46 protein-coding genes and 2 pseudogenes (1 of these 48 running past the window's edge) are annotated in these 57,671 nt (G+C 64.6%); 40 read left to right on the top strand and 8 right to left on the bottom strand.

All coding sequences use genetic code 11. The features are described 5' to 3' along the window. Both GV368_RS08070 and GV368_RS08075 read left to right on the top strand, forming a co-directional pair. A partial coding sequence (locus GV368_RS08070; protein WP_206673355.1) for a hypothetical protein occupies positions 1–210 on the top strand: 210 nt, incomplete at its 5' end. Positions 211–230: 20 nt separating this feature from the next. After that, on the top strand, positions 231–464 hold the full coding sequence (locus GV368_RS08075; protein ID WP_028875151.1) for a DUF2783 domain-containing protein: 234 nt from the start codon (positions 231–233) through the stop codon (positions 462–464). A 13-nt stretch (positions 465–477) separates the two neighbouring features. On the opposite strand, the gene GV368_RS08080 is transcribed toward GV368_RS08075, so the two are convergent. Then, positions 478–1,386, bottom strand: coding sequence for a LysR family transcriptional regulator (locus GV368_RS08080; RefSeq protein WP_169116194.1), 909 nt, complete (start codon positions 1,384–1,386; stop codon positions 478–480). Between the two features lie 118 nt (positions 1,387–1,504). Here GV368_RS08080 and GV368_RS08085 point away from each other — a divergent pair, with 118 nt between their 5' ends. The 6 genes from GV368_RS08085 to GV368_RS08110 all read left to right on the top strand — a co-directional run bounded on the left by GV368_RS08085 (position 1,505) and on the right by GV368_RS08110 (position 5,734). Beyond that, a complete protein-coding gene (locus GV368_RS08085; RefSeq protein WP_169116158.1) occupies positions 1,505–2,059 on the top strand; it encodes a VOC family protein in 555 nt (184 codons plus the stop codon). Positions 2,060–2,081: 22 nt separating this feature from the next. Continuing rightward, the gene (locus tag GV368_RS08090) at positions 2,082–3,095 is read left to right on the top strand and encodes a fumarylacetoacetate hydrolase family protein (RefSeq protein ID WP_169116159.1); all 1,014 of its coding nucleotides are present in this window, start codon (positions 2,082–2,084) and stop codon (positions 3,093–3,095) included. After that, positions 3,092–3,745 carry a maleylacetoacetate isomerase gene (maiA, locus tag GV368_RS08095; RefSeq protein WP_169116160.1) on the top strand — a complete coding sequence of 218 codons (654 nt, stop codon included), beginning with the start codon at positions 3,092–3,094 and terminating at the stop codon, positions 3,743–3,745. The genes GV368_RS08090 and maiA overlap by 4 nt, the downstream gene beginning before the upstream one ends. Positions 3,746–3,853: 108 nt before the next feature. Further along, entirely contained in the window at positions 3,854–4,036 is a 183-nt protein-coding gene (locus GV368_RS08100) for an FAD-dependent monooxygenase (protein ID WP_169116161.1), read from the top strand. Between the two features lie 73 nt (positions 4,037–4,109). Beyond that, entirely contained in the window at positions 4,110–4,388 is a 279-nt protein-coding gene (locus GV368_RS08105) for a hypothetical protein (protein WP_169116162.1), read from the top strand. 131 nt (positions 4,389–4,519) lie between these two features. Then, a complete protein-coding gene (locus tag GV368_RS08110; RefSeq protein WP_169116163.1) occupies positions 4,520–5,734 on the top strand; it encodes a multidrug effflux MFS transporter in 1,215 nt (404 codons plus the stop codon). Here GV368_RS08110 and thiI read toward each other — a convergent pair. Beyond that, positions 5,713–7,155, bottom strand: a complete 1,443-nt coding sequence (gene thiI, locus GV368_RS08115) for a tRNA uracil 4-sulfurtransferase ThiI (RefSeq protein WP_169116164.1) — start codon at positions 7,153–7,155, stop codon at positions 5,713–5,715. The genes GV368_RS08110 and thiI overlap by 22 nt on opposite strands. Positions 7,156–7,303: 148 nt before the next feature. Between thiI and GV368_RS08120 the strand changes: the two are divergent. From GV368_RS08120 to GV368_RS08185, 14 genes and pseudogenes are all read left to right on the top strand, one after another. Further along, a pseudogene (locus GV368_RS08120) lies at positions 7,304–8,342 on the top strand (IS5 family transposase). A gap of 360 nt (positions 8,343–8,702) precedes the next feature. After that, on the top strand, positions 8,703–9,203 hold the full coding sequence (locus GV368_RS08125) for a BrxE family protein (protein ID WP_142804158.1): 501 nt from the start codon (positions 8,703–8,705) through the stop codon (positions 9,201–9,203). Between the two features lie 2 nt (positions 9,204–9,205). After that, positions 9,206–9,994: a DUF1819 family protein gene (locus GV368_RS08130; RefSeq protein ID WP_142804159.1), complete on the top strand. Its 789-nt coding sequence runs from the start codon at positions 9,206–9,208 to the stop codon at positions 9,992–9,994. Continuing rightward, the gene (locus tag GV368_RS08135) at positions 9,975–10,550 is read left to right on the top strand and encodes a BREX protein BrxB domain-containing protein (protein ID WP_142804160.1); all 576 of its coding nucleotides are present in this window, start codon (positions 9,975–9,977) and stop codon (positions 10,548–10,550) included. Before GV368_RS08130 ends, GV368_RS08135 begins: the two co-directional genes overlap by 20 nt. Before the next feature lie 28 nt (positions 10,551–10,578). Further along, the gene (gene brxC / locus GV368_RS08140) at positions 10,579–14,211 is read left to right on the top strand and encodes a BREX system P-loop protein BrxC (RefSeq protein ID WP_169116165.1); all 3,633 of its coding nucleotides are present in this window, start codon (positions 10,579–10,581) and stop codon (positions 14,209–14,211) included. Next, positions 14,212–16,101, top strand: coding sequence for an Eco57I restriction-modification methylase domain-containing protein (locus GV368_RS08145; protein WP_169116166.1), 1,890 nt, complete (start codon positions 14,212–14,214; stop codon positions 16,099–16,101). It abuts the gene before it with no gap. Positions 16,102–16,111: 10 nt separating this feature from the next. Beyond that, positions 16,112–16,426: a hypothetical protein gene (locus GV368_RS08150; protein WP_142804163.1), complete on the top strand. Its 315-nt coding sequence runs from the start codon at positions 16,112–16,114 to the stop codon at positions 16,424–16,426. Beyond that, positions 16,419–16,832 carry a type II toxin-antitoxin system VapC family toxin gene (locus GV368_RS08155; protein ID WP_169116167.1) on the top strand — a complete coding sequence of 138 codons (414 nt, stop codon included), beginning with the start codon at positions 16,419–16,421 and terminating at the stop codon, positions 16,830–16,832. The genes GV368_RS08150 and GV368_RS08155 overlap by 8 nt, the downstream gene beginning before the upstream one ends. Next, a complete protein-coding gene (locus GV368_RS08160; RefSeq protein ID WP_169116168.1) occupies positions 16,829–18,742 on the top strand; it encodes a BREX-1 system adenine-specific DNA-methyltransferase PglX in 1,914 nt (637 codons plus the stop codon). The genes GV368_RS08155 and GV368_RS08160 overlap by 4 nt, the downstream gene beginning before the upstream one ends. Then, the gene (locus GV368_RS08165; protein WP_142804166.1) at positions 18,742–19,857 is read left to right on the top strand and encodes a Fic family protein; all 1,116 of its coding nucleotides are present in this window, start codon (positions 18,742–18,744) and stop codon (positions 19,855–19,857) included. The genes GV368_RS08160 and GV368_RS08165 overlap by 1 nt, the downstream gene beginning before the upstream one ends. Positions 19,858–19,968: 111 nt before the next feature. After that, complete coding sequence (locus GV368_RS08170) at positions 19,969–22,497, top strand: PglZ domain-containing protein (protein WP_169116169.1); 2,529 nt, start codon at positions 19,969–19,971, stop codon at positions 22,495–22,497. A 5-nt stretch (positions 22,498–22,502) separates the two neighbouring features. Continuing rightward, positions 22,503–24,548, top strand: coding sequence for a BREX system Lon protease-like protein BrxL (gene brxL / locus GV368_RS08175; protein ID WP_142804168.1), 2,046 nt, complete (start codon positions 22,503–22,505; stop codon positions 24,546–24,548). Between the two features lie 68 nt (positions 24,549–24,616). Next, positions 24,617–25,642, top strand: a complete 1,026-nt coding sequence (gene galE, locus GV368_RS08180; protein ID WP_169116170.1) for a UDP-glucose 4-epimerase GalE — start codon at positions 24,617–24,619, stop codon at positions 25,640–25,642. A 91-nt stretch (positions 25,643–25,733) separates the two neighbouring features. After that, positions 25,734–27,296, top strand: a complete 1,563-nt coding sequence (locus GV368_RS08185; RefSeq protein ID WP_169116171.1) for an acetyl-CoA hydrolase/transferase family protein — start codon at positions 25,734–25,736, stop codon at positions 27,294–27,296. Positions 27,297–27,323: 27 nt separating this feature from the next. Here GV368_RS08185 and GV368_RS08190 read toward each other — a convergent pair whose 3' ends face one another. From GV368_RS08190 to GV368_RS08200, 3 genes are read right to left on the bottom strand one after another with little or no spacing between them, the layout of a single operon-like run. Beyond that, on the bottom strand, positions 27,324–27,749 hold the full coding sequence (locus GV368_RS08190) for a PIN domain-containing protein (protein ID WP_198288998.1): 426 nt from the start codon (positions 27,747–27,749) through the stop codon (positions 27,324–27,326). A gap of 41 nt (positions 27,750–27,790) precedes the next feature. After that, entirely contained in the window at positions 27,791–29,623 is a 1,833-nt protein-coding gene (gene phaC / locus GV368_RS08195) for a class I poly(R)-hydroxyalkanoic acid synthase (RefSeq protein ID WP_169116172.1), read from the bottom strand. A 27-nt stretch (positions 29,624–29,650) separates the two neighbouring features. Continuing rightward, the gene (locus tag GV368_RS08200; protein ID WP_169116173.1) at positions 29,651–30,679 is read right to left on the bottom strand and encodes an MBL fold metallo-hydrolase; all 1,029 of its coding nucleotides are present in this window, start codon (positions 30,677–30,679) and stop codon (positions 29,651–29,653) included. Between the two features lie 59 nt (positions 30,680–30,738). Between GV368_RS08200 and GV368_RS08205 the strand changes: the two genes are divergently transcribed. From GV368_RS08205 to rapZ, 18 genes and pseudogenes are all read left to right on the top strand, one after another. Further along, a complete protein-coding gene (locus tag GV368_RS08205; protein WP_142810309.1) occupies positions 30,739–31,179 on the top strand; it encodes a MerR family transcriptional regulator in 441 nt (146 codons plus the stop codon). A gap of 69 nt (positions 31,180–31,248) precedes the next feature. After that, positions 31,249–32,421, top strand: a complete 1,173-nt coding sequence (locus tag GV368_RS08210; protein WP_169116174.1) for an isovaleryl-CoA dehydrogenase — start codon at positions 31,249–31,251, stop codon at positions 32,419–32,421. A 38-nt stretch (positions 32,422–32,459) separates the two neighbouring features. Continuing rightward, positions 32,460–33,673 (top strand): annotated as a pseudogene (locus GV368_RS08215) (acetyl-CoA C-acyltransferase). Further along, entirely contained in the window at positions 33,664–34,569 is a 906-nt protein-coding gene (locus tag GV368_RS08220) for a DMT family transporter (protein WP_169116175.1), read from the top strand. Before GV368_RS08215 ends, GV368_RS08220 begins: the two are co-directional and overlap by 10 nt. Before the next feature lie 30 nt (positions 34,570–34,599). Then, a complete protein-coding gene (locus GV368_RS08225; RefSeq protein WP_169116176.1) occupies positions 34,600–35,733 on the top strand; it encodes an acyl-CoA dehydrogenase in 1,134 nt (377 codons plus the stop codon). Between the two features lie 22 nt (positions 35,734–35,755). Continuing rightward, positions 35,756–37,363: a carboxyl transferase domain-containing protein gene (locus GV368_RS08230; protein WP_169116177.1), complete on the top strand. Its 1,608-nt coding sequence runs from the start codon at positions 35,756–35,758 to the stop codon at positions 37,361–37,363. 24 nt (positions 37,364–37,387) lie between these two features. Continuing rightward, the gene (locus GV368_RS08235; protein WP_169116178.1) at positions 37,388–38,176 is read left to right on the top strand and encodes an enoyl-CoA hydratase/isomerase family protein; all 789 of its coding nucleotides are present in this window, start codon (positions 37,388–37,390) and stop codon (positions 38,174–38,176) included. Positions 38,177–38,186: 10 nt separating this feature from the next. Then, on the top strand, positions 38,187–40,217 hold the full coding sequence (locus GV368_RS08240) for an acetyl-CoA carboxylase biotin carboxylase subunit (RefSeq protein ID WP_169116179.1): 2,031 nt from the start codon (positions 38,187–38,189) through the stop codon (positions 40,215–40,217). Continuing rightward, positions 40,217–41,140: a hydroxymethylglutaryl-CoA lyase gene (locus GV368_RS08245; RefSeq protein ID WP_169116195.1), complete on the top strand. Its 924-nt coding sequence runs from the start codon at positions 40,217–40,219 to the stop codon at positions 41,138–41,140. Before GV368_RS08240 ends, GV368_RS08245 begins: the two co-directional genes overlap by 1 nt. Beyond that, positions 41,137–41,382 carry a DUF1289 domain-containing protein gene (locus tag GV368_RS08250; RefSeq protein ID WP_169116180.1) on the top strand — a complete coding sequence of 82 codons (246 nt, stop codon included), beginning with the start codon at positions 41,137–41,139 and terminating at the stop codon, positions 41,380–41,382. The genes GV368_RS08245 and GV368_RS08250 overlap by 4 nt, the downstream gene beginning before the upstream one ends. 110 nt (positions 41,383–41,492) lie before the next feature. Beyond that, entirely contained in the window at positions 41,493–42,416 is a 924-nt protein-coding gene (locus GV368_RS08255; RefSeq protein WP_169116181.1) for an MBL fold metallo-hydrolase, read from the top strand. A gap of 66 nt (positions 42,417–42,482) precedes the next feature. Beyond that, on the top strand, positions 42,483–42,881 hold the full coding sequence (locus GV368_RS08260) for an HI0074 family nucleotidyltransferase substrate-binding subunit (RefSeq protein ID WP_169116182.1): 399 nt from the start codon (positions 42,483–42,485) through the stop codon (positions 42,879–42,881). Further along, the gene (locus tag GV368_RS08265) at positions 42,866–43,195 is read left to right on the top strand and encodes a nucleotidyltransferase family protein (RefSeq protein WP_142810291.1); all 330 of its coding nucleotides are present in this window, start codon (positions 42,866–42,868) and stop codon (positions 43,193–43,195) included. The genes GV368_RS08260 and GV368_RS08265 overlap by 16 nt, the downstream gene beginning before the upstream one ends. A 200-nt stretch (positions 43,196–43,395) precedes the next feature. Next, positions 43,396–47,073, top strand: coding sequence for a helicase-related protein (locus GV368_RS08270; RefSeq protein WP_169116183.1), 3,678 nt, complete (start codon positions 43,396–43,398; stop codon positions 47,071–47,073). A gap of 202 nt (positions 47,074–47,275) precedes the next feature. Further along, entirely contained in the window at positions 47,276–47,893 is a 618-nt protein-coding gene (locus GV368_RS08275) for an NYN domain-containing protein (RefSeq protein ID WP_169116184.1), read from the top strand. 12 nt (positions 47,894–47,905) lie between these two features. Next, complete coding sequence (locus GV368_RS08280) at positions 47,906–50,809, top strand: DUF1156 domain-containing protein (protein ID WP_169116185.1); 2,904 nt, start codon at positions 47,906–47,908, stop codon at positions 50,807–50,809. Positions 50,810–50,965: 156 nt separating this feature from the next. Then, the gene (locus GV368_RS08285) at positions 50,966–53,812 is read left to right on the top strand and encodes an ATP-binding protein (RefSeq protein ID WP_169116186.1); all 2,847 of its coding nucleotides are present in this window, start codon (positions 50,966–50,968) and stop codon (positions 53,810–53,812) included. Between the two features lie 22 nt (positions 53,813–53,834). Beyond that, positions 53,835–54,686 carry an RNase adapter RapZ gene (rapZ, locus tag GV368_RS08290; RefSeq protein WP_169116187.1) on the top strand — a complete coding sequence of 284 codons (852 nt, stop codon included), beginning with the start codon at positions 53,835–53,837 and terminating at the stop codon, positions 54,684–54,686. Positions 54,687–54,697: 11 nt separating this feature from the next. Here rapZ and GV368_RS08295 read toward each other — a convergent pair whose 3' ends face one another. The 3 genes in view from GV368_RS08295 to GV368_RS08305 are tightly spaced (each overlapping or abutting the next) and all read right to left on the bottom strand, a layout consistent with a single transcriptional unit that may run on beyond the window. Beyond that, positions 54,698–56,464: a Na/Pi cotransporter family protein gene (locus GV368_RS08295; protein ID WP_169116188.1), complete on the bottom strand. Its 1,767-nt coding sequence runs from the start codon at positions 56,462–56,464 to the stop codon at positions 54,698–54,700. Beyond that, the gene (ruvC, locus tag GV368_RS08300; RefSeq protein ID WP_142804187.1) at positions 56,461–57,003 is read right to left on the bottom strand and encodes a crossover junction endodeoxyribonuclease RuvC; all 543 of its coding nucleotides are present in this window, start codon (positions 57,001–57,003) and stop codon (positions 56,461–56,463) included. The genes GV368_RS08295 and ruvC overlap by 4 nt, the downstream gene beginning before the upstream one ends. Further along, on the bottom strand, positions 57,000–57,671 hold the 3' portion of the coding sequence (locus tag GV368_RS08305) for a YebC/PmpR family DNA-binding transcriptional regulator (protein WP_169116189.1). 63 nt of this gene lie beyond the right edge of the window; only the last 672 of its 735 coding nucleotides appear in the window; its start codon lies beyond the right edge, outside the window; its stop codon occupies positions 57,000–57,002. The genes ruvC and GV368_RS08305 overlap by 4 nt, the downstream gene beginning before the upstream one ends.

Genomic DNA, 57,671 nt, shown 5'->3' on the forward strand with positions numbered 1-57,671 from the left:
CCAACACCACGGAAATTTACAGAAAAAAGGTTGCACAACCGCATCGAGACCCTGCACGACGTCAAGGGGAGAGTGCGCGAGCGCTACGACCTGCAACCGGGCACCGTTTATCTCGTTCGCCCCGATCAGCACGTCGCCGCCCGCTGGCGCCGCTTCGACCCTGCCGCGATCGAGGCCGCGCTGCGCCGTGCCAGCGGTCAGCGTGCCTGAATGCAAGAGAGGAGGAGAGGATGATGATCACTCTGGAATACAATTTCCGCGAACCCCGTACCCGCACTTTCTACGGGTATGAAGCGGGCGATGCTTTCTACGAGGCGCTCATCGAGGCGCACCGCGACCTCGACGAGGAACAGAGCGCTCTGGTGAACGCCCGCCTCGTGCTGCTGCTCGCCAACCACGTCGGCGACGTCGATCTGCTGCGCGAGGCGATCCGTCTCGCGCGCGAAGACGTCGTGGGCGGCTGAGGCGCGGCCGGGGCTACACCCCGGCCGCGGTGCCGTTGCCGACGAAGCGCCGCAGATGGATGTGGAACGCCTCGGCGGCCGGCGACAGTGCCCGGCCGTGCCGCGTGAAGACGAAGAAACGGCGATGCACGTCCGGCTCGGTCAGACGCCGCATTTCCAGGCCATAGCGGCGCACCATGGGTTCGGCATAGGAGACGCAGATCGTCACCCCCAGGCCGATCGACACCATGGCGAGCGCCGTCGACATGAAGGCCACGGTCGTATCCGGATGCAGATCGAGGTCGCGCACCACCTCATGCAGGTCCCGCGAGAGTTTCTCCGTGAATTGCCCCTGCAAGGTGATGAGAGGAAACTCCGCCAGCCGCCGCCACGGCACTACCTCCTGCGCCGCGAGGGGATGGCCCGGTCGGAAGACGGCGTGAAAGGGCTGAACGAACAGGAGCTCCGCCTCGATTTCGCCGGGTACGTCCCGCTCCGGCCCCACGCCCAGGTCGGCTTCGCCCGAGAGCACGCAGGCCGGGACCGATTCCACGCCGCAGTCGATGAGGCGGATCGCCACGTGCGGAAACTCGCGCGTGAAGCTCGCGAGCACTTCTGGCAGCAGGGTGGCCGCCATCAACTGCGGCGCGGCGATGCGCACGATGCCGCGCTTGAGCGCCTTGAGCGTGGCCACTTCGTGCAGCACGGCGTCCAGATCGGCCAGGATTTTCTCCACCAGCGGATAGAGTTCGCGCCCGACTTCGGTGAGCTGCACGCGCCGGGTGCTGCGGTCGAAAAGCTGCACGCCCAAGGCATTCTCCAGCTCCTTGATCGAACCGCTCAAGGCCGACTGCGTGGTGTACAGATGCTCGGCGGCGACGGTGAAACTACCGAACCGTGCGACCGCAAGAAAAGCGCGCAACTGGCGCAGGGTGACATTCATCGTCACATCCGATTAATCGATCGAAAAAAACCGTTGAAACTATAAGTTTTTCGGCAATACAATGCAAGCATGACTGATGGTCGGAGGAGTCATCCGGCCCCACACGGAGGAAGACGCCATGGCACTCATCCAGAAAATCCACCACGCCGCCTATCGCTGCAAGGATGCCCTCGAAACCGCCCGCTGGTATGAAAAATACCTCGGCATGAAGCTGATCCTGTCGATCGCCGAAGACCAGGTTCCCTCGACGAAAGAGCCGGATCCGTACATGCACATCTTCCTCGATGCCGGCAATGGCAACGTGCTCGCTTTCTTCGAGCTGCCCACGCGGCCGCCGATGGGCCACGATCCCAATACGCCGGCCTGGACCCAGCATCTCGCGCTCGAGGTTGCCTCGATGGACGATCTGCTCGCGACGAAAGAGCGTCTCGAAGCCGACGGCATCGAAGTGATCGGCCCGGTCGATCACGCCCTCTTCCAGTCCATCTACTTCTTCGATCCGAATGGCCATCGCCTCGAGCTCGCCTGCAATACGCTACGACCGGGCATGCTAGAGGCGCTCGACGAGGTGAAATGGGAGATGCTTGAGGAGTGGTCGAAGACGAAGAAAGCGCCCAAGCATGCGCGCTGGATGCACGACGGCCGCTACAAAGAGATGTTCCCGCTCGCCTGAATCCTTTGGAGATTTCCGACCGATGAAACTCGCCACGCTCAAAAGCGGCGGGCGCGACGGCACGCTCGTCGTCGTCAGCCGTGACCTCGGCCGCTGCTACCCCGTCGGCGCCATCGCCCGCACGCTGCAGGAGGCACTCGATCGCTGGGACGAAGTACGCGACGATCTGGCGCTCGTCGCCGAGTTGCTCGAACGCGGTGCCCTGAAAGATGCGCGTCCGTTCGACCCCGCCGCATGCCACAGCCCCCTGCCGCGCGCCTACCAGTGGGCCGACGGCTCGGCCTATCTCAACCACGTGGAACTCGTGCGCAAGGCACGCGGCGCGGAAGTACCCGCCTCGTTCTACGACGACCCGTTGATGTACCAGGGCGGTTCCGACAGTTTCATCGGACCGTGCGACGACATCGTCGCCGACGAATCCTGGGGGATAGACTTCGAGGCCGAAGTGGCGGTGATCACTGGTGACGTGCCGATGGGCATCGACCCCGAGGCCGCGCTCGAGACGATCCGCCTCGTGCTGCTCGTCAACGACGTCACCCTGCGCAACCTCGTGCCCGGCGAGCTCGCCAAAGGCTTCGGTTTCTTCCAGTCCAAGCCCGCCTCCAGCTTCAGCCCGGTGGCGGTCACCCCCGACGAACTGGGCGAGGCCTGGCGCGACGGCAAGCTGCACCTGCCGCTCGAAGTCCAATACAACGGCCGCCCCTTCGGTCGACCCAATGCCGGCGTCGACATGACCTTCGACTTCGGACGCCTCATCGCCCACGCCGCCAAAACGCGCGAGATGGAGGCCGGCAGCATCGTCGGCTCGGGCACCGTCTCCAACAAGCAGGGCGGACTCTACGGATCCAAGATCGAGAACGGCGGCGTGGGCTACTGCTGCATCGCGGAAGTGCGCATGTACGAGACCATCGAATCGGGCGCGCCGCAGACACCTTTCATGCGCCACGGCGACACCGTCGAGATCGCCATGCACGACGCCGCTGGCGCGTCGATTTTCGGCAGCATCCGCAACCGGGTGAGGGGGTTGGGGAAATGAAACTCTACACCTACTTCCGCAGTTCCGCCGCCTATCGCGTGCGCATCGCGCTGGCGCTCAAGGGGCTGGAGTACGAGGCGGTGCCGGTGCATCTGCTGCGCGACGGCGGCGAGCAGCACCAGCCGGAATACCGGGCGATCCATCCCGGGGGATTGGTGCCGGCGCTGCAGACCGACGGGGGCGAGGTGCTGGTGCAATCGCTGGCCATCATCGAATACCTCGAAGAAACCCATCCCGAGCCGCCCCTGTTGCCGCCCGACCCGCTGGGGCGGGCGCGGGTGCGCGGCCTGGCGCTGACGATCGCCTGCGACGTGCATCCGCTCAACAACCTCGGTGTACTGCGCTACATCACCGAGCGGCTCGGCGTGAGCGAGGAGCAGAAACTCGACTGGATCCGGCACTGGATCGAACGGGGGCTCGACACGTTCGAACGGCTGCTCGACGATCCACGCACCGGCCGTTTCTGTCATGGCAACACCCCCACGATGGCCGACTGCTGCCTCGTGCCGCAGGTCTTCAATGCCCGGCGCTACGAGTGTTCGTTGCAAGCCTATCCGCGCATCCGCGCCATCGTGGACGCCTGCGAGGCGCTGCCCGCGTTCCGGCAAGCGGCCCCTGCCTGCCAGCCGGACGCGCCGCAGCCCGCCTGAGGGCAGGTCGCGCCATTCAAAAAACAGGGCGGCACCGCTCGCCCTTTCGTCGAGCGCCCGGCCGCGCGCTCGCGGAGATCCGTTTGCGGCCGAACCAAGGAGGGGGAGATGCACCAGCCAAACACTGAACCGCGCAAGTCCGTCTATTACCGCTATCGAGTCTTTCCGCCCTATCTGCACCGTGAAACCGAGCCCCGCCAGAAAGTCGTCATCGTCGGCGCCGGACCGGTGGGTATGACGCTGGCGCTGCTGCTCGCCCGCTACCGCATCCCCAGCGTCATCGTCGAATGAGTGCAAATCCTGGAAACTCGACTGGTGTGCTCGGTCTGTTCCGCCCGTGCCCTCACGCTCGAGGACTACGTCCATGGCAACGTCGTCTTCGTGGGCGACGCGGCGCACGTCCCGCTCGCACGTCTATGCGCGCCCGCGCCTCAACGCGCGTGACGACGATCAGGTGCTTTTCTCCGAAGGGCCGGTCGACAGCGCGCCGATTCCCAACGTCAAATTCGGCCCCGACGATTTCCTGCTCGATCACTGGGACGAATCGATCCATCTGCTCGTCTTCACCGGGCGTGAGGCGCTGCCGTCCGGGATCACGGCGCTGCAACAGTGCCTACGGGGCTGGATGATGCACAGCAAGTGACCGAACTCATCGACAACGCCAAGGCGGATTTGTGAAGGAAGGTGGCGAGAGGGAGAGATTCAGGGCCGCGGCGGGATAATCTCGTCCGAACGGCAAGATCTTCCTCAAACGACACGGACCTCCGAACGCCGATGACCGAACTGCAAACCGTCGTCCTGCTCTCCCTGCTGCTGGGGTTGCAACCCATCACCACCGACCTCTACCTGCCGGCGCTGCCGGGGATCACGGCGAGCCTGGGGGCGAGCGTGGCGCAGGCGCAGCAGACGCTGGCGGCGATGCTCTTCGCCTTCGGCGTGGCGCAGCTCTTCTGGGGGCCGCTGTCGGACCGCTTCGGGCGCAAGCCCATCCTGCTCGCGGGGCTGGGGCTCTACGTGGTGGCGGCGCTGGGCTGCACTTTCGCTACCTCCATGCCGCAGCTGCTCGGCTGGCGCGTGGTGCAGGGGGTGGCGCTGGGGGCGTCGGTGATGGCGGGGCGGGCGATCGTGCGCGATCTGCACGATCCTCTGGCGGGGGCGAAACTCCTGAGTCGCGCCTTCTCCGGCCTCGGGCTCCTCGCCTGCCTCAGCCCCCTCGTCGGCGGGGCGACGGTGCGCGTCCTGGGCTGGCGGGCGACGCTTTTCGTGCTGGCCGTGGCCGGGGCGATCACGCTGGCGTTCACCTGGCGCGTTTTTCGTGAGACGCTGGCGCGGCGCAATCCGCACGCCCTGCACCCGACGGCGCTGCTGCGGGCCTGGCGCGAAGTGCTGGGACACCGCGACTTCTGGATCTTCACCCTCCTTGCCTCGTCTTCCTACGGCGGGCTCTTCACCTTCCTCGCGAGCTCTTCCTTCATCTTCATCAATTTCTACCGGTTTTCACCCACCGAATACAGCCTGGTGATGCTCGCCAGCGCCACGTCCTACCTGCTCGGGACGGTGCTGTGTCGCCGCCTGCTCGGGCGCTTCGGGCTGAGGCGCACGGTGCAAGCGGGCGGCGTGCTCTCCTGTGCGGCGGGCGTGATGATGGTGATCCTGCTGCTGCTCGGTCGTGGCGGGCCGATGGGGTTGCTCCTGCCGTTTTGCGGATTCATGATCGCGCACGGCATCCATCAGCCGTGCGGTCAGAGCGGGGCGGTCGGCGCGTTTCCGCGGACGGCGGGCGTGGCCTCCGCCCTGAGCGGGTTCGTGATGATGTCGATCGCCTTTCTCACCGGGGCGGTGCTCGGCGTGCTGGCGCGCGACACGCCCTGGCCTTTCGCCGGGCTGGTCGCCTTCTGGGGGGTGATGCTACTGGTGCTCGCTTTCGCCTTCGTGCCCCGTTCCCGGCTCGTGGCCGGTGAATCGGCTCAGGCCGAACGCGCTGGCTGATACACCGCCACGTCCAGCCCGCGCGCGGCGAGCGCCCGGCCGTGCCACTGGCTCAGCAGGCCGCGGTCGCAGTAGAGCAGATAGCGCCGCGCCTCGGGTAGCTTCGCTTCGCGCAGGGCAAAGAAGGGAATCGCCAGGTCGGCTTCGGGCAGTGGCGCTTCGTCGGCGAGTTCGGGCGGACGAATGTCGATGAGGATCTCGCCGGGGGTTTTCTGCGTCACCACGGGCAGCGCCTCACCGGCCTCGGGCGGCGCGGCGAGCGCCTCGATCTTCCAGGTCTTGCGCGCGGCGAGCGCCCGGTCGAGCACCGTGAAGTCGAAGTTTTGCTCCAGCTCGGCGAGCCGCTCGAAGGAGCCGTGGATCACCGGTCGCCTGGAGATGACGGCGCAGTGTTCCGGCAGATGCTCGGCAAAAGAGCGCGTGCCGATGCGCTCGGCCCAGGCGATGATTTCGTTCTTGTGTAGCGCCACCACCGGGCGCACCACCAGCTTGTCGGTGGCCCGGTCGATGAGGGCGAGGTTTCTCAGCGTCTGGCTCGAGACCTGGGCGAGGCTCTCGCCGGTCACCAGCGCGTCGAGCCCGAGCTCGTCGGCCAGGCGGCTCGCGGCCATCAGCATCAGGCGCTTGAGCATCACGCCCATGTAGCCTTCGCGCACGTCGGCAAGCAGCCGCTCGATCACTTCGCCAAAAGGCACGGAGATGAAGAGCGCTGGATGCGAGCGGGCGTAGCGTTGCCACAGGTAGTGGCACACCTGCTGCACCGCCGCTTCGTGCTCGGCCCCGCCCAGGTCGAAGAAGACGAAGTGCGTCTTGATCCCCCGGCGCAGCATGAGGAATGCGGCCACGCTCGAGTCGAACCCGCCGGAGACGAGGGCGAGCGCTTCGCCCTGCGCGCCCAGCGGAAACCCCCCAAGCCCTTTCTCGCGCGCCTCGACGAGTTCGAGCACTTCACCCGAGAGCTCGATCGCCACCGTGACTTCGGGGTGCGTGAGATCGACTTTGGCCCCGGGAGCAGCGGCAAGGAGCGCGGCGCCTGCCGTGCGTTCGAGTTCGAGCGAGGTGAAGGCATGGCGCCCCTTGCGCTTGGCGCGCACGGCAAAGGTCTTGCCGGCCACCCAGGGCGCGGCGACCGCGGCCACGGCCTGGGCCACGGCCTGCGGCGAGACCTCGGCCAAAGGGAGCTCCCGCACGCGCAGCACGAGGTCGATGCCGGGGGTGTCGCACAGCCGCCGCTGCAGCCGCGCGCCGTCCTCATCGGCCACTTCGACCTCGATCTTGTCCCAGAAGCGGCGCACGCGGCAGACGATGCCGTCTTTGTCGGCCAGACGCCGCACGTTGTCGGCGAGGATCTTGGTCATCGTCTTGCGCACCGAAGTGCTCTTGATGATGATCTCGGGGGAGAGCTTGAGAAGGAAACGCATTCTGGGATGGTCGGAAAAGGGAAGGGGCGATTCTAGCAGTGCAGCCGGCGAAGCGTGTCGCTGCGGGAGATCGAGGGCACCTCGAAAAACCCCTCCACCCCGGCCTCTGATAAAATTCCTCTGTCCTGAGTCGAGAGGAGCCCGAACCATGACGCGCCGCACCGCGATCCAGCCCGACCTCTTTGCCGCAGAAGAACATCGCGCCAAGCTCGATCGCTTGGGCGATCCCCTGCAGGAGATGGACTCGGTGATCGACTTTGCGGCGCTGGCGGCGGAAGTGGAGAAGATTTTTCCCTCGAAGGATCAGTCCAAAGGCGGACGGCCGCCCTATCCGATCGAGACGATGGTGCGCATCGTGGTACTGAAGCGCCTCTACGGGCTCTCGGACGAGCAGATGGAGTTCCAGCTCCTCGATCGGACGAGTTTCAAGCGCTTTTGTGGGCTGGAGCATTCGCGTACGATTCCCGATCGCACCACGATCTGGCTCTTCGAGAACCGCATCGGACCGGCAGGGGCGCAAGCCCTGTTCGAGGCGGTGAAGCGCCAAATCGAACGCAAGGGCTATATCGCCCGGGGTGGGCAGATCGTGGATGCGACGCCGGTAGCGCGCTCCCCGTCAGCACTTCACTCGGGAAGAGCAGGAGATCGTGGAACAACGTGCCATGCCCCGCGGGTGGAAGCCGGCCAAACGCCGTCAAAAAGACCTGGACGCCACCTGGACCAAGAAACACGGCAAGAGCTACTACGGCTACAAACTCTCGGTCTGTGTCGATCGCAAGCACAAGCTCATCCGGCGCCTGAAGACCGACACGGCCAGCACCCACGACAGCCAGCACTTCGAGGAGCTGCTCGACTCGGGCAACACGTGCCGCGACGTCTACGCCGACCGGGGCTACGCGAGCAAGCAGCGGGAAGAAGCGCTCCAGGCCAAAGGCTACCGGCCGCAGATCCAGCGCAAGGCCAAGCCCCACCGGCCACTGCCCAAGCGGCAGAAAGCGCGCAACACGCGCATTGCCCGCGTGCGTGCGCGGGTCGAGCACGTGTTTGCCGCCATCGAAGCCATGAGCGGCAAGATGATCCGCACCATTGGACAGGCCAGAGCCGACTTTGCCCTCACCCTGATGGCCGCCTGCTACAACATCCGGCGCACGGTGTGGCTCGTGAAGTCCAACGCCATCCCCTGGTGAGGCCTGCCCACGGCCGCAGTGTGCCCAAAGCGGCCGGGGGCAGGAAAAAACCGGGGCACGAGGCCGCAACGAGCGGCCAAAACAGGGGGAAATCGAGTGGAATTCAGTGCCGGATGTCATGAAGAGTCTGCTTCACCCCAAATTCCCCGGAAAACGGGGGTTGATCGAGGTTTCCATCGAGTCCCTGCATCGGGTAAGCGCCTTTTTCGCCGAAGGGCGGCTTGGGGCTCGGGCAGGAATCGTGTGCCGAGAAAGCGAGTGAATTGACAGTCATCACGGTTGTGCGGGACACTTCACCATACAAAGTCCGCCCAATGCCGTGTTGGTACCAGAACACCAGAAAACAAGAGAAATGATGAAATGAAGGAATCCTACCTATCCACCCTGCTGCAACTGAGGCTCATCGTCGGTTTTCTCGGCGAGCGTGCACAGTGCGCCTGGTGGCCGACGGCGTTCTATGAGGCATCGAGCCGGCAATTTCTGGAGCCGGTTTTTCCCAAGACGTTTCGCCTCGCTCAGTACCACGGTGTACTGGAAGCGGCCAGACGTGTGCACGACGAGCATCTGAGCGTGGGCAGCTACCACCTGTTCCGGTTGCCCGAAGAAATCGAACAAGATCTGCATGCGATCGTACAGAGCAGCGTAGGAGAGGAGCTCGCCAGTCAGGTTTCACGAGGTAAAGAGGCTGCGCTCGATGCATTGAATCAGCTGGCCGCACCCTGCAGTTTATCTAGCGTAGGACCAACGGCGGTCGGAAAAATCAAGGATCTCGATTCAAGCGACACACTGAAGGCCATCGCAGCCACCTATCTATCCGCGTTCACTCAGAACGAAAAAACATATCCGTATTTGATGGGGTGATCGTGGCTGACAACGCCCCCTACACGACGCAGTTGCAGGCAGGTCTCGGGCTCGTCAACGAAACTAAGACATTGCTCGATTTGTGGTTACCAGGTATGACGGCAAACCAGTTGTACCTGGCGGCGTTGGAGTCGGGTCGGTTTCCGAACGTCACGGCTCGTCGCCTGCGTAATATCGTCATCGAATGCTTTGCCCCGCGCTATCTGGTCAATGGCGGCGCACCGGCCGTTCACCTCAAGCGGCTGTTGGCAACGATTTCCTCTGCGGAACTAACACAGTTCATGCTAATTTTTACAAGCCGCGCCAACCCCATTCTGGGTGACTTCGTACGCCAGGTTTACTGGGCTCGGTATGCGGGTGGGGATACCCAGATCACCAATGAAGATGCCCGTGCATTCGTCGAGCGCGGCATCGATGAGGGCAAGACCGTCAAGCGATGGTCGGAGACCACCGTGCGGCGCGTATCCGCCTACTTGACCGGCTGCTGCGCCGACTATGGAATGCTCGAGCGCGGCGCGCGCTCCAGCCGTCGCATTCTGCCGTTCCGTATTTTGCCCGTCGTAGCCGCTTACTTGGCCTACGAACTGCACTTTTCCGGTTTCGGTGACAATGCGCTGCTTGCCCACAAGGATTGGCAGCTCTTCGGTTTGGTGCGCGAGGACGTGTTGCAAGAAATCAAACGCCTATCGCTGAAGGGATTGCTCATCGTCCAGGCCGCCGGCGATGTAATCCGCATCAACTGGAAACTACCAGACATGGAGACGCTGTGCGATGTCCTCGCTCAAAGCTGATTTCGACGAACTACGAGAGCGCATCCGCCACGGGCGTGAGCTCGGCCATGCGAGCTTCGAGCCGATCTACTACCTCGTGTTCCCACCCGAGCAGATCCTCGAGGTCAAGCGACAGACGCCCGCCTGGGTAGCTAAGCTGCATCAAGAGGGCTGGGATGTCCACACCTTCTCCATTGCCGAGCACGTCTGGACACTCCTCAAGGAAGACCCGTTATGGCCGCTCTGTGTGATGGAGGACAAAGCCGCCCCTTTGGATTGGCCCCGCACGAACAAGGCCCTGGCAGACATCCTGACTGCTGGCAACGCGTTACTGAATCGGCTCGAATCCGCGTTGCAGTCGCTCGAAGGCCAGCAAAACGCGCTGCTGCTCGTCACCGACCTGGAGGCGCTCCATCCCTTCTTGCGCATCGGCGCCATCGAAAGCCAGCTCCAGGGAAAATTTCACGTACCAACGATTTTTCTGTATCCCGGCGTGCGAACCGGCAAGACGCGCCTGAAGTTTCTCGGATTCTACCCGGAAGACGGCAATTACCGCTCCGTCCACGTCGGCGGCTGAACAGATAAAAGAACTCTGGGATAAGACGATGAATATTCGCTCACTCTTCGATCCAAGCAAGGACATCTACCGGAACATCGAGAAAGTCATCACCTACGGCGCCTCGCAAGAAAGCCGCCTCAAGGCGGAAATCTCCGAGTACGTAGTCACCGAAAGCATCGAGGAGCAGTTTCGCAAGCTCCTCGATCGCATGCAGCTTGCGATGGAGTCCGGTGGCGAACATGAAGTGGGCGTCTGGGTTTCTGGATTCTACGGCTCTGGCAAGAGCTCGTTCACCAAATACCTCGGCCTAGCATTTGACGATCGGTGCACCATTGGCGGCACGCCGTTCATCGAATACCTGAAAGACCGCTTCCACAAATCGCAGACCAAGGCGCTCCTTACTACCGTGGCAAAGCGCTTCCCGGCCGCCGTGATCATGCTGGACCTTGCCAGTGAAATGCTGGCTGGAGCCACGATGGAAGACGTCTCCACCGTCCTCTACTTCAAGGTGCTGCAATGGGCAGGCTACTCACGCAACCTCAAAGTGGCCGCCTTCGAGCGCATGGTCGAGAAGGAGGGTCGCACGCTCGAGTTGCATGAACGGATCGCCAAGGCACTGCCGGGCGCAACCTGGGATCGCGTGCAAAACAACCCACTGGCCATCGACGGTCTGATTCCCAAGATCGCCCACGAAATGTATCCGGCGCTCTTCCCGGATGCGAAGTCCTTTTCTTCCAGCACCGAGGGATTCTTCCAGTTCGAAGATCAGCGAGTGCAGGAGATGATCGACATCGTCCGCGAAAAAAGCGGCAAGCAGAACATCCTCTTCATCATCGATGAAGTCGGTCAGTACGTGGCCTCGCGCGACAACCTGATCCTCAACCTCGATGGCCTGGCCAAGAACCTCAAGCGTTTGGGTGAGGGCAAGGTCTGGATCATCGCCACTGCGCAGCAGACCCTGACCGAAGACGACCCGCGGGCGGCGCTCAACTCCGACAAGCTCTACAAGCTGAAAGACCGCTTCCCGATCCAGATCGACCTCGAATCGAGCGACATCAAGGAGATCTGCTATCGCCGTCTGCTCGGCAAATCGTCGGCGGGTGAGACCGAGTTGGGCAAACTGTTCGATGCCCATGGCCAGGCACTACGGCACCACACCAAGCTGCAAGATGCCAAGTACTACGACACGGATTTCAGCAAAGAGACCTTCATCAATCTCTACCCCTTTCTACCGACGCACTTCGATATCCTGCTTCATCTCCTGGGCGCTCTAGCCAAGTCTACCGGCGGCATAGGTCTGCGCTCTGCGATCAAAGTGATCCAGGATATCCTGAAAGGCGAAGGCGGTTCCAAAGCCATGGCCGATCAACCGGTGGGGTGGCTGGCCACCACCGTTACGCTGTACGACGAACTGGAAAAGGACATCCGCCGCGCATTCCCCTCCATCCATCAAGCGGTCGGCAAGGTTCAGATTCGTTTTCCAGACTCGCAACTGCACCAAGACGTCGCCAAGTCCGTCGCCGTGCTGCAGATCCTGGGCAACCTGCCGGTGACGGTGCAAAACGTTGCCAGCCTGATGCACCCATCCGTCACTGCGCCATCGCAGCTCGATGCGGTCAAGCAGGCCGTTGAAGAGATGCTAGGCGATGTGCATGTGCCGTTGGGCGAAAAGGATGGCAGCCTCGTGTTCCTCAGTGAGAAACTGCGAGATATCGAACAAGAGCGCGGCGCCATCCCGCTGCGCACGGTGGACGTAAGGCGCATCTTCAACGATGCGCTGCGCGAAACCTTCAATCCGCTGCCCCGTGTCAGCCTCCATGGCACGATGGCCGTCGCCACGGGCCTGAAGGTTCAGCTCGGCAGCGTCATCATCAGCTTGGCCGGTGAGCAAAACGCTATCCAGACCGTGGTTGAACTGGTGGCTGCCAGCGATTACGAAACTGCCAAAACCCGGATGCTGGATGAGTCCCGCAGCCGGGAGAATCGCAATGTCATTGGACTCTTGGCGCGCGCCAATTCCGAACTCGACGACCTGGCGAACGAAATCTACCGCTGCCAGCGCATTGCCGAACTGCACCGTAACGACCCCGACCAAGAGGTCAAAGATTACTGCACGGGTCAGCTCGATCGCGCCGCCAAGCTGGCCATCCAGCTCCAGAGCAAGATCAAGCAAACGCTGCAAGCAGGCTCGTTCGTGTTTCGTGGTCAAGCCACCGCGGTATCGGCGCTGGACGCCGACCTGCTGGAGGCCGCCAAAAAGCTGCTCTCTGACGTGGCCGAGCAAGTATTCGACCGTTATGTCGAAGCGCCGGTGCGTGTCGCCACCGACACCGCCGAAAAATTCCTCAAGGTCGCCAATCCCGCTGCCATCAGCAGTACGCTGGACCCGCTCGGTCTGGTGCAAACCGAGGCCGGTCGCGCTTCGTTCAAGACCGACCACAAGGCGATGATCAGCATCCGCGACTACATCGACAGACACGGCACCGTCGATGGCAAGCATCTGCTCGATACCTTCAGCAGCGATCCGTTTGGCTGGTCCCCCGACACCACGCGCTACATCCTGGCGGCCATGCTCATGGCAGGCGAAATCAAGCTCAAAGTCTCGGGGCGTGGAGTCACGGCAGCGGGTCAGCAAGCCATCGACGCACTCAAGACCAACAATTCCTTCAAGCAGATCGGCGTCGCCCTGCGCGACGAGCGTCCGTCCATTGAAACGCTCGCTCGGGCGGCGGAACGGCTCACGGAACTGGTGGGTGACATGGTGATTCCGCTGGAGCAGGAGATCAGCAAAGCGGCGGCCAAGTACTTTCCGCGCTTCCAGCACGACTACGGCGCCCTGGCCGAAAGGCTCAGCGGCCTTGGGCTGGCGGGCAGTGACCGCATCCGCAGCCTGAACCAGGACATCGCCGACATGCTGTTCACCGATGCTTCCGACGCGCCGCAGCGCCTGGGTGCGGAAACCTCCGTCATTTACGACAACCTCAAGTGGGCCTTCGAAGTGAAGCGGGCGCTCGACAACGGGCTCGATGCCACCCTGCGCGACTTGCAAGTCCATCGCCGCGAGATCGAAACCTTGCCCGACACCGGCGTGCCTGGGGAGCTGCGCCGCGAACTCGCCGAGGACCTGGCGGCCCTGTCCGAGCGCCTGGGCAAAGAAGACTTTTACAAACACGCCGCCGACTTCAATTCGCTGCTCACGCAGTTGAAGGGCCGCGTGCGCGACGCCGTCATCAAGCTCTCCGAGCAGCAGAAGCTGCGTTTGAAAGAAGGCGTCGAGGACTTGCAGCGTATTCCCGAGTGGGACGAGCTCACCCAGGAAGAGCGCGGCAATGCCGTGAATCGGCTGGAAGGGCTGGCGCTGGCCGCTACGCCGGATCTGGCTGGGCTCAAGAAACTGCTGGCGCGGGATTACGACATCAACAGCACCATCGAGGAGCTCAAGCGCTCGATCCAGCGCCAAGGTCAGGAACGTTTGCGCCAGCGCATGGATGAGGAACGAACCAGGCCTGGTGAGAAGGGCCCGTCCAAGCTCACCAGGAAGGTTGCCGTGCCGGCCAAGATCACTACGGCAGCCGACATCGACGCGTTGATTCAGCAGCTCCACGAGATCAAGGTACAGGTCGGCCTTTACTCAGAGATCGAGGTGACCTTCTCGGTCGGCAATGGAGGCGAGCAGTAAATGGCCTTCGACCAAGCAACCAGAAACCGCCTCCAGCGCTTCGTCAACGAGGCGCGCCGCGTGCTGGAAGAGGAATTCACCCGCCAGCTGCAAAACGACTATGGCATGGATCCGCACGCGGGCAGCGTTGCGGAACTCACCAGCCTGCGGCATCTCGACGACGCCCAGCGCGAAACCGCCCGCATCCTGCGCGATACACTGGCGCACTACACCGCCAGTGGCGAGATGAACGCCAGCCAAGCGTTGGAGCGCATCGTGCGCGAGCAAGCCTTCACCGTGCTCAACCGCCTGGCGGCGCTGCGCATGGCCGAGGCGCGCGGCCTGTTGATCGAATCGGTGGGCAACGGCTTTCAGGCCAAGGGCTTTCAGCTCTATGCGCGGCTGGCTGGCATCGGCCTGGGCGAAACCGGTGATGCCTACCGGGTGTATTTGTTCAGCGTGTTCGATGAGCTCGCCCAAGACCTGCCCGGTCTCTTCGACCGCTACTCCCCGCAGGGCCGCCTGTTCCCGCGCGAAGCGGCGCTGCTGCACGTACTGAACCTGATCAACGATGCCGACATCGCCCCGCTGTGGGCCGAGGACGAAACCATCGGCTGGATCTACCAATACTTCAATGCCAAGGAAGAACGCAGGGCCATGCGCGAAGCGAGCCAAGCGCCGCGCAACAGCCGCGAACTCGCCGTGCGCAACCAGTTCTTCACGCCGCGCTACGTGGTCGAGTTTCTGGTGGACAACACCCTCGGGCGGTTGTGGTTCAACGCCACCGGTGGGCAAACCGCCCTGCGCGAGCGCTGCCAGTACCTGCTGGTCAAGCCCGACGAACAGCCGCAAGCCGCCGCCAAACTGCGCGACCCGCGCACGCTCAAACTGCTAGACCCGGCCTGCGGTTCGATGCACTTTGGTTTGTATGCCTTCGACCTCTTTCTCGACATCTACCGCGAAGCCTGGGCCTGGGAGCAGCAGCACGGCCCCGGTTCGCTCGATGTCTCGCCCCAGCCCCAGGCGGCCCTGAAGCCGTTGTGCCAGACCTATCCGGACGAAGCAGCCTTCCTGCGCGACGTGCCGCGGCTCATCATCGAGCACAACCTCTACGGCGTGGACATCGACCCGCGTGCCGTGCAGATCGCTTCGCTGGCGTTGTGGCTGCGGGCGCAACGCGCCTGGCACGATGCGGGCGTCAAAGCCAAAGATCGCCCGCCGATCGGGCGCGGCCATGTCGTCGCGGCTATTGCGCCGCCCGCCGAGCGTGAGCTGCGTGCGCAGTTCGCTGCCAACCTCGACCCGCGCGACGCCGAACTCTTCGAGAAAACTCTGCAACTGCTCAAGGGCCTGCCGGAGCTGGGCGTGCTGCTCCAGGTCGAGCGCGAGCTGCCGCACTTGATCCGCCAGGTCTATGTCGGCACGGGCACTGGCCTCTTTGCCGAAGAAGAGCAGGAGAACTGGCAGCGGGCGGAAGCGCGGCTGCGCACGGCACTCACCGAGTTCGCTCGCGCCGCGAAGTCGACCTATCAAGGCCGCCTGTTTGCCCAGGATGCCTTGCAGGGGCTGCGGCTCATCGACCTGTGCCGCGAAGCGTTCGACGTGGTGGTGATGAATCCGCCGTTTGGCGCACTGGCTTCAAACACCAAAGAGGCACTCGCCAAAGCTTATCCGCGCAGCAAGAACGATCTGCTCGCCGTCTTCGTCGAGCGCGGCTTGGAGCTGCTGCGCACCGGCGGACGGCTGGGCGCCATCACCTCGCGCACCTGCTTTTTCCTGTCGAGCTTTCAGAGGTGGCGCGAGCAGGTGGTGCTGGGCGTCGCCCGGCCGGAAGTCATGGCCGACTTGGGGCACGGCGTGATGGACGATGCCATGGTCGAAGCCGCCGCCTATTGTTTGGTCAAGCATTGAGGAAAAGACGATGAATGCCGTCATTTTTGAAACCGTTGTCACTGAAGAGCATGAACTGCACTGTACCTTGCCAGCCTCATTGCCCACCGGCTGCCGTTTGCGCGTGGTCATCGAACCCATCCCGGAACAGTCGCCGGCGCAAGGCGAATCTGTTCGGGCGCTGACGGGCGACGATCTTGTCGACCACTACCAGCCCAAAACCGAATTGGGCCAGATCATCATCGAAGCGCGCCGCGCCTATATCGAAAGCGGAGGAAAGCCGATGTCCTGGGACGAAATCAATGCCGAGGTGCGTGAACGTCGAGGAGGGCTTGCCGATGATTAAGCGCAGCTATATCGATGCCAATGTACTCATCGCGGCTTGGAAGGGTAACGATGAAGCCGGCTCGGCTGCGCTGGCGGTGCTCGATGATAGGGAACGAACTCTGTTGGTCAGCGATGCGCTGTGGCTGGAGGTGATGCCCAAGGCCATCTACGAGAAAAACCATGGCGAAATTGCCTTCTACCGGAGTGTCTTCGAACGTGCTGAACATCACCATTGGCGGCTCGATGTGCTGCACCATGCCCAAACGCTGGCGCAACGCTACGGCATCGCGGCCATGGATGCAATTCATGTGGCCACCGCCCTGGCAGCAGGCGCGAATGAGTTCATCAGCGGGGAGAAGCCAAGCAAGCCGATGTTCCGCGTCAGTGAAATACCCGTCATTACTTTACGGGGCCAAACATCATGACCGCCTTCCTGCGCCTGCTGGCCGAAGACGACAAAGCCGCCGCCTTGCAACAGGTGTGCGCCCGCCTGCGGCGGGGCGAGACCGATGCGCGCCTGTTCGAGGTTGCGCCGGAGGCGTTCGATGCCGTGCCTGGGAAGCCCTTTGCCTATTGGGTGAGCGATGCCGTGCGAAATTCGTTTATGAAGTTTCCTGCTGTTGAAAAAAACACGCTTGTAACAAGTGGAACAGGAACACTCGACGATTTCAGGTTTTTGCGCTGTTGGTGGGAGATTAAAGGTAGCGAGCGATGGTTTCCATTCGCAAAAGGCGGGGCTTTTTCTCCAACCTACTATGACCACCATTTGCTCGTTAATTGGACAGTTGATGGTAGTGAAATGAAGGCTTGGATAATATTTCGCTATGGCGGAGGGCATTGGGCAAGAAATATCCGTTCAACTGAGCACTACTTCCGCCCCGGGCTGACGTGGCCGCGACGCACGACTAGCGGCCTCAGCATGCGCGTCATGCCCGCCGGCTGCATTTTTGCCGACAAAGGCCCGGCGGCCTTCGTCGCTGGCGATGACCCTGGAGAACTGCTGGCGCTATGCGCTTTGCTCAACAGCAGCGCCTTTGGCCTGCTGGTCTCGCTGCAAACGGCTGCCGCCGACGCCGCCGCCCGATCTTACGAAGTCGGCCTGATCCAGCAAACCCCCGTCCCCAACCTGACTGCCGAGAATCAAACCCGTCTGGCCACCCTCGCCCGCCGCGCCTGGTCGCTCAAGCGCACGCTGGATACCATCGAAGAAACCTCGCACGCCTTCCTCTTACCCGCCGCGCTGCGCGCGCGCCTCGGCGATTTCAACCCGCCGGCCATCGAGGCCGAACTTGCCCATATCCAGGCCGAGATCGACGCCATCGCGTTCGATCTCTATGGCTTCAGCGAATCCGACCGCGCCGCCGTGTTGGCGGCCCAAGGGGCAGCGGCTGAGGAAGCTGGTCAAGCCGAGGCAGACGACGAGCCGGACGACGAAGACATCGCCGCGCCCATCGACCTCAGCGATGGTCTCCTCTCCTGGGCCGTCGGCGTGGCCTTTGGCCGCTTCGACTGGCGCCTGGCCACCGGCGAGCGGGAGGTGCCGCCCGAGCCGGAACCCTTCGATCCCTTGCCCGCGAAAAGCCCCGGCATGTTGCCGGACGGCGCCGAACCTTTCCATGCCCATGCGGGCATTCTGGTGGACGACCCCGGGCACCCGCACGACCTGCCACGCTTGATCGAGGAAGTGCTCACCCGCGTCGATGTCGCCGTCCCGGACGAGGCGCGCCGCTGGCTACGGCGGGATTTCTTCGCCTTCCACCTGCGGCAATACAGCAAAAGCCGCCGCAAGGCGCCCATCTACTGGCCGCTTGCCACCGCCTCGGGCAGCTACACGCTGTGGGTCTATTACCCCAGCCTCACGAGCCAAACGCTCTACACCGCCATCAACGACTTCGTCGAGCCCAAGCTCAAACAGGTCGACGCCGACGTGACGGCACTGCGCAACAAGGGCGCGAACCGCACGCGTGACGAAGAAAAGCAGTTCGAAGCCCTGCAAGCCTTCGAGCTGGAGCTGATCGAACTGCGCGACACCTTGCTCGAGATCGCGCCGACCTACAAGCCCCATCACGACGACGGCGTGCAGATCAGCGCAGCGCCGCTCTGGCCGCTGTTCCGCCACAAACCCTGGCAGAAGGTGCTCAAGGAGACTTGGAAAAAGCTCGAAAAAGGCGACTACGACTGGGCGCATTTGGCCATGAACTACTGGCCGGAGCGCGTGCACGAAAAGTGCAAGACAGACAAGAGTTTGGCGATCGCGCATGGTCTGGAGCATCTCTACATCGAACCGGCGGCCAAACCCAAAAAGGCGCGTGGCAGGAAGGCAAAGGACGATTGATGTCAGTTCACTACCACCTTGGGCGGTTTCCACCAGCGCAACTGGATTGGTCAACGCTGATTCCGCTGCTGGGGCCGACGGCCGCTGCCGTCGCGCGCTACGACGGCACGCTGGCGGCAATTCCCAACGCGGCGGTGCTGCTTTCTCCACTGACAACGCAAGAAGCGGTGCTGTCCTCGCGCATCGAAGGTACCCAAGCCACCATGGGTGAGGTACTGACGTTCGAGGCTCGGGGCGATTCGCCCGGTCTGAGCGAGGAACGCCGCAATGACATTCGTGAAGTGCTGAACTACCGGGCGGCAATGCGCATGGCCGAGAAGATGCTGGCCGATGTCCCGCTCTCACAGCGCGTGATCCGCGAAGCACACAAGGTGTTGCTGGACGGCGTACGCGGGCAGGGCAAGGCGCCTGGCGAGTACCGTCGCCTCCCGAACTGGATCGGTCCGGCCGGTTGTACCGTTGAACAAGCCCGATTCGTGCCGATTTCCGCTGACAAACTGCCCGACGCCATGAGCGCTTGGGAGCGCTATCTGCATGCCGATGCCCCCGACCGGCTGGTGCAACTGGCGATCGTGCATGCCGAATTCGAGGCGCTGCACCCCTTTCTGGATGGCAATGGCCGCTTGGGGCGCATGCTGGTGCCGCTGTTTCTGTGGCAGAACGGGCTGATTCAACGCCCGATGTTTTATCTGAGCGCCTTTCTGGAGGCGCACCGAGACGAGTATTACGAGCGCCTGTTAGCCGTTTCACGTGATGACGATTGGACCGGCTGGTGCCGCTTCTTTCTTGACGCGATCAAGGCCCAAGCCGAGGAAAATCAACAAAAGGCCGCGGCGATCCTGGACCTGTATGAGCGCATGAAACGGGAGGTTGTCGATCTCACCCGCTCCCAATATGCGATTCACGCTCTGGATTGGATCTTCGAACGGCCGATTTTCAGAAGCTCGGATTTCGTGGCCAGCGCGGGCATCCCCGAACCGACGGCCAAACGCATCGTGCCTGCCTTGCGGGAGTCCGGCATCCTGCGCATCCTGGTGGAGGCCAGTGGTCGACGAGCGGCCACGCTGTGCTTCCCGGCGTTGCTCAACATCGCCGAAGGGCGGGAGGTGTTTTGAGGCTCATGAAATGGCCGCAAACGCATTTGTGGCTCACGATGAGTAGCTTTACGATCCACAAACCAGGTTGCAGAGCGCTAGTGAGCCACAACACATAGCATCGAGGTGCAGATGAACATTGCAGAATTCATTCGCGAGTCCGTATTGCGGCCCCGCTTGAAGCAAGCGGGCGTGCTGGTGGTGTACGACGCCGACGGGCGCTACCGCGATTTGTGCTTCGATCTGGCAAGCGATGAGGTGCGCGTCATCGATGCGTCGATCAGCAGCATCGAAAGCCGTGAGGCGGCGCTCATGGCGCTGCGCGAGCTTGGGCAGCCCAAGGCGTCGCTCGCGGGCGTGTTGATCTATGTGCCGGCCAAGCGCCCGGAAACCGATGAGCAAAAACAAGTGGATCCATTCGCCCTGTACGCAGCATGCGGCGCGGTGTTTCCGCAAGATGATGGCGACGAGTATCTGAGCCTGTGCCTGCGCGCCAGGCCGGATCATGCGACCGAAATCCGGCAGGTGTTTGCCACATCTCCCTCTGGTCCGACTTTCGCGGTGATCGACGCGATTGGCGGCGGTGTGAGCTGGCCCCAGTTACGCGCCGCGTTGCAGGTGGAGTCGGGGCGTGAGATTCTGGCCGCGCTGCTGGCGCCGACGTCTCGCCAGGCCGAGGCGCTCAAGGCGCAGGAGGGGTGGGTGGATGAGGCGCGTGCCTTCCTGCGCGCCACCTTGGGCCTGAACGTGCAGACACGCGGCAAGACGTGGTCTGCGCTGGCGGATGAACTGTGGCGTTACGTGCTGTTCAGCGAGTTTGTGTTCGATTTGCCCGTGGCGCTGCCGGACACCCTGAAGAGCGTGCCGCATGCGCCGATGGAAGCCAGGCCCATCATCGAGGAGGTGTGCGATCGTCTGCGCACCGATCCCAAGACGCATGCGCTCTATATCGAGCGTGCGGAAACCATTGAGGCCGAGCTCAATTTGACCGAACTGTGCAGGGGCATTGAAGACCTGGGCGAGCGTGACACTTTCCCGTTCGAGGAGCGAACGTTCCTGCGCACGGCGATCAAGGGCCTCGTCGCCGGTGATACCGACGCCACCCGCCAGGTATTGGTCCGTCGCAAGAATTCGGTATGGCTAGGCAAAGGGGAAAGCCAGGCGCAGTGGGAGTTGCTTCGCTGTGGCTTGAGTCTGGTCGAGGCTTGCGATGATTTCGAGCGCCAGCTACCGAATCACATCCGTTCGCAAGCAGAACTGATCGATTTTTACCTGGGCAGCCTACGCGAAGTTGATCGCCTGCAACGTGAATTTGAGCAGGCGGCGGGTGACTTCCTCGACCCGCATGGTTTGATGCAGGAAGTGATCAGCCAAGCTCGGGCGCGCTATCGGCGTCTGGCGGAAAAGGTTCAGGACGTGTTTGTGAAACACCTCGAGACTGCGGGCTGGCCGCCCAATGGACGCCTGGCCAATGCCGAGGTGTTTGACCGCCTCGTGGCGGATCGCCTCAAGGAAAGCGGCCGTAAGCTGGCCTACCTGATGGTGGACGCCCTGCGCTATGAGTTGGGCGTGGCGCTGGAAAAATTGCTGGCGGAGGACGGCCCCGTCGAGCTGCAGGCGGCCTATGCGCAGTTGCCGACCATCACGCCGGTGGGTATGGCGAGCTTGCTGCCAGGCGCCCGCACGGGGCTGACGCTGGAGCTGGCGAACGATTCCCTGGTGCCGAAGCTGGACGGGGCGCCGGTGAGCACTGTTGCGCAGCGCATGGCCGTCTTGAGCAAGAAGTATGGCGATCGCTTCGCTGAAATGCCGCTCAACGATTTTGTCCGTGGCAGGCCCAAGATCGCCGAAACCGTCGATCTGCTGGTGCTGCGTTCCACGGAAATCGACAGCCAATTGGAGAGCAACGCCGAAACGACGCTCGGGTTGATTCCGAACATGCTCAAGCAGATTCGTGTGGCGCTACATAAGTTGCGCGGCATGGGCTTCAAGGAAGCGGTGATCGTTACGGATCATGGTTTCTTCCTCAACGCACACGCGGAGGCGGGCGATGTGTGCGTCAAACCGACAGGGAAGTGGCCCGTCAATGCCCACGATCGCATGATGCTGGGCGCTGGCAGCGCCGATGCGCACAACTTGGTCGTCAGCGCCGAAAAGGTCGGCATTCGGGGTGATTTCGCTCAGGTGGCACTGCCGCGCAGCATGGCGCCGTATCGCTCGGGGCATTTGTATTTTCACGGCGGGGCATCGCTGGCCGAGGCCGTCGTGCCGGTACTGGTGGCCAGGCTGGACACCACCGCCCATGCGGATCTCCGCAAGGTGGTGGTGGAGCTGAACTACAAGAACGGCGCCAAACGCATCACGACGCGCTTGCCGGTCATCGAAGTGATCCTGGGAAACGACGATCTGTTCTCGCAAGACATGAGCCTCGAGATTCTGTTGGAGGCCCAAGACAGCAGAGGCAATGTGGTGGGAGAGCCGCGCCCAGGTGGTGATGTAGACCCCGCGACCAAAACCGTGACCCTGATGCCCGGCCAGCGCAAACAGATTGCACTGCGCATGGATGATGAGTTTAGAGGCAAATTCAAGGTGGTGGCGCTCAACCCCACGACCCTGGCGGCCTACAGCCATCTCACGCTCGAGACCGACTATACGGAATGAACCCCATGGACGAACTCGACCAAAAACTCAACGCCGCATTCGATGGCAAGGTGCTGCGTAAGGACCTGCTGCACCGGATCAAAAAGGGTACCAACGTCCCGACGTTCGTTCTGGAGTTCCTGCTGGCCAAGTATTGCGCCAGCAGTGACGAGGCCGAGATTCAAGCGGGCCTGGAAGCCGTTTTATCCACCCTGCAGGAAAACTACGTGCGCCCGGACGAAGCCAACGCAGCCCAGTCGAAGGTGGCGACCAAAGGTAAGCACCGCTTCATCGATAAAGTTCATGTTCGCTACGTTGAAAAGGAAAAGCGCCACTGGGCAGCATTGGAAAATTTCAACTCGCAACGTATCGCCATCGCGGAAAAGTTCTATCGCGACAATGATCGCTTGCTGGAAGGCGGCATTTGGGCCGAAGTCACCCTGGCGCACAACGATATCGACGAAGACGACTATGCGTTTTACATCGAAGATCTGCGCCCGATCCAATTGACCCGTTTCGACTTCGACCGCTATGCAGAGGGGCGCGCGGCATTCACGCGCGATGAATGGCTCGCGGCGGTGTTGCGCTCCGTGGGGCTGGAGCCTAGCAAGCTCTCGAAGCGTGTGCAGATGCACTACATTGCCCGCTTGGCTGCGCTGGTAGAGCCCAATTACAACTACATCGAGCTGGGCCCGCGCGGCACCGGCAAATCGTACTTTTTCAGCGAGTTTTCGCCCTACGCCACGCTGATCTCGGGCGGCCAAGCGACCAAGGCCACGCTGTTCTACAACAACGCGCGCCGCAAGGTGGGCCTGGTCGGCTTTTGGGACACGGTCGCGTTTGACGAAGTGGGCGGAATCAAGGTCAAAGACCCCGACACCATCCAGATCATGAAGGACTTCATGGCCAACGGGCGCTTTTCGCGCGGCGTCGAAGTGATCGCCGACGCCAGCCTGAGTTTCGTTGGCAATATCGATATGTCGATCGAGCAGCTGGTCAATTCGAACGAGCACGACCTGTTTCAGCCCTTGCCGCCAGAACTGGACTTGGCGGTGATGGACCGTTTTGCCGCCTATATTCCAGGCTGGGAAATGCCCAAGAACAGCAGCGAATTTCTGACCAATCATTACGGCTTCATCACCGACTACCTGGCCGAGGCCTTTCACTACCAGTTCAAGCACACGAATCGGTACGAGGAAGTGAGCAAGCGCATCCGGCTTGGCAAATCCGTCGAGGGGCGCGATGAAAAAGGCATCAAGAAGACCGTCTGCGCGTTCTTGAAAATCTTGCATCCGAACGGGCCGCCGACGGACGACGAGTTCGAAGAGTATGTGGCCTACGCCATCGAGTACCGCCGCCGCGTCAAGGAGCAGATGAACAAGCGCAAACCGGACGACGAGTTCGCCCGGATTAATCTGTCCTACTTCAAGGCTAGCGGTGAGGAAGTAGTAGTTTTCTGCCCCGAGTCGAAGGACGCGCTCGCAACGCAAGAGCCGGCGCGCCGTCGTTTGCGTCAGACGGATGAGCGGCCTGCCGAGGCGGTCGAGGTTCAACCTGCTGCTGCATATTCTCCAGCCGTGCCGACGCCGCCGTCACCGGCCGAGCTCAGGGAACAGCACTTCACCATCCTCTATGGCGACACTGGCTATAGCTATGATTCAATCATAGGACCGTATCTACGAGGTGCGAAGTCGGTCGTCATCGAAGATCCTTACATCCGGCTACAGCATCAGATTCAGAACTTCGTGCGCTTTTGCGAGACCGTTGTCAAGGCTGGGACGGTGAAGAAGATAAGCCTGACCACCGGATATGATGACAAGATCCAGTTGGCCACCATTACAGAGAAGCTCGATGAGCTGAGGCAAAGCCTTTTGGAATTAGATATCGAGCTAGAGGTACAGTTCAACCCGAATATGCATGATCGGGAGATTCGTATCGACAACGGTTGGGTGATCAAAATTGGCCGAGGACTGGATTTTTTCCAGAAGCCGGGAGGCTGGTTCGAGGTGGGTGTGCACGATCTGAGTTTGCGAAAGTGCCTTGAAACGAAAGTGGATATTTTTCGGATCTGAGGCGGGGAAAAGAGCGAAACCTACCTTTAGGTAAGCTCCCCCTTTTTTCACTGCATGAGGACGATCGGATGAAGGTGCTGGTGACCGGCGCGGCCGGCTATATCGGTTCGCATACCTGCGTGGAACTCTTGATGGCGGGCCACGAAGTGGTGGCGCTCGACAATTTCTCCAACAGCCACCCCGAGGCGCTCGCGCGCGTGGCCGCACTGGCCGGGCGCGCGCCGACGGTGATCGAGGCCGATGTGCGCGACCGCGACACGCTCGTGCGCGTGCTCGAGCGGCACGGCTGCACGGCGGTGATCCACTTCGCCGGCTTGAAGGCCGTGGGCGAATCGGTGGCGCAGCCGCTCGCCTATTACGACAACAACGTGCTCGGTACCCTGCGTCTGCTGGAGGCGATGCAGGCGTGCGGCGTGAAGACCCTCGTCTTCAGCTCCTCGGCCACGGTCTATGGTGAGCCGCAGCGTCTGCCGCTCACCGAAGACCATCCCTTGAGCGCCACCAACCCGTACGGTCGCACCAAGCTCGTGGTCGAAGAGATGCTGCGCGACCTCTTCCGTGCCCAGCCCGACTGGCGTATCGCCCTGTTGCGCTACTTCAACCCTGTGGGCGCGCATCCTTCCGGGCGCATCGGCGAGGATCCGGGCGGCGTGCCCAACAACCTCATGCCCTACGTGGCCCAGGTGGCGGTGGGGCGACTGCCGAAACTGCGCGTCTTCGGCAACGACTATCCCACGCCCGACGGCACGGGGGTGCGCGACTACCTGCACGTGGTCGACCTGGCGTTGGGGCATCTGGCGGCGCTGCGCACCCTCGCCGCGGAGCCGCCGCAATGCCTGGCGGTGAACCTCGGCACGGGCCGGGGCCATAGCGTGCTCGAACTCGTGCGCGCCTTCGAACGGGCGAGCGGACGCGAGATCCCCTTCGAGATCGCCCCGCGCCGCCCCGGCGACGTCGCCGCGTGCTGGGCCGATCCGAGCCTGGCGGCCGAGCGCCTCGGCTGGCGTGCCACGCGCGGGATCGAGGAGATGTGCCGCGACGCCTGGCGCTGGCAGCAGGCCAATCCACAGGGCTATGCGAAGACCGAAGGATAAAGGGATTCATATGGCAAGTCTTTGATGTTTGATATAAAACGCATGACGTGCGGGGTAGAATCGCACGATCTCCCTTCCCTTTTCATGGATCATGAGCGCGAACGACCGTATCCTCGATGCCCAGCTGCGCGGCAAGATCATGTCGGCCGACGAGGCCGCGGCACTGATTCCTTCCGGCGTGAACGTCGGCATGAGCGGATTCACCGGCGCCGGGTACCCCAAAGTGGTGCCCGCGGCGCTGGCCAAGCGCATCCTCGACGCGAACCTGCGCGGACAGCGTTTCAAGATCAGCGTGTGGACCGGCGCTTCCACCGCCCCCGAGCTCGACGGGGCGCTGGCCATGGTCGACGGCATCGAAATGCGCCTGCCCTACCAGTCCGACCCCACCTGCCGCAAGCGCATCAACGCCGGCGAGATGGAGTACATCGACATCCACCTCTCGCACGTGGCGCAATTCGTCTGGGGCGGGTTCCTCGGCAAGCTCGACATCGCCGTGGTCGAGGTAGCGGGTATCACTGAAGACGGCCTGCTGATTCCTTCATCCTCGGTGGGCAACAACAAGACCTGGCTCGATCTGGCCGACAAGATCATCCTCGAGGTCAATGCCTGGCAAAACCCCGAGCTCGAGGGCATGCACGACATCTACTACGGCACGGCCCTGCCGCCGCACCGCAAGCCCATTCCCATCCTGCAGTCGGCCGATCGCATCGGCATCCCCTACTACCGCGTCGACCTCGATAAAGTGATCGCGGTGGTGGAGACCAACCATCCCGACCGCAACACGCCCTTCACGCCGCCCGACGAGAATTCGCGCCGCATCGCCGGCCACATCCTCGAATTCCTCCAGCACGAGGTGAAAAAAGGGCGTCTGCCGGAGAACCTCCTGCCGTTGCAATCGGGCGTGGGCAACGTCGCGAACGCCGTGATGGCGGGGTTGCGCGACGGCCCCTTCGAGAATCTCACCGCCTACACCGAGGTGCTGCAAGACGGCATGCTCGAGTTGATCCGCTGCGGCAAGCTCACCTGCGCCTCGGCCACGTCCTTCTCGCTCAGCCCGGACGCGCTCACCGCGCTCAACGCCAACCTGAAAGACTTCAAGAACAAGATCCTGCTGCGGCCGCAGGAAATCTCGAATCACCCCGAAGTCATCCGGCGCCTGGGCGTCATCGCCATGAACGGCTTGATCGAGGCCGACATCTACGGCAACGTCAACTCGACCCACATCATGGGCACTTCGATCATGAACGGCATCGGCGGCTCGGGCGACTTTGCGCGCAACGCCTTCATCTCGATCTTCATGACGCCTTCGAGCGCCAAGGGCGGCACCATCTCCTGCATCGTGCCCATGGCCTCGCACGTGGATCACACCGAGCACGACGTACAGGTGATCGTCACCGAGCAGGGCCTGGCCGACCTGCGCGGACTCTCGCCCAAACAGCGCGCCCGCGTCATCATCGAGAACTGCGCCCATCCCAACTTCAAGCCGGCGCTGCGCGAATACTTCGAGCGGGCACTGCGCTATTCGCCGGGCAAGCACACGCCGCACCTGCTCGACGAAGCCTTCACCTTCCTGCCCAACTGGATGGCGAACAAGGCCGCGCGCGAAGCCTGGCGCGACGATTCGCTGGTGCAGGCCGACGCCTGGCGCAAGTAAGGGAGCGCCCCGCCCGCGACGATTTCTTCACGAGATCTCGGTTGCCGCAACGGGGCCTCGAAGGGGCATCGCCTGCTCCGGCCGGAGGATGGCGAGCCGCGGCGCGATGCGGCGGTGCCGCGCGAGGCGCAAGAGCGCCTTGTCGCGGGTGAGGAGAAGCGGCGCGTAGGCGAGCGCGCAGACGAGGAATTTCTGGTCGTCGGGATCGCGGCAGCGCGCCGGGGCCTCCAGCTCGGGAAGAGGCAGCTCGCGCCGCAGCGCCGCGTAGGCGGTGCGCGCGGCGGCGGCGCGCTGGGGGTCGAACCCCTCGCGCGCGAGCACGCAGTGCCATTCGGCGATCATCGGCGGGGTGGCGACCGGGACGAGCCGGCCGCTAGCGAGCGCCGCAGCGAGCGGCGAAAGCGCAGGGTCCTCGAAGTACCACAGCGCGAGTGCGGCGTTGGTGTCGAGCACCACCGCCGTCGCACCGACGGCGGTGGGGTTGCTTGCATCGTTCAGATGCGCACCTTGACGTAGGAGCCGGGAGCGTCCTCGATCACCGGGAGCTTCCCTTGGGCCGGGTCGCGCGCCGGCACGCGCGTGTCGTCCTGCGCCGCCAGCCATTCATTCCAGTTGGGCCACCACGAACCGGGGTGATGTTCGGCGCCGCGCAGCCATTCTTCCGGATCCTCGGGCAGCGGCGTGACCGGGTTGGTCCAGTAACCGTACTTGTTCGCCGAGGGTGGGTTGACGATGCCGGCGATGTGGCCCGAGCCGCCGAGCACGAAGCGCACCGGCGCGCCCGTGAGCCTACGGGCGCCCTTGTAGGTGGTACGCCACGGGGCGATGTGGTCCTCGACCGTGGAGATGAAATAGCACGGGTGCTTGATCTTGCCCAGGTCGATCGGTGTGCCGAGGATCTCGATTCCGCCCGGTTCGACGAGTTTGTTCTCGATGTACATCTTGCGCAGATAGAAACTGTGCATCGCCGCGGGCATGCGGGTGGAGTCGGAGTTCCAGTACAGCAGATCGAAGGGGAAAGGTTCCTTGCCGAGCAGGTAGTTATTGACCACGAAGGACCAGATGAGATCGTTGGCGCGCAGCATGTTGAAGGTGGTGGCCATCTCCGAGCCTTCGAGGTAGCCACGCTCTTGCATTTTCTTTTCCAGCGTTGCCACGGTTTCGGGTGTGGTGAATACCCCTAGCTCGCCAGGTTCGGAGAAGTCGAGGAGGGTAGTGAGGAAAGTGGTCGAACCGAGCCGCCTCTGCCGTTTAGCCGCCAGGTAGGCGGCAGTGGTGGCGAGCAGGGTGCCGCCCAGGCAGTAGCCAACGGCATTGACGACGCGCTCGCCGGTCTGCTCTTCGATGGCGTCGAGCGCGGCGAGCACGCCTTTGGCGACGTAGTCGTCGAAAGCGGCGTTGGCGAGGTGTTCATCGGGGTTCACCCAGGAGAGGATGAACACCGTATGCCCTTGGTCGACCAGCCATTTGACGAGCGAATTCTGCGGCCGCAGGTCGAGGATGTAGTACTTGTTGATCCAGGGCGGCACGATGAGGAGCGGCCGCTTGTAGACGGTCTCGGTGGTGGGGGTGTACTGGATGAGCTGCATGAGCTCGGTTTGGTATACCACCTTGCCCGGCGTGGTGGCGATGTTCTTGCCCAGCTCGAAGGCGCTGGTGTCGGTCATGCGGATACGCAGCTGGCCGTGCCCTTCCTCCAGATCGCGCAGGAGGTTCTTCAGCCCCCGGACGAGGTTCTGGCCTTGGGTGCGCAGGGTCTCGCGGAAGACCTCGGGGTTGGTGAGGGCGAAATTCGACGGCGAGAGGGCATCGATGAAGTTGCGGGTGAAGAATTCGATGCGTTTCTTCGTGCGCTCGTCGGTCCCCTTGAGGTCGCTGACGACTTCGTGGATGCGGCGCGCGGCGATGAGGTAGGACTGCTTGATGTAGTCGAAGAGGAAGTGCTCTTCCCAGTCCGGGTCCTTGAAACGGCGGTCACCCTTCTCCGGTTCGACCACGGGCGGGGTCTTCAGGCCCATGAGCTTGAGCATGGAGCGCTGCCACAGGGTGAAGTAGTCCCACATCAGGTTCATTTGCGCCTGGGCGAGACGGTAGGGGTTGGCGAGCAGCCGCGCCATCATCTCCATGTAGGTCTGCGCGATGCCGACTTCGTCGGCCGGCGGATGGATTCCCTCCTTGAGCTGCTTGCGCATGGTCTCGCCCAGCAGCCGGGCGGCCCGCTCGGCCACTTCGGCGTAGATCTTCGCCATTTCCTGGGGGTTGGGGAACTCGGGGGTGACCGGCGGCGGGGCGGCCGGTTTTTGTGCTGGGGTCTGTGTCTCGCTCATCTTTGTTCCCTTGGTGCTCGTTCTCGTTCAGGAGGTCGGGCCCGTGCGCACGAAACGCCGCTGGCCATCGGAACCGCGCAACCGCTCGGCACGTCCGAGCGCGACCAGGTGGTTGAGGTGGGCGAGCGCCTCGCCGAGCGCGAACACGACCTGGTGCGTGTCGAGCGCGCGGGAAAAGAGCGTCGGGATCACCTCGGCCGCCGTCTTCGGCGCGTCCAGCGCGGCTTCGAGTACCGTCAGGCGCTCTTCGTGATGGGCACGCAGCTGGGCGATGCGCGCGTGCAGGCCGACGAACGGCAGTCCATGTGATGGTAGCACAAGGGTATCTTCCGGCAAGTGCTCGAACCGTCCGAGCGAGCGCAGAAAGTCGGCGAGCGGATCGTCTTCGGGCGAGACGGCCCAGACACCGACGTTGGTGGAGATCTTGGGTAGCAGCATGTCGCCGGAGACGAGCAGCTTCTGCGAGGGGCAGTAGAGGGCGACGTGCTCGGGCGAATGGCCGCAGCCGGTGATCACCTGCCAGGTGCGCCCGCCGATGACCAGTTCGTCGCCGTCGTGTAGGCGATGGAATCGCTCGGGCAAGCGCGGAGCGCCGCGGCGATAAGCGTTGCCCCGGGATTCCAGCGCCGCCGCGCGCTCCTCGTCGAGGCCGTTTGCCCGGAACAGGGCGAGCATGGCCTCGACCGAATGGCCGGCGATGCCATGCCAGACGGCATGGCCAGTGAGGAATTCGGAATGGCTCATCCACAGCTCGATGTTCCATTCGCGCATGAGCCAATCGGCCAGCCCGAAATGGTCGGGGTGAAAGTGGGTGACGATGAGTCGCGAGGGCAGGCGCAGGCGCAGTGCTTCGCGCCAGGCCGCTTGCACCTGGGGCGAGGCAAACCCCGTGTCGACGAGGGCGACCTGGTTCTCGGCGTCGTCGATCAGCCACAGGTTGATGTGATCGAGCGCAAACGGCAGCGGCATGCGCAGCCAGTGTACGCCGGGGGCGACGGTGGTCACTTGCCCGAGCTCGGGGGTGGCCGGGTGCGGATAGCTGAGTTCGGTGTGCATGTGGTAATGTTCCGTTGACGTCAACGGAAATCAGTCTACCGGAAAATCGCGAGGCGAGGATGAGCCGGACAAGGGAATACTTCACCATCTCGGATCTGGCGCGGGAGTTCAGTATCACGCCGCGTACGATCCGCTACTACGAGGATCAGGGGCTGCTGCATCCGCGCCGCGAGGGGAGGGTGCGGGTCTATGATCGCGCCGACCGCACGCGGCTCAAGCTCACGCTGCGCGGCAAGCGCCTGGGGTTGTCGCTCGCGCAGATCAAGGAATTGATCGACATGTACGACGGGCGCCACGATTCGGCGCCGCAACTGCGCCGCTTCCTCAGCGTGCTCGAAGAACGGCGCCGCGCCCTCGAGCAGCAGCGCCGCGACATCGAGGCGGTGCTCGATGAGATCGACATGCTCGAGCGCCAGTGCCTGAGCTTGCTGGGGCACGATGCCCGGGGGGCCGAGGCCGCACGCCAGGAACTGCAGGCGCGCGTCGAAGCCGCCACCTGACGGGGGCTTTGCAAACGGCCCGGTTTGGTTTACGTTAACGTCAACGTCAACACCAAAGGAGGAGGAAACATGGAGACGGTGGGGCTCGACTTCGGGCTGGGAGAAACGCACGACCTGCTGCGTCAGACGCTGCAGTCGTTCTGTGCGCAGGAGATCGCACCGCGGGCGGCGCAGATCGACCGGGAGAATGCCTTTCCGCCGGATCTGTGGCGCAAGCTGGGAGAACTCGGCCTGCACGGCATGACGGTGGCCGAAGAGTACGGCGGCAGCGCCATGGGGTATCTGGCGCACATCATCGCCATGGAGGAAATCTCGCGTGCGAGCGCCGCGGTGGGGCTCTCCTACGGGGCGCATTCGAACCTGTGCGTCAACCAGATCCACCGCAACGGCACCGAGGCGCAAAAGCGTAAATACCTGCCCAAGCTCGTCTCCGGCGAGTGGGTGGGGGCGCTGGCGATGAGCGAGCCCGAGGCCGGTTCCGACGTGGTGAGCATGAAACTGCGCGCCGAGAAAAAGGGCGATCGCTACGTGCTCAACGGCAGCAAGATGTGGATCACCAACGGCGGGGACGCCGACGTGCTGGTGGTCTATGCCAAGACCGACCCGGCGGCGGGCCCTCGCGGCATCACGGCTTTCATCGTCGAGAAGGGGATGAAGGGCTTTACCGCCGGCAACAAGCTCGACAAGCTCGGCATGCGCGGCTCGAACACCTATCCGCTCTTCTTCGAGAATTGCGAGGTGCCCGAGGAGAACGTGCTCGGCAAGGTCAACGAGGGGGTCAAGGTGCTCATGAGTGGGCTCGACTACGAGCGCGCCGTGCTCGCCGGCGGGCCGCTGGGGATCATGGCCGCGTGCATGGACGTGGTGCTGCCCTACGTGCATGAGCGGCGCCAGTTCAACCAGCCGATCGGCCGCTTCCAGCTCATGGAAGGGAAAATTGCCGACATGTATACCACTTGGCAGGCTTGCCGTGCCTACGTCTATGCGGTGGGGCAGGCGCTCGATCGTAGCGATCACAGCCGCAAGCTGCGCAAGGACTGCGCCGGGGTCATTCTCTATGCGGCGGAGAAGGCCACCTGGATGGCCGGCGAGGCGATCCAGGCGCTGGGCGGCAACGGCTACATCAACGACTATCCCACCGGGCGGCTGTGGCGCGACGCCAAGCTCTATGAGATTGGGGCGGGGACGTCCGAGATTCGCCGCATGCTCATCGGGCGCGAGCTCTTCGACGAGACGGCCTGATCGTTGACGTTGACGATACTACACGAGGAGAAAGATCGATGACGCAGGACAAACGGGCCGACGACGTGGTGATCGTCGGCGTGGCGCGCACGCCGATGGGGGGTTTTCTCGGAGATCTGGCCGACGTGCCGGCCCCGCGTCTGGGCGCGGCGGCGATCGAGGCGGCGATCGGCCGGGCGGGCCTTGCCAAGGAGTCGATCGAAGAGGTGCTGATGGGCAACGTGCTGCAGGCCGGCGAAGGTCAGGCCCCGGCGCGTCAGGCGGCGCTGGGAGCGGGGCTGCCCACGTCAGTCGCCTGCACCACCGTGCACAAGGTATGCGGCTCCGGCATGAAGACGTGATGCTCGCACACGACGCGCTCAAGGCGGGTTCCGTGGCGGTGGCGGTGGCCGGCGGCATGGAGTCGATGTCGAACGCTCCCTACCTGCTCCCCAAGGCCAGAGCCGGTCTGCGCCTGGGGCACGGCCAGCTGCTGGATCACATGTTCTACGACGGCCTGGAAGACGCCTACCAGAAAGGCCGGCTGATGGGGACGTTCGCCGAGGATGCGGCGCAGCACTACGGTTTCACCCGTGAGCAGCAGGACGCCTACGCCATCGCCTCGACCGAGCGCGCCCAGCGGGCGATCAAGGAAGGGGCGTTCTCCTGGGAGATCGTGCCGGTGAAAATCGCCGGGCGCGGCGGGGAGCGGGTGGTGGAGATCGACGAGCAGCCGCTCAAGGCGAAACTCGACAAGATCCCCACCTTGAAGCCGGCGTTTCGTGAGGGCGGCACCGTCACCGCGGCCAATTCCTCGTCCATCTCCGACGGGGCGGCAGCGCTGGTGCTCACCACCCGGGCCGAGGCCGAGCGCCTGGGCTGCACGCCGATCGCGCGCATCGTCGGGCACAGCACGTTCGCGCACGAGCCGGCGTGGTTCACCACGGCCCCGGTGGGCGCGATGAAGCGCCTCTTCGCGAAGACGGGCTGGGATCCTGCCGGCGTGGATTGCTTCGAGATCAACGAGGCGTTTGCCGTGGTGACCATGATCGCGATGAAGGAGCTGGGCCTGCCGCACGAGAAGGTCAACGTCCACGGCGGCGCCTGCGCCCTGGGGCATCCGATCGGGGCGTCCGGCGCGCGCATCCTCGTCACCCTCATCGGGGCGCTGCGGCGCACCGGCGGGCGGCGGGGCGTCGCGAGCCTGTGCATTGGCGGGGGTGAGGCCACGGCGATGGCGATCGAACTCGAAGGGGGCGTGGCTTGCGGTTGAGCCCCGTCGCCGGCGAGGCGACCTTGCCGGTCTATCTGAAGCTCGTCGCGGCGATGTTGAGCTGGGGCGGGACCTGGGTGGCCGGCCGGGTCGTGGCGCAGGCGGTGGGAACGCCGATCGCCGCGGCGGCGGCGCGTTTCACGCTCGCCGCGCTCGTGCTCGGAGCGGTGCTACTCGCCAAGGGAGAGCCGATCGGCGCGGGCTCGCTGCAGCGTGCCTGGCGGCCGATCTTGGGTCTGGCGCTCACCGGGGTCTTCTTCTACAACCTGTGCTTTTTTTACGGCTTGAAGCACGTCGAAGCCGGGCGGGGCGCGCTGGTGGTGGCCTTGAATCCGGTGGTGGTGGCGACGCTGGCGTGGTGGCTCGGTGGAGAGCGCGCCCGTCCGCCGGCGGTGCTCGGGGCCGTGCTCGCCTTCGTCGGTTGCCTCACGGTGATCGGCAACGGCGATCCGCTCGCGCCGCTCGCCGGCCACATCGGCTTGGGTGAAGTTTTGGTGTTGGGCTGCGTCGTCTGCTGGACGGCCTATACCTTCGTGGGACGGCGCGCCACGCGCCTCGTCTCGGCGCTCGCGGCCACTTTCTGGTCCTGCACCTTCGGCGCCGTGCTGCTGTGGGCGGCGGCCTTTGCCGCCGGCGGCGTCGATTGGGCGCAGTGGAGCCCGGTGGTGTGGGCGGCGGTGGCTTTTCTCGGGGTCTTCGGCACGGCGATCGGCTTTACCTGGTACACCGACGCCGTGCGGGTGCTGGGAGCGGCGCGGGCGGCGATGTTCATCAATCTGGTGCCGGTGGCGGCGGTGCTGATGGCGGCGATCGCCTTGGGGGAGACTTTTGCGCCCTCGGTAGCGCTGGGGGGTGCCGCCGTGCTCGCCGGGGTGTGGCTGACGACGCGGCGTTGAACGAAAACGACGAACGAAAAAGGAGAGAGGATGATCCTGGATTCCGAACACGAACTGATCCGCGACACGATGCGCGCTTTCGCGCAGGAGCGGCTCGCTCCCTTCGCGGCGCGCTGGGACCGTGAGCACACTTTTCCCCGCGAGGCGCTACGGGAACTCGGCGAGCTCGGCGCCATGGGAGTGACGGTGCCCGTCGAATGGGGCGGGGCGGGGCTGGATTATCTGAGCCTCGTGCTGGCGATCGAAGAGATCGCCGCCGGCGACGGGGCGACCTCGACGGTGGTGTCGGTGCAGAATTCGCTGGTGTGCGGCATCACGCTCGCCTATGGTTCGGACCGGCAGAAGCGGGAATGGCTGCCGCGGCTCGCGCAGGGCGAGGCGCTGGGCTGCTTTTGTCTCACCGAGCCGCACGTGGGCTCGGATGCGGCGGCAATCCGCACCACCGCGGTGCGCGAGGGCGACTCCTGGGTGATCGACGGGGTCAAGCAGTTCATTTCCACGGGCAAGAACGCCGACGTGGCGCTGGTGCTGGCGGTGACCGATCCGGCCGCGGGCAAGAAGGGGATTTCCTGTTTCCTCGTGCCCACCGACACGCCGGGTTATCTCGTCACGCGCATCGAGGAGAAAATGGGGCAGCACGCGAGCGACACGGCGCAGATCACTTTCGAGCGCTGCCGCGTGCCGCTCGATGCGCTGGTGGGCGCCGAGGGCGAGGGCTACAAGATCGCCTTGTCGCAACTCGAGGCCGGACGCATTGGCATCGCCGCCCAGAGCGTAGGCATGGCGCGCGCGGCGTTCGAGGCGGCGCTGCGCTATGCGCATGAGCGCGAGGCTTTCGGCAAGCCGATTTTCGAGCACCAGGCGGTGCAGTTCAAGCTCGCCGACATGGCTACCCGGATCGAGGCGGCCCGCCAGCTGGTGTGGCATGCCGCCAGCCTCAAGGACGCCGGCCGCCCCTGCCTGCAGGAAGCCTCGATGGCCAAGCTTTTCGCCTCCGAGATGGCCGAATGGGTGTGCTCGGCGGCGATCCAGATCCACGGAGGCTATGGCTACGTGAGCGACTTTCCGGTGGAGCGCATCTACCGCGACGTGCGCGTGTGTCAGATCTACGAGGGTACGAGCGAGATCCAGCGCCTGGTGATCGCCCGCGGCCTTTCGCTGTGACAGAACGATCGAGGAGGAGGGAATGAGCCGTATCGTATCGAAGGTGGATCCGCGCGGCGCGGAGTTCGCCGCCAATGCGCAGTGGATGCGCGGCCTGGTCGCGGATCTGGAAGATAAGGTGGCCCGCGTGCAGCAGGGCGGCGGGGAAGAGGCCCGGCGGCGCCACACCGCCCGCGGCAAGCTGCTGCCGCGCGAGCGCGTCGAGCGCCTGCTCGATCCGGGCTCGCCCTTTTTGGAGGTCGGGCAGCTGGCCGCCTGGGGGATGTACGACGACGAGGCCCCGGGGGCCGGCATCGTGACCGGGATCGGCCGGGTGCAGGGCGTGGAGTGCATGATCGTGGCCAACGACGCCACCGTCAAGGGCGGCACCTACTACCCGATCACGGTGAAGAAACACCTGCGGGCGCAGGAGATCGCCCAGCAGAATCGCCTGCCGTGCATCTACCTGGTCGACTCGGGCGGCGCCTACCTGCCGCTGCAAGACGAGGTCTTCCCCGACCGCGACCACTTCGGGCGCATCTTCTACAACCAGGCCAACATGTCGGCCCTGGGCATTCCGCAGATCTCGGTGGTGATGGGCTCGTGCACCGCGGGCGGGGCCTACGTGCCGGCGATGTCCGACGAGACCATCATCGTGCGCAACCAGGGCACCATTTTCCTGGGCGGGCCGCCGCTCGTGAAGGCGGCCACGGGCGAAGTGGTCACGGCCGAGGAGCTCGGCGGGGGCGACGTACACACGCGCATTTCCGGTGTGGCCGATCACCTCGCCGAGAACGACGCGCATGCGCTCTACCTGGCGCGGCGCATCGTGGCGCACCTCAACGCGCGCAAGCCCGTGGATCTGTCCTGGCACGACGCCGAGGAGCCGGCTTACGATCCGCAGGAGCTCTACGGCGTGGTGCCGCAAGATACGCGCAAGCCCTTCGACGTGCGCGAGGTGATCGCGCGGCTGGTCGACGGGTCGCGTTTCGACGAGTTCAAGGCACGCTACGGCACCACCCTGGTGACCGGTTTCGCCGAGCTCTACGGCTTTCCCCTGGGAATCGTGGCCAACAACGGCATCCTCTTCGGCGAGTCGGCGCAAAAAGGCACGCACTTCATCGAGCTGTGCGCCCAGCGCGGCATCCCCCTCCTCTTCCTGCAGAACATCACCGGTTTCATGGTGGGCAAGAAGTACGAGAATTCCGGAATCGCCAAGGACGGGGCGAAGATGGTCACGGCCGTGGCCACCGCCCAGGTGCCCAAGTTCACCGTCATCATTGGCGGTTCGTTCGGCGCCGGAAACTACGGCATGTGCGGCCGGGCCTATTCGCCGCGATTCCTGTGGACCTGGCCCAACAGCCGCATCTCGGTGATGGGGGGCGAGCAGGCCGCGAGCGTGCTTGCCACCGTGCGGCGCGACGCGATCGAGGCCAAGGGCGGAACGTGGTCGCGCGAGGAAGAAGAAGCCTTCAAGGCGCCGATCCGCGAACAGTACGAGCGCCAGGGGCACCCCTATTACGCCACGGCGCGTCTGTGGGACGATGGCGTGATCGATCCGGCGCAGACGCGGCGCGTGCTGGGGCTGAGCCTGTCGGCGGCGCTCAATACCCCCATTGCCGAGACGCGATTCGGCCTGTTCCGCATGTGACGGAAAAGAATCGAGGAGGAGAGGATGTACGAGACACTGGTGATCGAGACGCGCGGGCCGGTGGCCACGGTTTGGCTCAATCGCCCGGAGGTGCACAACGCCTTCAACGCCAAGGTGATCGAGGAGCTCACGGCCGCCTTCGCGCGGCTCGATGTCGACACGCAGGTGCGCGTGGTCGTGCTCGCCGGGCGGGGCAAGAGCTTTTCCGCCGGGGCCGATCTCAACTGGATGAAGGCGGCCGGAGCGGCATCCTTCGAGGAGAATCTCGAAGACGCGCGCCGGCTCGCGCGCATGCTGTGGCAGATCGCGCATATGGGCAAACCCACCATCGCCCGGGTGCATGGCGCGGCCCTGGGTGGCGGCATGGGGCTGGCGAGCGCCTGCGACCTCTGCATCGCCTCGCAGCGGGCGGTGTTCGCCACTTCCGAGGTGCGCTTCGGCATCATTCCTTCGGCGATCAGCCCGTACGTGATCCGGGCGATCGGCGTGCGCCAGGCGAAGCGCTATTTCCAGAGTGCCGAGCGCATCGACGCCGCCCGGGCCTTTGCCTTGGGCCTGGCGCACGAGGTGGTGGAAGAAGAGGCACTCGATGCCAAGATCGAGGAGGTGGTGCAGGCGCTGCTCGCCGGCGGGCCCAAGGCGCAGGCGGCGGCCAAGGCGCTCATCGACGCCGTGGCCGACCGTCCGCTCAGCGAAGCGGTGCTCGAAGACACGGCGCAACGCATCGCCCGCTTGCGCGCCACCGACGAGGCGCGCGAAGGGCTGAGCGCTTTCCTGGAAAAACGTCCCGCTGCCTGGGTGCCGCGTCCTTGAGGAGGGAGCAATGTTCCAGAAGATTCTGATCGCCAACCGCGGCGAGATCGCCTGCCGCGTGATCGCCACGGCACGGCGGCTCGGCATCGCCACGGTGGCGGTCTATTCCGATGCCGATCGCAACGCCCGCCACGTGCGGCTCGCCGACGAGGCCGTGTGGATCGGGCCGCCGCCGGCGCGCGAGTCCTACCTCGATATCGAACGCATCCTGGAGGCTGCGCGGCGCACCGGCGCCCAGGCGATCCACCCCGGCTACGGATTCCTGTCGGAGAACGAGGACTTCGCCCAGGCTTGTCTCGATGCCGGCATCGTCTTCATCGGCCCGCCGGTGGAGGCGATCCGCAAGATGGGCTCCAAGGCCGAGGCCAAGCGCCTGATGGAGGCGGCCGGCGTGCCGCTCACGCCGGGCTATCACGGCGAGGAGCAGGACCCGGAGTTTCTTTTCGAACAGGCCCGGCGCATCGGATTCCCGGTGCTCATCAAGGCGAGCGCCGGAGGCGGGGGCAAGGGAATGCGGCGCGTCGATCGGCCCGAGGATTTCGCCGAGGCGCTCGAATCCTGCCAGCGCGAGGCGCGATCGAGCTTTGGCGACGACCGGGTGCTGATCGAGAAATACATCCTGCGGCCGCGGCACATCGAGATGCAGGTCTTCGGCGACAGCCACGGCCAAGTGATCCACCTCTACGAGCGGGATTGCTCGGTGCAGCGCCGCCACCAGAAGGTGCTGGAAGAGGCGCCGGCCCCCGGCATGACCCCCGAGCGGCGCGCCGCCATGGGCGAGGCGGCGGTGGCGGCGGCCAAGGCGGTGGGTTACGTCGGCGCCGGTACGATCGAATTCATCGTCGAGCCTTCCGGCGCCTTCTACTTCATGGAGATGAACACGCGGCTGCAGGTCGAACATCCGGTCACCGAGATGATCACCGGGCTCGACCTGGTCGAATGGCAGCTGCGCGTGGCCGCCGGCGAGCCGCTGCCGCTCGCCCAGGACCAGATCCCGCTCGAAGGGCACGCGATCGAGGCGCGCATCTACGCCGAAGATCCGGCCAAGGGGTTCCTGCCCTCGGTGGGTCGGCTCGTGCACTTGCAGCCGCCGCCCGAGAGCGTGTGGGTGCGGGTGGATACCGGCGTGGAGCAGGGCGACGAGATCACGCCCTATTACGACCCGATGATCGCCAAGCTCATCGTCTGGGGCGAAAACCGCGCACAGGCGCTCACGCGCATGAGGCAGGCGCTGGCGAACTATCGCATCGTCGGCGTGGCGAACAACGTCGAATTCCTGGGAAAACTGGTCGACTCTCCGGCCTTTCGCCAAGCGGATCTCGACACCGGTCTCATCGAGCGCGAATCGGCCTTCCTCTTCGGGGGGGCCGAAGAACCGCCGCCGGCGGCATGGTTCGCCGTCTCCAGCGCGGAACGCCTGGCCGAGGCGCGCCGCATGCAGGAAGCCGCCCGCCGCGCACCCGACCCCACGTCGCCCTGGCACGCCGTGGACGGCTGGCGCGTGAACGCGCCGGCGCTGCGGCGCTGGCAGTGGCGCGCCGGCGAGACGACGCGCCGCGTGCAGGCCCGTTGCCTGGGTGAGAAGCTGCAGCTGCAGCTCTTCGACGAGAAAGGCGAATCCGTGGCAAGCGCTACCGCCTGGGGCGCGATGCTGGGCGAGGACAGCCTGAGGCTCGAGCTCGACGGCCGGCGCACCACGGTCACGGCGGTGACCGCCGGCAGCCGGCGGCACGTCTTCCTCGACGGCCGCGCCTGGGTGTTCGACCTCTGTGGTCAGGAAGGAACGGAAGGCGCTGGCACCGGGGTGGATGCGGCAGGGCTCACCGCTCCCATGCCGGGGCGCGTGATCGCGGTGAAAGTCGAGCCGGGCGCGAAGGTCGCACGCGGACAGACGCTGGTGGTGCTCGAAGCCATGAAAATGGAGCACGCCATCGTCGCGCCGACCGACGGCACCGTCAAGGCGGTGCGCTTCGCCGTGGGCGAACAGGTGCCCGATGGGGCCGAGCTGGTCGACTTCGAACCGGTCAAGGAGGAAGCGTGATGGAAGGCCCCGCCAAGGTCACGCTCGTCGAAGTCGGGCCGCGCGACGGGCTGCAGAACGAGAAGACGCCGATCGCCCTCGAGCACAAGCTGGCGCTGATCGAGCGGCTCGCCGCCTGCGGCCTGAAGGTGATCGAGGCCACCGCCTTCGTCTCGCCCCAATGGGTGCCGCAGATGGCCGATCATGCCGAAGTGATGCGTGCCCTGCGCGGGCGTCGCCGCCCCGGCGTGCGTCATCCGGTGCTCGTGCCCAATCTCAAGGGGCTGGAAGCGGCGCTCGCGGCCGGCGTCGACGAGATCGCCGTCTTCGGCGCCGCTTCCGAGACCTTCAGCCGCAAGAACATCAACTGCGGCATTGCCGAAGCGCTGGAGCGTTTCCGACCGGTGGTGGCACAGGCGCGCGCCGCCGGGGTGCGGGTGCGCGGCTACGTCTCCTGCGTGGTGGGCTGTCCCTACGAAGGGCCGGTGGCGCCGGAGAAGGTCGCGGAAGTCGCTGCGGCCCTCTTGGAGATGGGCTGTGAGGAAATTTCACTGGGCGACACCATCGGCGTGGGGACGCCGCGGCAGGTGCTCGCCATGCTCGAGGCGGTGGCGCGGCGCGTGCCGCTCGAGCGGCTCGCCGGACATTTCCACGACACCTACGGCATGGCGGTGGCGAACGTCTACGCCGCCTGGCGTTTTGGGGTGGCCACGTTCGACGCCTCCGTCGCCGGCCTGGGCGGCTGCCCTTACGCCAAGGGGGCCTCGGGCAACGTCGCTACCGAGGAGCTGGTCTATCTCTTCGACGGCCTGGGCGTGGAGACGGGCGTGGACTTGAAAGCGCTCATCGAGACCGCCTGGTGGGTGAGCGGGCTGCTCGGGCGCGAACCGGCCTCGCGCGTGGCCCGGGCGCTGGGCGGATCTTGCGCCGCGCCGCAGTCATGACGGTCGTGACCTCACCCTGCATCGGCGTGTGCCGGCTCGACGAGCGGACCGGCTGGTGCGTCGGCTGCCTGCGCACGCGCGAAGAGATCGCCCGCTGGCGCGACGCGGACGAGGCCGAGCGCCGCCGTATCCTCGCGGCAGTGGTGCGGCGTCGCGCCGCGCTCGGTGAGGGGGAAGCGAACAGCCAGGCGCTGGATGCGCGGTCGGGTGCCGCGCAACGCGGCGATCCGGCGGTGCCGTAGCGCGTTCGAGGCGTTCCATGGAACCCGAATGCGTTGGTATCTGCACGATCGAAGACGGAGTATGCGTCGGCTGCGGCCGGCGCATGTATGGCGAAGAATCGGGAGAAACGATGACGACGAAGACTCTGCCCCAGGGAATGGTGGTGCTGCAGCGCGGCTGGCTGTCGTCGAACTCGGTGCTGCTGCGCGGCACCGACGGCTGGACGCTGGTCGATAGCGGTTATGTGACGAAAGCTGGCGAGACGCTGGCACTTCTCGAAGCCACGGTACGGGGCGAGCCCATCGTACGGCTGGTCAACACCCATTCTCATTCGGATCATCTCGGCGGCAACGCCGCGGTGGCGCGGCGCTACGGTTGCCCCATCTGGGTGCCGGAAGGGCTGGCCGATCCCATCGGACGCTGGGACGAAGCTGCGCTGCTGCTGTCCAACGCCGGGCAACGGGCCGAACCTTTCTCCTATTCGGCCACCATCGCCCCGGGCGATACGATTGCGATGGGTCAATGGGAATGGCGTGCGATCGCCGTGCCTGGGCACGACATGCATGCGCTCGCCTATTTCGAGCCGACGCACGGCGTGCTCATCAGCGGCGACGCCCTGTGGGAAGACGGCTTCGGTATCCTCTTTCCCTCCCTGCTCGGCCAGGCCGACGCCATCGCCGCGGCGCGCGAGGCGCTCGCGGCGATCGAACGCCTGCCGGTACGCTGGGTGATCCCCGGGCACGGTGCCCCCTTTCGCGACGTGGCCGGAGCCCTGCAGCGCGCCTGGGGGCGGCTCGAAGCCTTCGCCAACGATCCCCGGCGCATCGCGCGCAACGCCCTGCGCGCCTGCGTCACTTTCACCCTGCTCCAACGGGGGTGCATGGAGGAAGAAGAGCTGCGTACCACTCTGGCCGGGGTCGAACTCTTCCAACGCGCTCTGGACTGGATCGAACTGACGCCCGAGGAGGCGGTGCGCTGGTTGGGCGAGGAACTCGAGCGCGCCGGTGCGATCCGCCGCGCCGAAGGGCAGTGGCAGGCGATGCTGCCGGCCTGATCGCCCCGCGTGCCCGGGCTCGCCGACGGTGATACGATCGGTCTTTCGGTCTTTTCGGGAGGCGACATGACGAATCACGAACGATTTCATGAACGCTGCCAGGATTTCCTCAAGGCCACCGAGCGGCTCGCCGAAGCCTGCGCCCAGCCGTATTCGGAATTCCTCCGCGACTCGGTCATCCAACGTTTCGAATTCTGCTGGGAGCTCGCCTGGAAGGTCCTGCGACTCAAACTGCTCGAGGAGGGAATCGAAGCACTCACGCCCCGCGAAGTCTTCCGTGAGGCCTTGGCCGCGGGGCTGCTGCACGATGGCAACGCCTGGAGCCAAGCCCAGCGCATGCGCAACCTCACCAGCCACACCTACGACGAATCCTTGGCCGAAGAAGTCTATCGCTTCGTCTGCCGCACGGGGTTGCCCCTCTTTCAGGAACTCGCACGGCAGGTGCGCCAATGGTTGCCCAAGTGACCGACCCTTCCGGCCTGTCGGACGAAATCCTCGCCGACCTGTGCCGCGTTTTTGCCCGCCATCCCGGCATCGAGGAAGTGCGCCTCTTCGGTTCACGCGCCAAGGGAACGCATCGCCCCGGCTCCGACATCGACCTCGCCGTGTTCGCCCCCTCGATGAGCGAGGCGGAATTCGCCGCCCTGTGGCAGGAGATCGACGACCTTCCCATCCTCTTCAAGATCGACCTCCTGCACTGGGATCGCCTCGCCAATACAGTCCTCAGGGATAAAATCCGCCGGGAGGGGAGGCGCATTTATCCGCAAGGAAATCCATGATTCCCGAGCGGGTGGTGGAGGAGCAGAAGTCCGGTTCGAAGAGGGGAATGACTGAACCATCGGAGAGGATCCAATGCGCATCGTGCTGGTCGCGCACTGGCAGTCTGGAGGCGCTGCCGGCCTGATCGCCCCGCGTGCCCGGGCTTGCCGACGGTGATACCATTGGTCTTCGGTGGCGAAAGACGGATGGAGAGCCGGGCATGCTGAAGCTCGAAGAGATCCGCGAGGACGCGGTGATTGCCGGAATCGAGCCGGGAGAGGCCGTGCGCATCGTCGCGGCCAAACCGGTTGGCAAAGACGCCCTCAGCATCGTCTACAAAACGGCAAACGGGGAACCGCACGACCGCCTGCTGTTTCGGGTGGAAGAATCCAAGCTGTCGTTGGCGCAGCAGGGTCGCCCCTGGGCGTTCGACGCCCCGGGCGAAGACTTCAAGCTCGCCGTCGAAGCCTGCCGCATCGATCTCGCCTACCTGTTCGATCCGATGATGGCGGTGCACACTGCCAACGTCGAACCGCTGCCACACCAAATCACCGCGGTGTACGAAACCATGCTGCCGCGCCAACCCTTGCGGTTCGTGCTCGCCGACGATCCGGGTGCCGGCAAGACCATCATGGCCGGTCTGTACCTGCGGGAGCTGATGATCCGGGCCGATGCCCGACGCGTGCTCATCGTCGCGCCCGGTTCGCTGGTCGGGCAGTGGCAGGATGAAATGGAGGAGAAATTCGGCCTGTCCTTCACCCTCTTCTCGCGCGAGCTGGAGGCGCAATCCCGCAGCGGCAACCCTTTCGACGAACACGACCTGCTGGTTGCCCGCCTCGATCAGCTCGCCCGAGCCGATGATCTGCGACACAAGCTGGCGCAGACCCGCTGGGATCTCGTCGTGGTCGATGAAGCCCACAAGCTTTCGGCCAACTACTTCGGCAACGAGATCAAGAAAACCAAGCGATTCCAGCTGGGCGAACTGCTGGGTTCGATCACGCGGCACTTCCTGCTGATGACGGCCACGCCGCACAATGGCAAGGAAGAAGACTTCCAGCTCTTCCTGTCCCTGCTCGATGCCGACCGCTTCTACGGCAAGTTTCGCGACGGTGCGCACAAGGTGGACGTCTCCGACCTCATGCGCCGCATGGTCAAAGAGCAGCTCCTCAAGTTCGACGGCACGCCGCTCTTCCCCGAACGCCGCGCCTACACGGTCAATTACACCCTCTCCGACCAGGAGGCCGCGCTCTACGTCGCGGTCACGGAGTACGTCAAGGAGCAGTTCAACAAGGTCGATGCGCTCACGGACGGCGAACGCAAAGGCACGGTAGGATTCGCGCTCACGGCGCTGCAGCGCCGCCTCGCCTCCAGCCCCGAGGCCATCTACCAATCGCTCAAGCGTCGCCGTGAGCGGCTCGAGCGCCGCCTCGAAGAAGAAAAGCTGCGTCAACGCGGGCAGACGGTGGCGCAGACTTTGGGAAACGCTGAAGCAATGAGCGAGCGGGATGAAGCGCAAGGCGCACGCAGCGCAGCGACCGAGACATATCGAGTAGATAGGCGAGGGAGCGAGCACCGCGCAACGCAGCGATTCGCCCGCACAGCCAATTATTCAGCGTTTCCCTTGACCGGTAACGGGAGCCTGCCCGAAGAGCTCTGGGATTCCGACGACGAACTCCCCGCCGAGGAATACGAAACGCTCGAAGAAACGCTCGTCGATCTCGCCACGGCCGCCCAGACCCTCCAAGAGCTCGCCAGCGAGATCGACGCGCTCGAACACCTCGAAGAGCAGGCCCGTCGGGTGGTGTATTCCGGCCAGGATCGCAAATGGGAAGAACTCTCACGGCTCCTGCAGGATACGCCCGAGATGCGGGATGCCGGTGGCCGCCAGCGCAAGCTCATCATTTTCACCGAGCACCGCGACACCTTGAACTACCTCGCGGTGAAGATCCGCGGTCTGCTCGGCAGCGAAGAGGCCGTGGTCTTGATCCATGGCGGCATCAAACGCGAAGAGCGGCGCAAGATAGAGGAGCGTTTTCGCAACGATCCCGTCGTGCGCATTCTGCTCGCCACCGACGCCGCCGGTGAAGGCGTGAACCTGCAAAACGCCCACCTCATGGTCAACTACGACCTGCCGTGGAACCCGAACCGGCTGGAGCAACGCTTCGGCCGCATCCACCGCATCGGCCAGACCGAGGTCTGTCACCTGTGGAACATGGTGGCCTCGGGGACCCGCGAAGGCGACGTCTTCCAGTGCCTCTTCAGGAAACTGGAAAACGAACGCCAGGCGTTGGGAGGTCGCGTATTCGACATCCTGGGCGAGGTATTCGAGGATAAACCGCTCAAGGACCTGCTGATCGAAGCCATCCGCTACGGCGAAGACCCCGACGTGCGCGCCCGCCTGCTCCAGAAAGTCGAAGGCGCGCTCGACACCCGCCATCTCGAGGACCTCATCCGGCGCAATGCCTTGTGCGAGGAAGTGATGGACGAGAAGCGCCTCTTCGCCGTCAAGGAAGAAATGGAAAAGGCCGAGGCGCGCAAACTGCAGCCTTTCTTCATTCGCTCCTTCTTTACCCAGGCGTTCCGGCGATTCCAAGGAGCCATGCACCCGCGTGAACCCGGCCGTTACGAGATCACGCACGTCCCGGCCATTCTGCGCGAGCGCGACCGGCAGATCAGCGGTCGTGACCGGCGCTACACCCACCCCGTGCTACGCCGCTACGAGCGTATCTGCTTCGAAAAGCGCCATGTGCGCCTCGTGGATCGTCCGGGTGCGCCGATGGCGAGCCTCATCCACCCCGGCCATCCCCTCATGCAGGCGCTCACCGATCTCGTCCTCGAGGAACATCGGCCCAAGCTCAGGCAAGGCGCGGTATTGGTCGACCCGGCCGACATGGGGCTCACCCCGCGGTTGCTCTTTCTCATCGACCACGCCATCAGGGAAGGGGCCGACCCCGCGTGCACCGTCTCGCGTCGCCTGCAGTTCGTCGACATCGACCCTTCCGGCAATGCCCGCAACGCCGGCTGGGCGCCCCACCTCGACCTCGAACCGATCACGCCGGCTGACCGCGACCTGGTCGAAGACGTGCTCGCCGCCCCTTGGATCCGCCAAAATCTGGAGCAAATGGCGTTGGCGCACGCCGCGGGTGGGCTCGCGCCCGAACATTTCGCCGAAGTGCGCGCCCGCCGGGAGGCGATGGTGGACAAGACGCTCGCCGCCGTGCGCGAGCGGCTCGTCAAGGAAATCAACTTCTGGTCCGACCGCGAGCTCAAACTGCGAGACGACCTTGCCGCCGGCAAGGACGTACGCCTGACGCTGGAGAACGTGCGCCGCACCATCGACGATCTCAGCGCCCGCCTGCACAGCCGTACCGCCCAGCTCGAAGCCATGCGCCACGTCGTCTCGGCCACGCCGGTGGTGCTGGGCGGCGCGCTGGTCATCCCCAAGGGCCTCTTGCTGCAGCGCCGCGGCGAGCCCGGCTGGACGGCGGACGCCGCTGCGCGGGCGCGGATCGAACGGATCGCCATGCAGGCGGTGATGGATGCCGAGCGCGCCCTGGGCCATACCGTCATCGACGTGTCCGCACAAAAGTGCGGCTGGGACATCACCAGCCTGCCGCCCGGGCGGGACGGGAAAATCCCCGCCTCGCGTCACATCGAAGTCAAGGGCCGCGCCAAGGGTCAGACCACCCTCACCGTCACCCGCAACGAGATCCTCTACGCCCTCAATCAGGTCGAGCAGTTCCTCCTCGCCATCGTGCTGGTGGATGGCGAGCGCTACGAAGGTCCGTTCTACGTGCGCCAGCCCTTCACGCAGGAGCCGGACTGGGCCGTCAGCAGCATCAACCTCGACCTCGACGCACTGCTCGCGCGCGCCACGAGTGCGGAGGGCTCGCTGTGAGCCAGGTCCATGTCCAGAAACAGAAACGCCCTCGCGGGGAGGGCGTCGGGTCAAGGTTACGCACCTTGACGGGGCTACAAAAAGAGACGCCTCCCGAAGGAGGCGTCGGGCTGGAGATGCTATCTCCAGCGGGGTTAATATATACTATTATTGTCAGGTTAGGCTGTGCTGTCAAGCCAGACATCGTTCCCGGAGTCCGGCCATGCAGCGCGTGATCGCCTACGTAGACGGATTCAACCTCTACTTCGGGCTGAAAGATTCCGGCTTCAAGCGCTACTACTGGCTCGACGTGGCCGCACTGGCCCAGAGCCTCCTCAAGCCCGGGCAGCAACTGTCCGCGACGCACTACTTCACGGCCCGCATTCGCGCCAACGGCCGCAACACCGCCGACCAGAAGCGGCAGAACGACTACCTGGATGCACTGGCCGTGCGCGGCGTGCAGTCCCAATTTGGCCACTACCTGCAGAAAACCAGGCAATGCCGGCAATGCAACGCGAACTGGCCCGACTACGAAGAAAAGATGACAGACGTGAACATCGCCATCCAATTGCTCAGCGATGCGTTCGACGACGCCTTCGACACCGCACTCGTCATCTCCGGCGACAGTGATCTGACGACACCCATCCGCAAAGTGCGCGAGCGCTTTGCCCAAAAGCGCGTCATCGTCGCTTTTCCGCCCGGTCGTCATTCGAACGAGCTCAAGCGCTGCGCCAACGGCTACCTCACCATTGGTGAAGACAAACTGCGCGCCAGCCAGCTGCCCGAACAACTCGTCAAGCCCGATGGCTACGTGCTTGCACGCCCGGTCACCTGGCGCTGAAGGATTCCAAGAATGGCCCCCATCAAAGCCCCCAAGAAACTCATCGAAGTCGCCCTGCCGCTCGATGCCATCAACGAGGCCGCGGCGCGCGAGAAGTCCATCCGCCACGGCCACCCCTCCACGCTGCACCTGTGGTGGGCGCGCCGGCCGCTCGCCGCCGCCCGCGCGGTGATCTTTGCGCAGATGGTCAACGACCCCGGCTACGAGCGCGCGCTCGGGCGCGGCGTGAACAAGGAAAAGGCCCAGGCCGAGCGCGAGCGCCTGTTCAGGATCATCGAAGATCTGGTGAAGTGGGAAAACACCAACAACGAGGAAGTGCTCGAGCGCGCCCGCGAGGAGATCCGGAAAAGCTGGCGCGAGACCTGCGCGCTCAACCGCAACCACCCGCAGGCCGCCGAGCTGTTCGACCCCGACAAACTTCCCGCCTTTCACGACCCCTTCGCCGGCGGTGGCGCGCTGCCGCTCGAAGCCCAGCGCCTGGGGCTAGAGAGCTACGCCAGCGACCTGAACCCGGTGGCAGTCACCATCAACAAGGCCATGATCGAAATTCCGCCGCGCTTTGCCGGACAGGCACCGGTGGGGCCGCTGCCGCCGGGCGAACACCAACGCCGGCTGCACGAGGACTGGCGCGGCGCCAGAGGGTTGGCCGAGGACGTGCGGCGCTACGGTGCCTGGATGCGGGCGGAGGCGGAAAAGCGCATCGGGCACCTCTACCCGCCGGTCGAGATCACGCCCGAGCTCGCCGCCGGTCGGCCGGACCTCGCGCCGCTCGTGGGCCAGCGGCTCACCGTCATCGCCTGGCTGTGGGCGCGCACGGTGAAGAGCCCCAACCCGGCGTTCTCCCACGTGGACGTGCCGCTGGCCTCCACGTTCGTGCTCTCCAGCAAGCCGGGCAAGGAAGCCTACGTGCTGCCGGTGGTGGAGGGGGATCGCTACCGCTTCACGGTGAAGGTGCGCGGAGCAGAAGGGTTCGACGAGGCGGAGTATGCGCGGGCGAAGGAAGGCACCAAGGCCGCAGGCCGCGGAGCCAATTTCCGGTGCCTGCTTTCGGATACTCCCATTGGGGGCGACTACATCAAGGTAGAGGGCCAAGCTGGCCGCATGGGTGCGCGGCTCATGGCGATCGTGGCCGAAGGCGCGCGTGGCCGCGTTTATCTGGCGCCCGTTCAGGAACATGAAGAAACCGCCCGGCAAGCGCAACCACAATGGAAACCTGCTGGCAGCGTACCGGCTCGCCTCACGGGTGGCACCTGCGTGCCTTATGGGCTTAGGGAATGGGGTGACCTCTTCACCGCGCGCCAACTGGTGGCGCTCACCACCTTTTCCGATCTGGTGCAGGAGGCCATCGAAAAATGCCGGCAGGACGCGATGGCAGCGGGCATGGCCGACGACGGCATTGGGCTGGATGCCGGCGGTACCGGCGCTACGGCGTATGCGCAGGCGGTGGGGGTATATTTGGGAATTGCGTTGAGTCGATTGACCGACATCTGCAACGCGCTTTGCCGATGGGAAACCAGTAAAACCCAAGTTCGGAATTTGTTTGGCCGCCAAGCCATTCCCATGATGTGGGACTTCGCAGAAAACAATGTGTTTGCCGAAGCTGCAGGTGACTACGGTGTGAGCTTAGGCAATATGGTTCGAGCCTTGCTTGAGCTACCGGCAAAGCGTGATGGGCTGTCACAGCAAGCCGACGCCCAAACCCAAACGCTCAGCAAGAATAAAGTCATCTCCACCGACCCTCCCTACTACGACAACATCGGCTACGCCGACCTCTCCGATTTCTTCTACGTCTGGTTGCGCCGCGCGCTCAAGCCCATCTTCCCGAATCTCTACGCCACGCTCGCCGTGCCCAAGGCCGAGGAGCTGGTCGCCACGCCCTACCGCCACGGCAGCAAGGAGGCGGCCGAGCGCTTTTTTCTCGACGGCATGAAAAAGGCGCTCAAAAACTTGGCCGAGCAGGCGCACCCGGCCTTTCCGGTCACCATCTACTACGCCTTCAAGCAGTCGGAAACCCAGGACGAGGCGGGCACCAGCAGCACCGGCTGGGAGACCTTCTTGCAGGCGGTGCTCGACGCCGGCTTTGCCCTGACCGGCACTTGGCCGATGCGCACGGAACTCGGCAACCGCATGATCGGCTCCGGCACCAACGCGCTGGCCTCCAGCATCGTGCTCGTCTGCCGCAAACGTGCGCCCGACGCGCCCACCGCTAGCCGCCGCGAGTTCCTGCGCGAACTGAACGCGACGCTGCCCGAGGCGCTGGAGGCGATGACCCGCGGCGGGGCGCACTCGCCGGTGGCGCCGGTGGACTTGAGCCAGGCCATCATCGGGCCGGGCATGGCGATCTTCAGCCAATACGCCGCCGTGCTGGAGGCCGACGGCACGCCGATGAGCGTGCGCACGGCGCTCGCGCTCATCAACCGCTTTCTGGCCGAGGACGACTTCGACCACGACACCCAGTTCTGCCTGCACTGGTTCGAGCAGCACGGCTGGGCGAGCGGCAAGTATGGGGAGGCCGACGTGCTGGCGCGCGCCAAGGGCACCAGCGTGGACGGGCTGGTGGCGGCGGGCGTGGTCGAATCCGCCCGGGGCGAGCTGCGGCTCTTGAAGTGGCACGAACTGCCCGCCGACTGGTCGCCCGAGCACGACACCCGCGTGCCCGTGTGGGAGGCACTGCACCAGCTGATCCGCGCGCTCAACCAGGAGGGTGAGGCCGCCGCCGGCCGCCTGCTCGCCCGCATGCCCGAGCGCGCCGACCCCGTTCGCACGCTCGCCTACCGCCTCTATACCCTGTGCGAGCGCAAAGGCTGGGCCGAGGAGGCGCGCGCCTACAACGAACTCGTCACCGCCTGGAGCGAGATCGAACGGGCGGCGGGGGAGGTGGGGTTGATCGGTACCCAGACGCAGCTGGATATGTGAGGGGCTTGGAATGATTGAATCATTGGATGTCCAGAGGGATCGGTTTATGAGCTTGGAGGGCGCATGAGCGTCGTCATGTCGTGACCGATAGAGGCTGCCACAGCCCCGCGCTACCCTGGACCGTTGTCTGAAACAGGAACCAAGGACAAAAAAACCATGAGTTTGAAACCCTGGCGCGAGATCGCCGTTCCCCACGAAGACGTGCTCAAGGGCACGTTCCAGCAGGCGGAGTTCGCCGCCGATCTGTCCCGCGTGCATGGGGGCACGGCGCGGGAGGAGTATCAAAATCCAGTGCGATTTTTCGAGCGGACGTTCATTACCGAGGGGATGCGGCTGCTGCTCGATTCGGTGGTGCGCCGCCTCGCCGGCAAAGGGGGCGATCCGGTCATCCAGCTGCAGACGGCTTTCGGTGGCGGAAAGACGCACACGATGTTGGCGGTGTATCACCTCGCCAAGGGAGAGGTACCGGCTGGCGATTTGCCGGGCGTGCCACCCATTCTCGATGCGGCCGGCGTCACCGAATTGCCGCGCGCCCGGGTTGCCGTACTCGATGGAGTCGATCTGCTCGGCCTGGCGGGCAAGCCGCGGGTGCACGAGGGGTGCACGGTACACACGCTGTGGGGGGAGCTTGCCTGGCAGCTGGGCGGCGAGGCGGGTTACGCACGGGTGCGGGAGGCCGACGAGACCGGCACTGCACCAGGCAAGGCGGAACTCGCGCAGCTGCTCGCCGCGCATGCGCCCTGTGTGATCCTGGTGGACGAGCTGGTGCGTTATGTCTCGCAGTTCGAGGAAGGGAAGGCGCTCTCGGGCGGTACGTTCGATGCCAACCTCAGTTTCGTGCAGGCGCTCACCGAGGCGCTGAAAGCGGTGCCCACGGCCGTGATGCTTGCTTCCTTGCCCGAGTCGGAAAAGGAGGCCGGCAGTGAGCGCGGCGTGCGGGCGCTGGCGACGCTGGCGCATTATTTTGGCCGGGTACAGGCCCTGTGGAAACCGGTGGCGACCGAGGAGGCGTTCGAGATCGTGCGTCGGCGTCTGTTCGCTTCGATCGGGGACCGGCAAGCCGCGGAAGCGGTCTGTCGCGCTTTTGCCGACCATTATCTGGGCAACCGTCAGGAGTTTCCCCAGGAGACGCAGGAGGGGCGTTATCTCGACCGGTTGATCCGCGCGTATCCGATCCACCCCGAGGTGTTTGACCGACTCTACGAGGACTGGTCATCGCTGGAGAATTTCCAGCGCACACGGGGCGTGCTGAAGTTGATGGCCAAGATCATCCATCGCCTGTGGCAGGATGGCAATAACGACCTGCTGATCCTGCCGGGCAGCCTGCCGCTCTACGACGTCGATGTGCGCAACGAGGCGATTTACTACCTGCCGCAAGGTTGGGATCCGGTGATCGAGCGCGACGTGGATGGCGAGCGTTCGGAACCTTGGGAGATCGAGAATCGCGATCCGCGTTTGGGTGGGGTCCAGGCGTGCCGGCGAGTGGCGCGCACCATTTTTCTTGGCAGCGCACCGCATTCGGTGCAGCTCGGCGCCAACCAGCTGGTGCGCGGGCTGGAGCAGGAGCGTGTGCTGCTCGGTGTCGCCCAGCCGGGGCAGCCGCTGGGGGTATTCAAGGACGCCCTGAGCCGGCTGACCGACCGGCTGCATTACCTCAATCATGCCCAAAACCGGTATTGGTTCGATACGCGCCCCAATTTGCGGCGCGAGATGGAGGAGCGCAAGCGCCGTTTTCATGAGCGGGAAGACGTGTTCCCCACGATCCGTGATCGCCTGCAGCGCCAATTCGCGACCGGGGTGTTCGGCGGCATTCATGTGTTTACCGCCAGTGGGGACGTGCCCGACGATTGGCTGCTGCGGCTCGTGGTGCTGCCGCCGGATGCGGCTTTCAGCAAGAGCGGGAAGAGTCCCGCGCTCGAGCACGCCAGCGAAATTCTGCGGAAAAGGGGCGAGCAGCCGCGGTTCAAGCAGAACCGCCTCATTTTTCTCGCGGCGGACCAGGACAGCGTGCTTCGTCTGAAGGATCTCGTGCGCTCGTATCTGGCGTGGCGCAGCATCGTCGAGGATTATCGGGACAACCGCCTCGTCCTGGACAACCTGATGGCGCGCCAGGCGCAGGAGAGCCTCGCGCAGGCGGAGAAAACCGTGGGGCAGGCGATCCGCGAGACGTACAAGTGGTTGCTGGTGCCGGGCCAGGAGGCTCTGCCCGGCAGGGGCCTGTCCGAGGTGCAGTGGCAGGCGCTTTCCCTCAATGCCGGCGCACCGAACTGGTCACAAGAGATCGAACGCGTCCTGAAGGAAAACGAGCTGCTCATCACGGTCTGGGCGCCGATTCACCTCGCCAGGATGTTGCGCGAATGGTTCTGGAAGGATGGAGTCAAGGAGGCGCCCGCGCTCAACGTGTGGCAACAGAGCTGCCAGCAGCTGTATTTGCCACGACTCAAGGATGACGGCGTCTTTCGTGATGCGCTGGTGTCGGGCTCCGACAGCCGTGATTTTTTCGGGTTCGCTCAGGGCAAGGAAGGGGATCGTTATCTCGGTTTCAGTTTTGGCAAACGCTATGCGCCGATCCTCGATGCTTCGCTGCTGCTGATCGAACCCCAGACGGCTGCCGCCTACGAGGAGGCGCAGCGCCTGGCCGAGGAGGGGTCACGTGTTCCTTACAAACCGGATGAGACGGGAACCACGGCAAGCGGATCTGGCGTTTCGCCTCGTGTCGTGGAGGATGTAGCCAAAGGAGGCGGGCAGGCTGGGTGGATCGTGCCGAAGAAACGGTTCTACGGCAGGATCATGCTCGATCCGGTGACGGCGAAAAAGCAGTTCGCCGACGTGGTGGATGAGGTGCTCCAGCACTTCACCGTACGGCCAGGGATCGCGGTGAAGATCGTGATCGAGATCGAGGCAGATGCTCCGGCAGGCTTCGACCACGACATGCAGCGGACGGTGCGGGAAAATTGCGCCGTACTGCGCTTCGAGAGCGCGGAGTTCGAGGCGGGGGAATGAACGAACCATCGGAGAAGATCCAATGCGCATCGTGCTGGTGAGCGGGCTTTCGGGCTCCGGCAAGACGGTGGCCTTGCGGGCGCTGGAGGACGCGGGGTTCATGGCCATCGACAACCTGCCGGTGGCCTTTCTCGCGCCGGTGGTCGAGCACCTGGCGCGGCAAGGGGTGGGGCAGGTGGCGATCGCCATCGACGCGCGTACTGGCGGGCTGGAGGCGTTGCCGGGTACGCTGGAGCGCCTGGCGGAGCAGGGGCATGGCGTCGATCTGCTCTTTCTGGAAGCGCGCGACGGGGTGCTGCTCGAGCGCTTTTCCGAGACACGGCGCACGCATCCGCTGGCGCGCGAAGGACGGCCGCTGGTGGAGGTGATCGCCCTCGAACGGGAGCTGCTCGCGCCGCTGTCGCAGCGGGCGCACCGCATCGATACGAGCGATCTCTCGGCCGGAATGCTGCGCGCGTGGATCCGCGAGTTCGTCTTCGCCGGAGAGGGCGGCTGGCTCACGCTCACCTTCGAATCCTTCGGCTACAAGCACGGGGTGCCGCTCGATACGGATCTGGTGTTCGATGCCCGCTGCTTGCCCAATCCGTATTACGACAAGGCGCTGCGCCCCTTGACCGGGCGCGACGAGCCGGTGGTGCGCTGGCTGGAGGCGATTCCGGAAGTGGGGGCGATGTTTGCCGAGATCGCGGGGTTTGTCGAGCGGTGGTTGCCGTGCTACGAGCGCGAGCATCGAGCCTATCTCACGGTGGCGGTGGGCTGCACCGGCGGGCAGCATCGCTCGGTCTATCTGGTGGAGCGGCTGGGGCGGGCGTTCGCGGCGCGCGGGCGCGTGGTGGTGCGCCACCGGGATTGTCCCGCCGCGTACTCTGGTTGAGGGCGCTTTGCTCAGGGGGTGTGAGGGGGTTGGGTCGCCTCGCCCAGCGCGCGGGCGGCGGTGAGTAGGTTCTCGGTGATGCGGCGCACGTAGGCCGTGTCGTTCATCATCGAGGTGGCTTCTTCGGGCGAAATCTCTCCGTTCTTCAGCCATTCTTCCAGCAGACCGTTCGCCAAGGGGTCGAGCTGGGCCAGCGCCGTGTGGGTGACCATCGTGAGCTCGGCCGCACTGCCGTCGCTGCCCTGCTCGCGCGGCAGATTGGCGATGGCATAGAGCGTTTCGACGAGGTGACGGCGGTAGCGCAAGTACTGGCGGCGGATGATCGGATTGGAGTGCGTCAAACACCGTACGAGGTTTTTCTGTAGGTGCTTGGTGTCTTTCACCGCTTCCTGGATCGCGGCGCTGGCCTGCAGGATTCGCTGCATTTTGGTGGCGACTTCCGGGGTGGCGGCGATGCGGGCGGCAAAGTCGACGATGAGTCCGGAAAGCGGTTTGATGCGTGAGCGGTACAGGCCATCGATGTCCAGCGTATGGATTCGCGCGGGCGGGCGATCGAGTTCGTGAGGATTCTCGCCAGCGCGCATGGCTTTGGGATCGACCTGCATCACCAGGGCGATGAGGTCGATCGCTCGGTCGAACAGGCGCCAGGTTTCCTTGCGCAGCGATTCGAGGGCGATCTCGGGCGTTGTGAGCTGGGCGGGCGAGAGGTATTTGGGGGCGGTGAGCGTTTGGGCAGTCTCGGGCACGAGGGTTTGCAGCAACCGGAGAAAGCGGGAGAGGTTTGGCAGGAGGAGGCACACGCCCACGAGATTGAAGAAGGTGTGGAAGAAGGCGAGTTGCAGCAGCGGATCGTCTTGCGGCAGGCCGATCAGCCTCGAGCCGAGTAGCGTGCCAGCGAGAAAGAGCGGAAAGGCGGCCAGCGCGAGCAGGGCGGTGAAGACGTTGAAGAGAACGTGGCCGAGCGCGAGCCGCTTGGCGTCGAGGTCGGCGCCGATGGAGCCGAGCAGCGCGGTGACGGTGGTGCCGATGTTGGTACCGATGGCGATGGCGAGCGCATTGTCAAACCCTATCTGCCCGGAGGCGAGTGCGGCTACGGTTAGCAGCATGGTCGCGTGGCTCGATTGCATCACGAGCGTGATGAGGGTGCCGACCACGGTGTAGGCCAGTACCCCTTGATACCCCGGTAGGGCGTAGGCGCTGAGGTCGAACTGGTGCTGGAAGAGTTCGAAACCGATCTTCAGATAATGGATACCGAATAGGATCAAGCCGAGGCCGATCAGGACGTGTCCCGCGGCCCAGAAGGGGCGTTCCCGAGAAAAACGCAGCACCATGCCGAGCGTGACGAATGGCAGGGCATATCGCGCCAGATCGAGCGAGGTGCCCAGCGTGGCGAAGATCCAGGTGCCGGTGGTGGTGCCGAGGTTGGCGCCCACGATGATGGCCAGGCCGCCGCCGAGAGTGACCATCCGCGCGGAGACGAAAGACATCGTCAGGAGCGAGACGATGCTGCTCGATTGCACCGCGGCGGTGGCGAAGAACCCAAAGGCGAGCCCGCCGAACGTGCTGCGGGTGCTCGTGCGTATGAGCGTGTCGAGCGTGCTGCCGGCGAGCGCCTTCACCCCGTCTTCGAGGGAGCGTAGACCCAAGAGGAAAAGCGCCAGACCGGCGGCGATCTCGTTGGCGGTGGCGCTGCTCATGAGCCACCAGCCGAGCAGTCCCAGCAGCAGCAGGCGCGGTAGGTTGCGCGCCCAGGCGGGCCATAGTGCGATCGGGGTCATCGGCGCGAGGGCGGGGGAACGAGCAGCCGCCCACCGCGGCGCCGCACGGCCTGGGCGGCGTAAGGGTGGGTGCTCTGGTGCGCGTGGCAGATGGCGCAGGCGAGCGCGTCGGCTGCGTCCGCACCGGGGGCGGCATCGAGGCCGAGCAGCCGCTTCACCATCTCCTGTACCTGGGTTTTGTCGGCCTTGCCATAGCCGACCACGGCCTGCTTCACCTGCAGTGCCGTGTATTCATGCACGGCCGTGGCGCCGAGGATTGCGGCGCAGAGCACGGCGCCGCGCGCCTGCCCCAGGAGCAGGGTCGATTGGGGATTGAGGTTGACGAAGACTTTTTCGACGGCGATCTCGGCCGGGTGGTAGGTGGCGATGAGCTCCTCCACGCCGCGAAAGAGCGTGGCGAGCCGCTCGGGTAGGGTGCCTTCGCCGCTGCGGATGCAGCCGCTGGCGACGTAGGCGAGCCGGGCGCCGTGTCGTTCGATGACACCGAACCCCGTGATGCGCAGCCCCGGGTCGAGGCCGAGGATGCGCGCCGCCGTCATGGTTCCTCTTCGTCGAAGACCGCCGAAGTGTAGACCGCCTGCACGTCGTCGAGCGATTCGAGGGCGTCGAGGAGCTTGCGCATCTTGGCGGCATCCTCGCCCGTGAGCTCGATTTCGTTGAGCGGTTTCCACACCACTTCGGCCATGGCCGGGGTGAAACCGGCCGCTTCCAGCGCCGCGCGGATGCGCTCGAGCTCGAACGGCGGGGTGATGACCTCGAACGAGCCGTCTTCGTTGGGGATCACGTCTTCGGCCCCGGCTTCGAGCGCCGCTTCGAGGAGCGCCTCTTCGTTCGTGCCGGGGGCGAAGATCATCTGGCCGCAGTGCTTGAACTGGAAAGCGACACAGCCTTCGGTGCCGAGGTTGCCGCCGTGCTTGCTGAAGGCGTGGCGCACTTCGGCCACGGTGCGCGTGCGGTTGTCGGTGATGCAGTCGACGAGCACCGCCGCGCCGCCCGGGCCGTAGCCTTCGTAGCGGATCTCTTCGTAGCTCACCCCCTCGAGCTCACCGGTGCCGCGCTTGATGGCCCGTTCGATGTTCTCGGAGGGCATGTTGTGTTCTTTGGCTTTGTCGATGGCGGCGCGCAGCCGGGGGTTGAAGTTCGGGTCGCCCCCGCCGTTGCGGGCGGCCACGGTGATCTCGCGGATGAGCCGGGTGAAGATCTTGCC

The organism is Tepidiphilus baoligensis, from assembly GCF_012911495.1.
Lineage (GTDB): Bacteria > Pseudomonadota > Gammaproteobacteria > Burkholderiales > Rhodocyclaceae > Tepidiphilus > Tepidiphilus olei.

Excerpts from the sequence above, each read along its gene's own strand:
- GV368_RS08075 (WP_028875151.1), top strand. The coding sequence starts at position 231 with ATGATGATCACTCTGGAATACAATTTCCGCGAACCCCGTACCCGCACT.
- GV368_RS08080 (WP_169116194.1), bottom strand. The coding sequence starts at position 1,386 with ATGAATGTCACCCTGCGCCAGTTGCGCGCTTTTCTTGCGGTCGCACGG.
- GV368_RS08085 (WP_169116158.1), top strand. The coding sequence starts at position 1,505 with ATGGCACTCATCCAGAAAATCCACCACGCCGCCTATCGCTGCAAGGAT.
- GV368_RS08090 (WP_169116159.1), top strand. The coding sequence starts at position 2,082 with ATGAAACTCGCCACGCTCAAAAGCGGCGGGCGCGACGGCACGCTCGTC.
- maiA (WP_169116160.1), top strand. The coding sequence starts at position 3,092 with ATGAAACTCTACACCTACTTCCGCAGTTCCGCCGCCTATCGCGTGCGC.
- GV368_RS08100 (WP_169116161.1), top strand. The coding sequence starts at position 3,854 with ATGCACCAGCCAAACACTGAACCGCGCAAGTCCGTCTATTACCGCTAT.
- GV368_RS08105 (WP_169116162.1), top strand. The coding sequence starts at position 4,110 with ATGGCAACGTCGTCTTCGTGGGCGACGCGGCGCACGTCCCGCTCGCAC.
- GV368_RS08110 (WP_169116163.1), top strand. The coding sequence starts at position 4,520 with ATGACCGAACTGCAAACCGTCGTCCTGCTCTCCCTGCTGCTGGGGTTG.
- thiI (WP_169116164.1), bottom strand. The coding sequence starts at position 7,155 with ATGCGTTTCCTTCTCAAGCTCTCCCCCGAGATCATCATCAAGAGCACT.
- GV368_RS08125 (WP_142804158.1), top strand. The coding sequence starts at position 8,703 with ATGAAGGAATCCTACCTATCCACCCTGCTGCAACTGAGGCTCATCGTC.
- GV368_RS08135 (WP_142804160.1), top strand. The coding sequence starts at position 9,975 with ATGTCCTCGCTCAAAGCTGATTTCGACGAACTACGAGAGCGCATCCGC.
- brxC (WP_169116165.1), top strand. The coding sequence starts at position 10,579 with ATGAATATTCGCTCACTCTTCGATCCAAGCAAGGACATCTACCGGAAC.
- GV368_RS08145 (WP_169116166.1), top strand. The coding sequence starts at position 14,212 with ATGGCCTTCGACCAAGCAACCAGAAACCGCCTCCAGCGCTTCGTCAAC.
- GV368_RS08150 (WP_142804163.1), top strand. The coding sequence starts at position 16,112 with ATGAATGCCGTCATTTTTGAAACCGTTGTCACTGAAGAGCATGAACTG.
- GV368_RS08155 (WP_169116167.1), top strand. The coding sequence starts at position 16,419 with ATGATTAAGCGCAGCTATATCGATGCCAATGTACTCATCGCGGCTTGG.
- GV368_RS08160 (WP_169116168.1), top strand. The coding sequence starts at position 16,829 with ATGACCGCCTTCCTGCGCCTGCTGGCCGAAGACGACAAAGCCGCCGCC.
- GV368_RS08165 (WP_142804166.1), top strand. The coding sequence starts at position 18,742 with ATGTCAGTTCACTACCACCTTGGGCGGTTTCCACCAGCGCAACTGGAT.
- GV368_RS08170 (WP_169116169.1), top strand. The coding sequence starts at position 19,969 with ATGAACATTGCAGAATTCATTCGCGAGTCCGTATTGCGGCCCCGCTTG.
- brxL (WP_142804168.1), top strand. The coding sequence starts at position 22,503 with ATGGACGAACTCGACCAAAAACTCAACGCCGCATTCGATGGCAAGGTG.
- galE (WP_169116170.1), top strand. The coding sequence starts at position 24,617 with ATGAAGGTGCTGGTGACCGGCGCGGCCGGCTATATCGGTTCGCATACC.
- GV368_RS08185 (WP_169116171.1), top strand. The coding sequence starts at position 25,734 with ATGAGCGCGAACGACCGTATCCTCGATGCCCAGCTGCGCGGCAAGATC.
- phaC (WP_169116172.1), bottom strand. The coding sequence starts at position 29,623 with ATGAGCGAGACACAGACCCCAGCACAAAAACCGGCCGCCCCGCCGCCG.
- GV368_RS08200 (WP_169116173.1), bottom strand. The coding sequence starts at position 30,679 with ATGCACACCGAACTCAGCTATCCGCACCCGGCCACCCCCGAGCTCGGG.
- GV368_RS08205 (WP_142810309.1), top strand. The coding sequence starts at position 30,739 with ATGAGCCGGACAAGGGAATACTTCACCATCTCGGATCTGGCGCGGGAG.
- GV368_RS08210 (WP_169116174.1), top strand. The coding sequence starts at position 31,249 with ATGGAGACGGTGGGGCTCGACTTCGGGCTGGGAGAAACGCACGACCTG.
- GV368_RS08225 (WP_169116176.1), top strand. The coding sequence starts at position 34,600 with ATGATCCTGGATTCCGAACACGAACTGATCCGCGACACGATGCGCGCT.
- GV368_RS08230 (WP_169116177.1), top strand. The coding sequence starts at position 35,756 with ATGAGCCGTATCGTATCGAAGGTGGATCCGCGCGGCGCGGAGTTCGCC.
- GV368_RS08235 (WP_169116178.1), top strand. The coding sequence starts at position 37,388 with ATGTACGAGACACTGGTGATCGAGACGCGCGGGCCGGTGGCCACGGTT.
- GV368_RS08240 (WP_169116179.1), top strand. The coding sequence starts at position 38,187 with ATGTTCCAGAAGATTCTGATCGCCAACCGCGGCGAGATCGCCTGCCGC.
- GV368_RS08245 (WP_169116195.1), top strand. The coding sequence starts at position 40,217 with ATGGAAGGCCCCGCCAAGGTCACGCTCGTCGAAGTCGGGCCGCGCGAC.
- GV368_RS08250 (WP_169116180.1), top strand. The coding sequence starts at position 41,137 with ATGACGGTCGTGACCTCACCCTGCATCGGCGTGTGCCGGCTCGACGAG.
- GV368_RS08255 (WP_169116181.1), top strand. The coding sequence starts at position 41,493 with ATGACGACGAAGACTCTGCCCCAGGGAATGGTGGTGCTGCAGCGCGGC.
- GV368_RS08260 (WP_169116182.1), top strand. The coding sequence starts at position 42,483 with ATGACGAATCACGAACGATTTCATGAACGCTGCCAGGATTTCCTCAAG.
- GV368_RS08265 (WP_142810291.1), top strand. The coding sequence starts at position 42,866 with ATGGTTGCCCAAGTGACCGACCCTTCCGGCCTGTCGGACGAAATCCTC.
- GV368_RS08270 (WP_169116183.1), top strand. The coding sequence starts at position 43,396 with ATGCTGAAGCTCGAAGAGATCCGCGAGGACGCGGTGATTGCCGGAATC.
- GV368_RS08275 (WP_169116184.1), top strand. The coding sequence starts at position 47,276 with ATGCAGCGCGTGATCGCCTACGTAGACGGATTCAACCTCTACTTCGGG.
- GV368_RS08280 (WP_169116185.1), top strand. The coding sequence starts at position 47,906 with ATGGCCCCCATCAAAGCCCCCAAGAAACTCATCGAAGTCGCCCTGCCG.
- GV368_RS08285 (WP_169116186.1), top strand. The coding sequence starts at position 50,966 with ATGAGTTTGAAACCCTGGCGCGAGATCGCCGTTCCCCACGAAGACGTG.
- rapZ (WP_169116187.1), top strand. The coding sequence starts at position 53,835 with ATGCGCATCGTGCTGGTGAGCGGGCTTTCGGGCTCCGGCAAGACGGTG.
- GV368_RS08295 (WP_169116188.1), bottom strand. The coding sequence starts at position 56,464 with ATGACCCCGATCGCACTATGGCCCGCCTGGGCGCGCAACCTACCGCGC.
- ruvC (WP_142804187.1), bottom strand. The coding sequence starts at position 57,003 with ATGACGGCGGCGCGCATCCTCGGCCTCGACCCGGGGCTGCGCATCACG.